This window comes from Streptomyces afghaniensis (genome assembly GCF_044327915.1).
Taxonomy (GTDB): domain Bacteria; phylum Actinomycetota; class Actinomycetes; order Streptomycetales; family Streptomycetaceae; genus Streptomyces; species Streptomyces afghaniensis.
In genome coordinates, this window is sequence record NZ_JBIRGJ010000008.1 from 227646 (window position 1) to 283478 (window position 55833).

Below are 55833 nucleotides of genomic sequence, written 5' to 3' on the forward strand. Positions count from 1 at the left end.
GAGGACCTGCACCGCGCCTACGCGGGCATAGCGCAGCCGAACGAGGCGTCGGCGCGGCTGCACGAGCGCTTCGGCTTCCGGTACGTCGGTACGTACCGGGAGGTCGGCCGCAAGTTCGGCCGCTACTGGGACGTGGCCTGGTACGAGAAGGACCTCGCCTAGGACCTCGCGGACCTCGCGTTTCGGTCCCGGCCCGGTCCCGGCCCCGGCCGCGTACCCGGCCTCAGCCGAACTGCACCGACCGCTTCGCCAGCCCCATCCAGAAGCCGTCGATCACCGACTTCTGCAGGTCCAGCTCACCGGCGGCGTCGGCCGCGCCCATGGTCACGAACAGCGGGGCGAAGTGCTCGGTGCGCGGGTGGGCGAGCTGCCCCGCGGGCGACTTGCGGGTGAAGTCGAGCAGGGCGTCCACGTCCCGCCCCTCCAGCGCCCGCCGGCCCCAGTCGTCGAACTCCGCCGACCAGGCGGGGATGCCGCCCTGCCGGAGCGCGGCCAGGTTGTGGGTGAAGAAGCCGGAGCCGACGATGAGCACGCCCTCGTCCCGCAAGGGGGCGAGCCTGCGGCCGATCTCCATGAGCCGGACCGGGTCGAGCGTCGGCATGGAGACCTGGAGGACGGGGATGTCGGCCTCCGGGTACATCTCGACCAGCGGGACGTACGCGCCGTGGTCGAGGCCGCGGTCGGGGACGTCCTGGACGGGAACACCGGGGGCGCGCAGCAGCTTGCGTACCGACTCGGCGAGCTCCGGTGCGCCGGGGGCCTCGTAGGTCACCCGGTAGTAGTGCTCCGGGAAGCCCCAGAAGTCGTAGACGAGCGGGACGGTCTCGGTGGCGCCGATGGCGAGCGGGGCCTCCTCCCAGTGGGCGGAGACCATCAGGATCGCCCGGGGGCGGGGCAGGCCGGCCGCCCAGGCTGCCAGTTCACCGGGCCAGACCGGGTCGTCCGCCAGCGGCGGGGCGCCGTGACTCAGGTACAGAGCGGGCATGCGCTCCTGGGTGGCGGCGGACATGCTGCGGCTCCTTCCAAAACATGGTTCCCTAACAAAACTGTACGGGGCATTTGTTTAAAGTTCAAGGAGGGGCCACGTAGAGTGGAAGACATGAAGGCACCCGCATCCGCACCGACCCCGGGCTCCGTGGCAGAGCCTCCGGAGCCGCGCTGGCTCACCGACGACGAACAGCTGGTATGGCGCTCGTTCATGGAGGGCGTCACCCTTCTCGACGACCACCTCGACCGTCAGCTCCAGCGCGACGCGGGCATGCCGCACGTCTACTACGGACTTCTGGTCAAGCTCGCCGAGGCGCCGCGGCGGCGGCTGCGGATGACGGAGCTCGCCATGCTGGCGAAGATCACCCGCTCCCGCCTCTCGCACGCCATCGCGCGTCTGGAGAAGAACGGCTGGGTGCACCGCGAGGACTGCCCCGACGACAAGCGGGGCCAGTTCGCCGTGCTCACGGACGAGGGCTACGAGGTACTGCGGCAGACCGCGCCGGGGCATGTGGAGGCCGTACGGCAGGCGGTCTTCGACCGGCTCACCCCGGAACAGCAGAAGTCCCTCGGCGAGATCATGCGGATCATCGCCGAGGGACTTCAGCCGGCCGAAGCCGGTGCGGACCTGCCCTGGCTCCGCTGAGCCGGGGCAGGTCCTGGAATCCGTAGGTACGGGGCGTCCCCTTCCCCGTACCTACGGAGGGCCCGAAGGGGTGTTTCCGGTTGCGGCCGTCAGTGGGCGACGACCGGGACCTGCACCTCGTCCGCCACGCCCTCGCCGGAACCGGAGCCGGTCACGGTGGCGCTGCCGGGGCGGCCTGCGTTGACGAAGGTCAGGGCGATCCCGGCGGCCACGACGAGGATGCCGACGGCGAACCAGATGGCGCTCGTGTAGCCCTCCACCATGGCCTCGAGCTGGACCAGCTGCTGCTGGGACCGGCTGGTCGCCCCGGCGATGTGGTCGGCGACGTACGCCGTGGTCGCCGAGGCGGCGATGGTGTTCAGCAGAGCCGTTCCGATCGCGCCGCCCACCTGCTGCGAGGTGTTGACCATCGCCGAGGCGACACCGGAGTCCCGCGGCTCGACGCCCTGGGTGGCCAGCGACATGGCCGGCATGAACGCCGTACCCATGCCGAGACCGAGCAGCAGCATCGCCGGCAGCAGCAGAGCGGCGTACGAGGAGCCGATCTCCAGCTGGGTCAGCAGCAGCATGCCGAGCGCGGCGACCAGGAAGCCGGGGCCCATCAGCAGCCGCGGCGCGACCCGGGTCATCAGGCGGGTGCCGATCTGGGTGGAGCCGGTGATCATGCCCGCGATCATCGGCAGGAACGCGAAGCCGGTCTTGACCGGCGAGTAGCCCTTCACGATCTGCAGGTAGTAGGTCAGGAAGAGGAACAGGCCGAACATCGCGATGATCGCGAGACCGAGGGAGAGGTAGATCCCGCCGCGGTTGCGCTCGGTGATCACACGCAGCGGCAGCAGCGGGGCCTTGACCTTGGACTCGACGAGCACGAAGGACGCCAGCAGCACGGCCGACGCGACGAACATGCCGACGGTCACGGAGTCGCTCCAGCCCGCCGACTCGGCGCGGGTGAAGCCGTAGACGAGGGCGACCAGGCCGAGGGTGGACAGGATGACGCCCGGGATGTCGAGCGGGGAGCGGTTGCGGCCGCCCTCCGGCTCACGGATGACGAAGTACGCACCGGCCGCGGCGACGATCGCGAACGGGATGTTCACGAAGAACGTCCAGCGCCAGTCCAGGTATTCGGTGAGGAAGCCGCCCAGGATCAGGCCGACGGCACCGCCGCCACCGGCGATCGCGCCGTAGATACCGAACGCCTTGGCGCGCTCCTTGGCGTCGGTGAACATCACGGCGAGCAGGGAGAGCGCGGCGGGCGCGAGCAGGGCACCGAAGACGCCCTGGAGGGCGCGGGCGCCGAACATCATCGCCTCGTTGGTGGCCGCCCCGCCGAGCGCGGAGGCCACGGCGAAGCCGCCCAGGCCGACGACGAAGGCCTTCTTGCGGCCCCACAGGTCGGCTATCCGGCCGCCGAACAGGAGCAGACCGCCGAAGGCGAGCGCGTAGGCCGTGACGACCCACTGCCGGTTGCCGTCGGAGATGCCCAGGTCCTGCTGGGCCGAGGGCAGGGCGATGTTCACGATGGTGGCGTCCAGGACGACCATCAGCTGGGCGAGCGCGATGAACACGAGCGCTTTCCAGCGGCCGGGGTCCGGCGAGGCCGCCGGAGCGCCGAGTGCCTTTGAGGCTGTTTCAGACATGGGGATACCCACTTCGGGACAAGATGACGGAAAAAAAACGGAAAAAAGGTGTCGCTGAGGGACGACTCGACGACCGGTGCGGCCGTGAGTTCCGGGTGTGGTGACTGAGGTGGCGCCGGGATCTAATCGGTCAGGATTGGCGGAGGGCCTCCATGGTCACTGCCGTGCCCGGCAGGGTGGACCGGGCCGGGGCCCGCAGTCCGTCCAGGAACAGCTGAAGATGACGGTGTACGAAGCGGTCGGCACTGAAGCACGCCGTTCCGGCCGGGGGCCGGCTGAGCTGGGCCACGGCGACCATCAGGTCCCCGACGCCGACGTCGGGGCGGAGCTGGCCGGCCACCTTGGCGCGGTTCATGACCGTCTCGAGGATCCGCTCCACGCGCTCGCGCGCCGCTTCGAGATCGGGGTGGTTCTCGTCGAACGTGGACGAGACCATCGGGCACAGCGCGCTGATCCGCTCGTCGGCGGAGGTGTGCACGAAGCGCTCCAGGGCCTCGAACGCGTCCCCGGTCTCCGCGAGCGCGCGCTCGCCCGCCGCGCCCGTACGGTCCAGTACGGAGCAGACGACCTCGCGCACGAGCGCGTCGCGGTCCGGGAAGTTGCGGTACACCGTGGCGTTGCCGACGCCGGCCCGGCGGGCGATCTCGTCGAGCGGCACCTCGGGGCCGTGCTCGACGAACATCTCCCGGGCGGCGGTGACGATCCGCTCCCGGTTGCGCAGGGCGTCGGCACGGGGCCGGGGCGCCTTGCGCGGTGCGGGGGTGGCGGTCTGCACGGTGTACTCCTGGGTGAGGTGCTCTGGTGTGACGATCCGGGGAGGGGCTCCCCGTTTCAGTCGGACACATGGCTAAACGGGGACCAGGTCCCCGGTATTTCCCGCACCTGGACTTTTTATTAGTGACCTGGCTCACAAGCCCGATGGGGGTCACGACTCGCCGCGACTGACACGGCCGCCACCGCCGCTACTACGGCCGCCACCCGCCGCTAATACGGCCGCCACCCGCCGCTACTGACGGGAAACCCACGATCGGTCTCCTCCAACGCGCGTCCCCCCACCCCGCGACGCAGGGTGATCGCAAGGGCGCAGCCGGAGACCGGAGGCTGCCGTGGCGCGGGAGGTACCTTGCAGGTCCCTGGCATGCAGCCGCAGCCGCAGCCCCGGCGCCCCCGTCGGCACGCCTCGGGGCCGCCCGGCCGCCGGATACCCCGGCGGCGTCTGGCCGCTCTCGCTTGCGTGTCCGCCCTGACCTTCACGGTCAGCACCTCGGCCGGCACGGGCCACCTCGCCCCGGGCGCCACCACGGCCGGAGCCGGCTCGATCACCCTGTCCCGCAGCTCCGCGCACGGCCCCTGCCTGATCCGCGGCGCCCCCGAGATCCAGATGTCCGAGGGCATCCCCACCAGCGCCGGCTACGCCCGCTCCACCGGCACCGTCCGCGCCCTCACCCTGATGATCGACTTCTCCGACGCCCCCGGCGAGGGCAAGGCCCTGGACCGCTTCCGGGAGTTCTTCCCGCAGACCCGGCACTGGTTCCGCACCAGCTCCTACGGCCGCCTCGACTACCGGCCCGCGCTCCCGATCCGGGAGTGGGTGCGGATGCCGAAGTCCTTCCGCGAGTACGGCATAGAGCGCGGCGCCCCCTTCGACCCCGGCTACCGCTCACTGGTCCAGGACCTCGTGGCCGTGGCCGACCCGAAGGTGGACTTCCGCGAGTACGACCTGCTGAACGTACTGGTCACCCCGAACGCCGGCCCCTCCGCCCTCGACACCGTCCTCTCGGTCACCTTCGCCGGCAACCCCGAGGCGCCGACGGCCGACGGCAAACCCGTGGCCAACGCCTCCTTCGTCTACTCCCGCCAGGACGACGGCTCCGGCTCCTACGACCGCACCGGCTACCGCGTCCTCCCCCATGAGAACGGCCACGTCTTCGGCCTGCCCGACCTGTACACCGCGGAGGGCGGGGGCGCGGTCGGCCACTGGGACATCATGAGCGAGGACTGGGGCGCCAACAACGACTTCCTCGGCTGGCACAAGTGGAAACTGGGCTGGCTCGACGCCGCGCAAGTGCACTGCGTATCGGACCCCGGCACCACGGAGTTCACCCTGACGCCGCTGGCCCGCACGGGCGGCTCCAAGCTGGTCGTCGTACCCCTGGACAGCAAAGCCGGCTACGCCGTCGAACTGCGCACCCGCGCCGGCAACGACGAGGCGGTGTGCCGCCCGGGCATCCTGATCTACAAGGTCGACGCCGCGGTGGACACGGGCATGGGCCCGATCACCGTCCAGGATTCCCGCCGCGACAGCGGCGGATGCACACGCGCGCCGAACGTCCACTCGGAGTTGTCCGACGCACCGTTCGCGCCCGGGGAGACGTTCAGGGATCCGCGGACGGGGGTCGTGATCAGGGTGGTGGGGACGGAGCCGTCGGGGGACTACCGGGTGCGGGTGACGCGGCAGCCGACAGCGGCAGGCGGCAGGAGGTAGGGGCCCGGCGGGGGTCGATCAGCGCACAAGCGCCGGGCCGATTCCGGATTACGGTAGGCGTGCCGCGACTGCCGCGACCGCCGTACCGGAGAGCCGATGCCAGCGAAGCCCACGAACGACGCCCACGAGAGGGCCGGGACCGGGGTGCCCGCCGAGGCGGTCACGCCGTTGATCCGCGGCATCGCGGTCCTGCGGGAGCTGACGGAGTCGAACGGCACCCTGAGCCTCAGCGCCCTCGAACGAGCCACCGGCCTCGCCCGCTCCACGGTCGACCGCATCACGGCCACGCTCGCCCTCATGAACTACGTCCGCGTGGACGGCAGGGACGTGCACCTGGCCCCCCGCCTGATGGAACTGGGCAACACCTACCTCTCCGCCCTGCGCCTGCCCGCCCTCCTCTCCGCCCGGGCGGACGCCCTGGCCGACGAACTGGACGAGTCGGTCTCCCTCGCGGTCGCCGACCGCGACGGCATCCGCTTCATCCACCAGGCGACCCGCCGCCGCGCCATGTCCCTCAGCTTCCGCATCGGCGACCTGCTCCCCGCCGAACGCACCGCACCGGGCCCGCTGTTCGCGACGCAGTGGACGGACACCGACTGGCGGCACTGGCGCGACCGCAGGGCGTCGGACCCCAGGGATCTGTCCTTCACGGCGGTACCGCCGCGCACGTACGGAGCGGACGCACGGGACGACGAGGCCTTCGTCAGCCGCACGGAAGAGGCCGCCGTGAACGGCTGGGCCCTGGACGACCAGCTGATCGAACCGGGCCTGGTGGCGGTCTCGGTACCGGTCCGGTCCCCGCACGCAGGCGACGGCCGGGAGATCGCGTGCGTGGCGAGCGTGGTCAGCCACACGAGCCGGCACACCGCGCACGACCTGCGCGCCACCCTGCTGCCGAGGTTGCGGTCGGCGGTGACGGAGATGGAACGCGAGCTGCACCGCACGCCACCCCCGGAGCCCGGCCCGCCCCCCTCGAACCTGGCGCTCTGGACGGGCGCGTCCAAGCAGCAGTTGGGCCGCGACTTCATCGAATCCCTGGCACGGGGCCTGACGGTCCTCACGGCCTTCGGCGAGGGCAGGCCGGAGCTGACCCTCACGCAGGTGGCCCAGGCGACGGGACTGGCCCGGGCGACGGCCCGCCGAGCACTGATCACCTACGAACACCTGGGCCTGGTCGCGACCCCGGACCCCCGCACCTTCACCCTCACCCCCCGGGTCCTCTCCCTGGGCTTCCCACCCCTCTCCCGCCTGTCCCTCCCCGAGATCGCCCAGCCCCACCTGTCCGATCTGACGTCCCGCATCCACGAGTCGACGTCACTGGCGGTGCTCTCGGACTCGGGCGAGGAGATCCAGTACACGGCCAGGGTGGCGACGGGCCGCGTGATGAGCGTGAACATCACGGTGGGCACACGCCGGCCGGCGTACGCGACGGCCCCGGGCCGAGTCCTGCTGGCAGACACCCGCACGAGCCACGAACAACTCGACCTGCCCTCGATCCACTCCCAGGGCTACGCCCTGGTCGACGAGGAACTGGAAGAGGGCCTCCGCTCCCTCGCGGTCCCGATCCGCGACCGGTCCGGAAGGGTGGTGGCCGCCCTGAACACAGCGATGCACGCGAGCCGCCACACCCGCCGCGCGTGCGTGACGGACCTCCTCCCCGAACTGACGTCAACAGCCACCCGCATCGAGTCGGACCTCCACACCGCCGGCCGCTTCACTCACGTCCCCCTGACCTGACCCCCACACCCGCCCGACCCGTATCCGGTACGCTGACGCCTGTGGTCCTCCCAGACCACAGGCACGCCGCTGCTTGCGTCCGATGCCACTGCCTTCGTAGCTCAGGGGATAGAGCACCGCTCTCCTAAAGCGGGTGTCGCAGGTTCGAATCCTGCCGGGGGCACCAGCCAAAAGGCCCCGGACCGATCTTGGTCCGGGGCCTTTGACATCTACTTCTGACATCAACGCGGGCGGTCAATCGCGGATGGGGCGTCTCCTGAGCAGGCGATCCATGTGGCTCATGGCTTCGCGCTGCGTGTCCTGGACGACGTGGGTGTAGACGTCCATGGTGATGCTGATCTGGGAGTGGCCGAGGATCTCCATCACCACGCGGGGCGCGACTCCGGCCGCCGTGAGGAGGGTGGCGGTGCCGTGCCGGGCATCGTGCAGCCGGATGACGCGGAGGCCGGCGGACTGGGCGACACGGGTGAAGGAGCGGTACAGGTTGCGCGGCTCGACCGGGCGGCCGGTGCGGGTGGTGAAGACGCAGGCCGACTCCTGCCACCTCTCCCCCGCCTTGGCACGGGCAGCCGCCTGCCGCATGCGGTGCCAGCGCAGAGGCGCGATGCAGAGGGCGGGCAGAGGGACGGCACGACGGCGGCGGCTTTTGGGGTCGTCGTCGTACAGGACGCCACGGCGGCGCTGGATCTGCTGGCGGACGTACAGGACGCGGTTGTCGAGGTCGACGTCCGACCACCGGAGGCCGACGATCTCTCCTCGGCGCAGGCCCATCCCGATGGCGAGCACGAAGGCCGCGTACAGCGGGTCTTTGCGGGACGCAGCGAGGAAGTCGAGGGTCTCGTCCAGCGTCCAGGGCGTGAGTTCTCGGTTGTCGGTGCGGGGCGGCTCGACGAGCTTCGCCACGTTCCGCGTGATCAGTTCCTCGCGGCAGGCGGAGGACAGCGCCGAGCGCAGAACTCGGTGCGATTCCTTGGCCGTTGCGGCGGTGGTCTCCTTCTCCAGGCGGACGAGGAAGCGGCGGACGTCGGCGACGCCGAGCGATTCGAGCCGCTTGGAACCGAGCAGGGGCACCAGATAGAGCCGCACGTGCGCCTCGTACTTGTCGAACGTGCTGAGCTTCCGCCGGGGCTTGATGACGTTGTCCAGCCAGTACGGGAGCCAGTCCGAGAGCTTGGCCGACTTGGTGGGCACGGGCACGCCCTGGTCGACTTTGTCGAGCAGCTCGCGGCGCTTGGCATCACACTCGGCCCAGGTCTTCCCGTAGGCGAACTTACGGGCACGTGTGCCGTCCGGCTGGAGGACGTAGACCGCGCACTGGAAGCGCCCGTCCTTCCGCTTGGTGATGGTGCCCGCCCCGTTGGGGTTCCGCTTGCGTTGTTGGGCCATCAGGCGGCCGCCTCCAATTCGTTGGTGATGTACTCCCGAACGGCCCGCGCGGGTATGCGACGACACCGGCCGATGGTGATCGAGGGCAGACGACGGGAGCGGATGAGGTCATAGACGGTGGAGCGGCCGAGCTTGAGCCGCTCCATCACGTCAGGCACCGTCAGCAGTTCGTCGTCATGCATCGGTCGGCTCTCCTTCCGTTCCGGGGGCAGGTTCAAGGGATGCGGCCAGCCAGGCTTCGGTGTCCGAGAGGCCGGTTCCTGCGAAGACCCAGTGGGCGAGGACGTACGTCGTCTCGGGCTCGAGGCCGTTGGGTGCTGCGGCTTGGGTGCGGCGCCACTGGGCGCGGGAGTCGCGGAGGGCACCGAGGGTGGTGGAGTAGCGGCGGGACTTGGTGGAGAAGTGGCCGCGGAAGCCGAGCATGTGGGCCCAGGCGCGCAGGCGGAGGTGTTCGAGGTCCTTGCGTGCGCCGAGGAACCAGGCGGTGCGGATCAGGCGGCGGGCGTGATCGCTGATGTCGAGCTGGGCGAGTTCGGCGGCGAACTTGAGCGGGCGGTCGAGAGCTCCTGTCGCCGTCTCGGCGCCTTTGGTGGCGTACTTGGCGATGTAGGCGGCGACAGCTCGTTCGGTCAGTTCCTGGCCGCCGTCGAAGTCGGCCGAGCGGATGGTGCGTACGTCGAGTTGGCGGCCGAAGGTGAAGGTGTGGGTGCGGCCGTCGATGGTCGGGCCGTCCACGCGGACCTTGGCGGCGGCAGCGCGGATCGCGTCGGTGAGCAGTTCGGCGGTTGCCCAGGTAGGGGGTGGGGTGTCGCCGCCGCTGGGGCCGTCGATGCGGATGACGGCATGGAAGTGGACCGCGCCGCGCTTCTGGTATTCGGCGACCTTGGCGAAGGACACGCGGGCGTGCTCGCGGAAGCGCCGCTGGGAGAGGCCGGCGCGCTTGGCGACCTCGCGGCGCAGGTAGGTGGAGAAGCGCCGCCAGAGCGGACCGGCGTGGGCGTTCCAGAGGATGGCGGCTTCGTAGTCGTAGGTGCCCGGGTCGAGCGGGGAGCCGAGTACGTCGTCGTCCTGGTGGTGATGGGTGCCGCAGCGGCACGGGCGACCGCTGGAGGGGCGGTTGTGGACCGGGCCGAAGCTCGGCGCGGTGAAGGTGGCGAACACGCGGGGGTGGGCGGCGACGTGTTCGGGGATGCCCTTGCCACCGCGCAGGCCGGAGGTGATCAGGTGGAAGGTGTCGCGGCGGTAGACCTCGGCGCAGGCGGCGCAGCGAGTCGTGCGGCGGTTGTTGCAGCGGACGAGGAGCTGACCGGCCGGGAGGCTGGACGAGTCGAGGCGGTGGAGGACGTTGCCGATCTCGCCAGTCGTGGTGTCGACGTCGTACTCGGTTCGGTGGCCGTCGAGGCGGATCGGGTTGGTGCAGCCGCCGAGTCCGGAGAGCTGGCGGAGGATACCGGGCAGCGTGCCCTGCGCGGCCAGGTTCGCGAGTTCCGGGAGTGGTGCCGGAGTGGTGCGGGTGAAGATGGCGTTTCCCCTTCTGACTGGCTCGGTCGGGAGGAACAGGCCCCGGGGCGGCGAAATGCTTGGTCGTGTGCCGCCGCCTCGGAGGCCAGCGCGGTTCAGCGGCGGTGGTGGTCGCGGAGCATGGAGCGCAGGACGACGGCGGCCACGGCAACGGAGATGGCCGTGACGGCGACGGCGGCCAGGAGCGCGGTGAGGACGACTCCACCGACGACCAGGGCCGCGACGGTCTTCTGATCGATGGAGACCGACGGGAACGAGCGCTTTACGGGTGCCGTCTCGGTCGGGGTGTGGGTATGAGCGGGCGGCGGGGTCGGGCTGTAGGGGTACTTCGGGAGGAACACGGTCAGGGCTCCTTATCTACTCGTCTAGGCGTGTGGGCCGTTTATGACGCTTACGCCGGTGCGCGTGCCGGACTCGATGGCAGGTGCGAGGAAGGTGCGGGAGAGCCAGAAGCCGAAGAGGGCGATCAGGACGACGATCCAGACACGGACGCCAAGGAACCTGACTGCTCCCCAGGCGGAGAAGCCAAGGATGACGACGAGCGGCAGGCTGACGGTCACGGGGTGAGAGTCCTTTCAGCGGACGGGGCAGCGGTGGGTGCGGGCGGCCAGCTCGGCGGCGGCGCGGCCGTCGTAGTCGGTGGAGAAGCCGCAGCGCGGGGCGGTGCAGGCGGCGGTGTGCTTCTTCTGGCCCCGGCCGTCGTAGTACGTGCCGACCTGGACGGGGCCGATGCGGACGACGTTGCGGAAGCGGCGGTTGGCGGTCACGCAGGTCTCCTTTCAGAGGTGGGTTGCGATGGCTTCGGCCATGGGTGCGGGGACGCCGAGGCGGGCGCGGAGGGCGGGGGTGTCGATGGGTGTGCCGGTGCGGGTGTGGTGTTCGGCGGCGACCTTGCGGGCGTGTGCGACGAGGGCGGGCGGAACGGGCAGGGCGGGACGCTCAGGCGGTTCCGGTTCGTTGACCGGACGCTGGGGCGGGGTTTGCTCGGGTGCCGGGTGGACGGGTGGCTCGGGGAGGAGTTCTGGTGGCTCCGCCTGGTCGTGAACCTCGTCGTCGTCCGTGTCGGGTTCGGTGGCGTGGTCGATCGTCTTCGGTGCGGAGTGTGCGAGCAGGGTGCCGCCGAGGAAGGCGACCGCGGGCCAGCCCGCGACGAGGATGCGCAGCCAGGCCGGTACGTGGTTCATGTCGAGAAGGCCGGCGGTTGCGACGTTGGCTCCGAGTGAGGCCGTGAGCGCGATGACGAACCAGCACCACCCGGCCGCTTTCGCCTCCCCGGACCGCAGTCGACGCCAGGCGGCGACGAGCAGCAGATCGACGCTGATCGGGTAGGCCCACGCTTTCCACCCGTCCTGTCCAGCCGCCGAGGCGACGTCGTGCAGGTGGGCGAAGGACAGGGCGGCGGCGATGACTGCCTGAACGAGCACCGCATCGACACGGGCCAGGTGGGCGCGCATGTTGCGGCTCCTTCCGAACTCGGGCATGGGAGGGGTAGGGACGTGGCGTGAGGCGGTCACGCCGACCAGAGTTGGGTGGGGACTCGGGTCAGTCGGTCACCGGTCGGGGTCGCACGGCCGGGCCCGGTGTCTCGACCGGCCGTACGGGCACGTCGGGCCGGAAGGGCTTGAGTGCGGGCAGGTCGGGGACCAGGTGGGCCAACTCGCGGCAGGTCTCGGCAGCGTCGCCGAGTGACAGGTACGGCGTCCGGATGCGCGACCAGCCACCGGAGGTGTCACCTGCCACGGCGAGGCCGGGTCGTTCGGGGGCGATGGCGCATGCGGCCGTGACCGCTTCGGGTGCGATGTCGCCGAGCGCCATCTTCGCGGAGGCTTCGTCGTTCACTCGGTGGCAGACGCGGCCGGTCAGCTGGGCTCGCAGCATGGTGGCGCCCTTGCCCAGCTCGGCGCCGAAGCGCTGTCCGCAGACCTCTAGGTAGATGCCGGCCGCGCGGCCGAGTTGGGCGAGTCGCATGAGCTGGGTGACCATTTCGTCGCGTCGTTCCTCGTCCTTCCTGGTGGCAACGAGGAAGAGTTCAGCGACCTCGTCGACGAACAGCACGAGGGGGACGGGGCGTTCGGACTCGGGCAGTCCCCAGATGTCGGATGTGATCTCTTCGGCAGGGGTGTCCGGGGCGATGCCTTGCCGGGCCTTGATCAGGTCGTAGCGGTCCTCCATTTCCTTCACGAGCACGGGCAGCAGCTCGGCTGCCTGTTCCGGTTCGGTCGCCAGCGCAGAGAGGCGGGACGCGAACGGCGCCAGCTCCACACCGCGCTTGCAGTCGATCCCGACCAGGGCGACCGGCTGAGGGGCGAGTCCGGCGATCAGGTGCCGCAGATACATGGACTTGCCCGACAGCGTTGCGCCGAGGGTGAGTTGGTGGGGCACGGTCCGGTAGTCGCGTATGAACGGCATGGCGTCCTCCCGCAGGGCCACCGGCACCTGAAGGAACCCGGCGTCCACCTTGCGCGGCATCCGCACTCGCCGCAGCACATCGAAGCCGACCAGCCGCAGCTCAACCACACCCGGCTTGACCGTGGTCATGTACACGGCCTGAACGCCCCAGGCATGCCGCAGCCGTTCCGCCGAGGCGGCGACATCGGCCGGTTCCTGCCCCGGAGCGAGCCGCAGACGGAGCCGCAGCCCGGTGGAGGTGGGCCGGATGATGCCGCGACGCGGCGGTACGGGACGAACTTCGCGGCGAGTGGTGGCCTTGACCGCCAGCATTCGCAGCCGGGACGGGGCCACGGTCAGGCCGCAGGCCTCCATGACCGAGCCGTAGGAGCTGAGGAGCCGGGCTGTGGATATCGGCAGGCCGACTGTGGACCAGTACACCCCGGGGTGCTGGGCCCGGGCGTAGGCGGCCCCGCCACCGAGTGCGGCGACAGGACCACCCACCTCCAGGAGTGTCGTCAGATCGGTCATCAGGCAGCGGCCCCGGTGGCGGCCGGGAAGGCGGCCGGTGTCACGGCGGCGGCGCGGTAGGCGATGCCGTGCCGCTGCTGCCCGTTGAAGACGCTCTCCCACGGCCGGGCCACCAGCCCCGGCAGCGAGACCGGGGCCCCGAGCGTGAGCCCCTCGGACACTCCGCTTTCGGGAACGGTGACCTTGATCAGCGACGATTCGCCGTCTTCCAGGTAGACGACGCCGATCGTCATCAGTGCCTCTCCGCTGGTGGCGTCCTTGACGATCTCGCCCGTCTGCCGGTCGCGGACCTTGGGCTCGGGCGCCTCGGTCAGCAGGATCGTTGCGGCCGAGGTCTCAACACGGATGGTGCGCAAAGCTTCTTCCCATCTACTCGTCTATACAAGATGCGGCGTTCGAACCCGATCTCCCGGGAACGGCAACCACCTTGCCACACAACTTGCCCACTCGTCTATACGAGTACGCCTGTTGGGGTGTACGAGTTCGGAGAAGCGCCCCGCGCACCACCGCCGATCAGGCGCTCACGTCGCCGGGAGCTGGTAGGACAAGACGTACGCGTCGGCCGCCATGACCGTGTCGCAGACCTCCACAGCCCGCCCCTCACCGTCGAACGCGGTACGGATCAGGTGAATGACCGGCACACCGGAGGCCAGCCGCAGCGTCCGGACCTCATCCGGCGAGGGCATCCGGGCACGGATCTCTTCCTCGAAGTGGTCGAGGCGGTGCCCCAGCTCCTCAAGTCGGGCATAGATGCCCCCGGGCCCGGGGTTCGGCTCGGCGATCGGCGTACCGCGCGCGATGTCGAGCGGCAGGTACGAGGTGGCGAACTCCACGGGCCGCCCGTCCAGCAGATACCGGCGACGCCGGGCCAGCACCCGTCGCACGGACCCGAGCCGGGTGGAGACGTCCTGACTGGCCTTCTCCTCCTTGACCTCCAGGCTGTCCACCTGCGGGTGACTGCCGGCGGCGTCGGCCTCCACGATGAACGCGGACTTCCCTTGCTCTCGATGGCGCCGGGCGAACCGGTCGGAGGCAAGCCGCCTGACAGGCGGTCGTGGTCGCACGAAGACGCCCTTGCCGTGCTCGGCGTGCACCAGGCCCTCGCCTTGGAGGACGGAGAAGGAGTTTCGAACCGTCATACGGGAAACCCCGTAGTGCTCGACTAGTTCGGCCTCGGAGGGCAGCTTTTCGCCCTCCTTGAATCGCCCACGGTCGATGGCCTCGCGCAGCTGGTCGGCGATCTGCCGGAAGACCGCACGATCGCTCGTGGGGTCGAGATCGCCGAGGAGGCCGGAGGAAAGAGAGGGCACGTGTACTCCTTTAGGTATCTAGACGAGTGGGCGAGCTTTGTTGCTACGGTGGAGAGCCTAGCCATCCGAGAGGGCAGAGGAACGTGAGCACCGACCGTCCGCACTCCGTGAGCGTCGCCGGAGTCATCGTCGACGACCAGGACCGCGCCCTCTTGATCAAGCGCCGCGACAACGGCCACTGGGAACCCCCGGGCGGAGTCCTCGAACGCGAGGAGACCATTCCCGAGGCCCTCCAGCGCGAAGTTCTCGAAGAGACCGGCATCAAGATCGCGCTTCCCGCGATGCTGACCGGGATCTACAAGAACATGAAGGGCTTGATCGTCTCCATGGTCTTCCGCTGTGAGGCCGCCGACGGCACGCCCACCACCGGGGACGAGACCCGCGCACTGCGCTGGGCTACCCGCGAAGAAGTCATCGAACTCGCCGACGAGGCGTACGCGATCCGTGTCCTGGACGCATTGGACGCGGTATCCCCGCCGGCCATCCGCGCCCACGATGGCGTGAAACTCGTCTAGCCCGAACCCGCTGCACATGGCGGCCTACCAGCACGAAGGAACTTGTATGCACGAGTATACGAGCACCGCCCGGGTCTGGGGACTCACTTGCCCAGGATTTCCGGAAGAGGTCAGCCGGGCCCGACGCTGGACACGGGACATCCTGCGCGGATCTCCCCTGGCCGACGACGCCGAATTGATCGTGAGCGAGCTGAGCGCGAACGCGATCCTCCACACGGCGAGCGGTGGGGCAGGCAGCTTTCACCTGGCCCTGGCGGTCTCCCCCAAGGTGGTCGCCCTGTCTGTCACCGACGAGGGAGGGACGGGCACCGCCCCGAAGGTCGAGCAGCCGAGCATGGACGCGGTACAAGGCCGCGGCTTGGGCATGGTCAGCGTCATCGCACACCGGGTCGTCGTCCACGGCAGCCAAAGCGGCTACACCGTCACCGCCGAACTCTTCACGGACGCCCAGCCGGGAGGACACCCGTGCTGATGGACAAGCCTCAGCGGGGCTTCTGGTGCGAGTGCTGGACGCAAGACGTCAACGACGGGACAGGACTGCCGGCGCTTCGGGCATCCTTCGACGCCTACTCGGCACCGCAGGCCGATAGATGGGTAGCGGTCGCCCTGCGCACGATCTCACCGGCACTCGACCCTGACGCCTCCGACGAGGCCTGGGCCTGGCTCTATGACGGCCGCATCGATACGCGACGAGCCCTCTTACGCATGGAACCCTGCACGGTCTCTGTGACCCACGCCGGCACCCGCATCACTTGGACGATCCGGCCAGTGGTCTTCCTACCGATGGCTCACCGCCAAGGGGCAGAACTCCCAGCCTGCGCATACGACTTCAAGCCCCAGACCACAGACTGAGTTACAACTTTCTCTACTGGTTCAAGGCGGCTCGCTCCGCTCACCGCGCGCGGCCCGGCCCCGGCCGGGCCTGCGCTCCTGTCTCCGCCCCGCTCCAGCCCGGCCGGTGTCCGTGCCGCGCTCATAGCAATCAGCCGCCTGATGCCAGAGAAGGGGTACGTCGCGGCTGGGGCGGTCGGCTCCACGGCTTTACGGAGCCACTTTGGCGCGAGCCTCGAAGATCATGGCCCCAACGTCGTGCTTTACCGGGCAGGTCCACAGACTGCCCGACGCGCCGCAAGCTTACGGGGCCATGATCACTCGCGCCAAAGCAGCGCCACCCCAAAGCCGCTCCGCCGACCTCGTTTGCATGGTGCTGGGCGGAGTCCACGAGGCATGCAGTGGTCTCCCTAGATAGCACCGCCCAAGTTGCAGCCCGAGCAGAAGAGCATTTTGCTGGTTGCATGTCGGTCATCATGCACCCGTACGGGAAGTGTTCAAGCGAGCAACTAACCTTGTGGACGGCGGTGATCAGTGCTGGTGCCGCTCTTCTTGGCGCCTCCATTGGCGTATTCGGTGGCGCATTCATTCAACAGTGGATAGATAGAAGGCGACGCAAGCGCGAAGCGTGCACGGCATCCGTAGGCGCGTTCAGCCAGTACGTCCACGCCTTGTCCCAATGGGTCATCCATCGGACAGAGCATAAAAAAATCGCCATTAGCGACCAGGAGCTGCAACAGCGAGTGATTGAGACTGATTACGCCGCCCTACAAACGTCAGCCGGGATGCGTGTGCATTTTCCAAAGAAATATGGCAAATGGCAGGCCCTCCAGCAAAGTACGGTCCCACTCAGGATGCACGCTGACAGCGTAAATAGCGGAGACGATCCGAACCAAAAGGGCGTCAATACGGCAGCTTGGCTAAACGGCATTGCCGCATACGAAGCAGCTGCTCGAGATCTAGCTAACAGTGCCCCATGATGATGCGAGGTGAAGAATCCACCACCACTGTATGCGCCAGGGGTACGGATGAGCATCAAGCAATCTTGGTAGGAGCACCTTCGGACAGTCGCGATCCAGAGGTAAGGTAGTCACGGGGAATAAGACATGCGGCACGCGAGATCTACGTCCGAGCTTGTGATTGTCCAAATTGGTTCGGGCCCCTGGCAAACCGAAAGAAAAATCGGGACTGGCTCAGCGATTCTGCACGAGGGAATGCATCGATACCTCGAAGAGGTCATACGTAAGCCATATTCATTCTATCCCTCACCAGGTAATGGCACACACAAACCCGTGAAAGGTATTTTCACAGAAGAGACAGGTATTCAATATCAAGGATCACGCTATCCATTTCCGTGCGTCTACGATCCGCTACCTGCCTCCGATGCAATCTTTTTTCAGGTTAACGAACAGCAGCGCGACGAATGTTTGGCGGGAATTGAGCGAAAATTCATCGACATCTTGAATTGGATACATGCAGATGCGGGGAGATTTCCCGATCTGATCTACATGCATCATGCCTCATTCAATGCAATCGCAATGCAGAGAGCCCTTGCAACACTCGACACTTCGACTCCGACGTTCATTCACCTACACGGAACAGAGTTGAGCGCAGCCCGGGAGTACGGTGAAGCTGCTCGGATGGCGCTTGAACAGGTGACTCGGAACGCCTCACTTACTGCATACATATCCAGTGATGACAGAAACCGCCTGCTCGAACTGGTCCCGCAGACAGATAGAAGTCGACTCCTATATTTCCCTCCCTGGCTGAATGAAAAGATCTTCCATCCGGGTCGATCTGCAGAAGAGAAGCAGACGGAACATTCCGTGGTCCTTATTGGTAGACTCGCCAAGTGGAAACGTATTGAAGCGCTAATTCTTGCCGCGAAACACTTCACCGATAGGACTGATGCCCGCGTTGTAATTGTGGGAGAGGGCCCCGACGGTCAGCGGCTACACGAGCTGGCTGCAGCTCAAGGTATGCACTCTCGCATCGAATTCACTGGATTCATCCCGCATCATAAGCTGGGCTGTTTACTACGAAAATCCGCCAGCGTGCTGGTGAATACTTCTGCTTTTGAACCTTTCGGCATGACTATCATTGAAGCTATGGCATGCGGCGTGCCGGTCATTGCAACGAACCGAGGCGGGCCAGTTGACCTTATTAATGCCGATACAGGCTGTCTAGTAGATGACCACGGGAATATCGAAGACTACGCAGCACGACTCGGGGAAACTATCTGTAAGGCACTCGTAGAAAATTGGAGGGTCCGTAAGGGTCCAGCATGCATAGCAGCAGCGAAAAGGTTCAGTATTCAGAGTCGACGCAATGAGATCGAGGCACTACTCCATGCAGCAATAGGCGCTGAAGTGGAAGCATTCCCTGCGCATCCCGACCCCAGCATGTGAAGACGCCGTGCAGTGCTTACACGACAGGTGGTGTGATCTGAACCCGCCATGTTTCCGCTGCCACGACCATTTCAAGGCCGCTTAAGTCGGATCACTGCACCAGTTATTCGCGTGTTGTCGCCTAATGGCCTAGCTTCCCAATTCAGACGACGCCATCACATCTATCTCCGCATCATCTGTCGTGGGATTCCACACTTCGCGAGGACCGGTCACATGCGTTATTCCGATAGTCTGTCCGTGGGGGAATGCCTTGTCCCGCGAGAAAAAGTAGTCGGCTTTCATGCGAATCGCTGTGGCCAGGTGGGTGGCATCAGGGCCGCGCAAGTTGTACTGCGCGGCGAGCTGCCGAACCTCCCGTGCGACCAGCATGTCCACCTCGACCCATTGAACATCCAGTCGGTCAAGGTACTCGTCAACAACCCGGTCTCGATCGCTTGCAGCCACATCACCCTTATGGCCGTTTAACTCGACCAGAAGGAGGGTCGACGCGACGACCTGTATGTCCCCCCTATAGGCTGCACGAAGTACTTTGTAGGAGTTAGGCCACAAGCCCTTTTCTTTCTTTATAACGTTGAGGAAGATATCAGCGTCAACGTAGACCAAAGGCTCAGGCACTTCTCACCTGCTTCAGATATTCGGCGGTGCTGAGATCACCCGTTATCCGTGGATTGATACCCAGGATGTCTGCCGGGTCCATTTGAGATTGATAGTCCGGCAAGACTTCCAGGTCTGTCATCTGCAAAGAAACTGCCTGCCCCTCGGAATTCCTTTGCAAGATCCCAGACGCCATTACGCGCCGCCCCCACGCATTGCGAAGAAGCTCACTGTGGTCACTATGAGCTACCACACGGACGGCGTGGCGAGTTCGGGGGTCCCTGATCAGCGCCCGAGGGGCGCTTCCCTTGCTGTGGCTCAAAACATCCAACGTTCCAGTCACGCTGGAAAAAGCCCTCTTCGCGGGAAGAACAGCCTGTGTGGCATTACTGACGGTTTCTTCGTCGACAACGGCGGTATGACGGTCACCATTGAGGCTCGTAACGGCGACCTGCTCGACGCCCCCAGCCCCGAGATGCTTGCCTATGTGGCCCACCCTGGCCACAGTGCGCTCGCTGAAGAAAGGAGGGATACGGGGTGACTCCGTTAGAGACTCGATGCCGTCCACAAACCCGTGCAGCGGAGCCGCGATCGACTGCCACGTCCGCTTAGCTGGCACCACAGCCGGCACCAAGACGATGCGTACGTCGCTCTCCATGGTCATCTTTTCGATAGCCCATCGGAGGCGTGGGCTACGGACAGGCAGGGCCGTCCGGTCGACCTCCTCGAGCGACATCCTGACCTCGTTGAGGATTTGTGTGTAGGTCTTGAGGTCTAGTCGGGTTGAAGTGGGGGCGATGCGCACCTCAAGAGCGCTATCTTCGCGGACAGCAGTGGTCACGGTTACACCCCTTCCCAGCGGTTGAGTCCATCGTCGCACCGGAGTGTGACAGCCGACTCGGGCTTGCGCTCCCGCGTCGAGCAGACGCTACGGATCAGGGCTCGAGCGCGGGCCCTCTTTGTTCACGTGAGTCATGCGATCGTTATACGGAACGTAGTCTGCTCCTTCTCCTCGCGACCCAAACACTGTGCCTTGCCTGCCTGGCCCAGCACCAGCACCAGCACCAGCACCAGCACCAGCACCAGCACCAGCACCAGCACTGAGCGACGGTGGGCAGGGGCGAGGCACTGTCAACGTCGCTCATTCAGTCCATTGCCCTGCTCAGGAAGCCCATAGACGCTTGGCCACCGGCGCCTCCCAAGCTGATGGCGTCGACGCGCGCCCGCGTGCGCCTGGCGGCTCCAGCACGCGCCTTCCCTGCCGGCAGAGGCTGAGCCATGGTTCCTCGAGTCGAACCACTGCACGACCAGCCGAAGGGGGAAGCAGCATGGCGAAGTGTGGCGCCCCGACCAAGACAGGGGGACGGTGTCAGCGGCCGGTGGTGACCGGCACGTCCCGGTGCCCGGTTCATCAGGGCCCATGGTCCTCGTACGGCGTGGCCCAGCGCAAAGAGAAGGAAGCCAGGGAGAAGAAGCGCAAGATCCGCAAGAAGCGCTAGCTCCGGCTGACATCCACGGGTGACATCAACAGCGCCGGACATGGGCGTCCCTGCACGGCCCTTCAGGTACAACTTGACCACGCGGCGGCACCGCTGGGCCGCCCCTGGATCGAACTCCTAAAGCGGGTGTCGCAGGTTCGAATCCTGCCGGGGGCACAGAGAAACACCTGGTCAGAGGCCCTTCCGTCCGCCGGACGGGAGGGCCTTCTTCCTCGCAGCACACATGGTGGCGCGCCGAGTGCTGCCGAGGCTGTCGGCTCGCTGATCCGCGTTGCTCAGACGCCCGGTTGTCCGGTCAACGCGAGCGGGCGTACCGCCGGTTCGAGCAGCGACAACGTCCGCTGCTGCGCGTCGAGAGCTACACGGATCCCGACGGGCATCGGCAGATTCGGGCCGGCGTGTCCGAACTCGACGTTGCCCAGGACCGGGATGTCACGGTCGCCGAGGACATCGAGGACGATCTCGCGCAGGGTCGGGGACGCGTCGGGCGAGTCGAGTCCGTCGATCCCGTCCGGGATGCCCACGACCATGCCGGAGATCCGGTCGAGGATGCCGGCGTGCCGCAGTACCTGCAGATAGTTCCACACATACGCTGCCAGGCCTCCCGCCTCCTCCCAGAACAGCACCGCGCCGTCGAACCGTTCGAGCGGCAGCGCGTAGGGCGTCGCCTGGTTCAGCACGATGCGGTTGATCACTCCGCCGATCAGCCGGCCTTCGGTGCGACCGGCACGCCAGCACTCCCACGTCGGGGTGGCCGGCAGCGCGCCGATCGGCTCGGTACCGGTCAGCAGCGTCGAGTAGAGCTTCTCGAGTTCCGCTTGGCGTGCCGCAGTCGCGCGCTGCCAGTGTCCGCCGAGTCCAGGGGTGGCCAGGTCGGTATGGAAGCCGACCAGACCAGTGCGCGCGTAGAGCACCAGATGCAGCAGCGAGATGTCGCTGAAGCCGAGGATCGGCTTGGGGTCGGCAGTGATCGCCTCGAAGTCGATCAGATCGAGGTATCCGAGCGCCGTCTGGCCGCCGTCATGCGCGATGATCGCGCGCACCTCGGGATCCCGCAGAAGAGCGTTGAGCTCTTCGGCGATCTCCGTCGGCCGAGCCGCGCTCCACCAATGGTGCCGCCCTCCTTCAAGGAGTGGTGCCCGACGCACACGGAATCCCATCCGCTCGAGCACGACCACCGCCTGCTCGAGGTCGGGCTCGTAGACGGCATGGAGCGGCCCGGACAGCGATGCGATAACGACGAGATCTCCGGGCCTCAGGGCGCGAGGGCGAAGCGGTTGAGGCAGTGCGGTAAGGGTCACCGAGGGAGTATCCCGACTCCCTCAGCACCACGCGACACATTTGCCGACCGACCGACGGGCCAGCATGCCTTGCCTACATGCCCCGGTCCTGGGCCAGAGCAAGCTGCCCTCCGGGGCTCAAACCGGGATGGCCCCGGCCTGTTCCCGGACATCAAGCAGGTCTGAACAGAAGAACTTGACAGGGAAGGCCACGAACACGATGGCGGCCAGTACTTCCCGGTCGCCAGGTCGGCGGCGACCGCCGCCCCCCACCACGACTGACAGCCTACCGAGCCAGCCAATTGAGATGTCGTCAGCCGCCTCAGGACAGCGCGCCAGCCACGGCTGCAATTGCGAGCAACAGACTGAAGACTGACTGGACCACCACACCGACACGTGATCCGAACGAGGCTAGGTAAGCCTTGCTCTCAGCGGTCGAAGGCTTCTGCGGATCGCATATGACAGCAAATTCCTCACCCACATGGGGCGCCGGTTTCGGAGAGTCGACAAGGGCCCAGGTCTCGCTGCCATCGGCTGCGCGGAACGAGCAATTCAGCAGCTCTACGGCCGTGCCCCCTCGCCGGATTCGCTCCCGGCAAACGGCGACAACTTCCACACCCTTCGTTCTGAGACGCCGCTCACGCAGCTGTTTGGGGATGAACAGGAGAGACACAATGCCGAATGGCACAGAGAGGACCAAGAAAGGGATGCTGTAATTCGCGGTGCTCGCAAGCGTGTCGTACAAGTCGGTTCCTCCCCCAGGCAGCCGTGATGCGGCAGCACCATTCTGGCATCCACGGGTGACATCAACGGCGCCGGAGTTCAGCACTCCCCGAGCGGCCCGCCTGCATACGCGGTGTGGGTGCCGTCACCGAGCTGTGGACGGTGCGCTCCATGCCCAAGTCCGACAAACTCCGCTGCCCGGTGTTCTCCGTGGCCCGATCTCCGCTGAAAAATCCCGAGGACTTCCTCGTCGGCCGTTCCGTCGTCTTCTCCGCCGAGGCCCTGCGGGCCCTGCACAGCCGTCTCAGTCCCGTCCCGCCCCGGCCCGGGACAGGTCCCAGTACGCGGCGTACCGGCCGGCGCGTCGTAGCAACTCCTCGTGGGTGCCCTGTTCGACCACCCGCCCGGCGTCCAGGAAGGCTACGCGGTCGGCCCGGCGCACGGTCCCCATGCGGTGCGCCACCATCACCACGGTCCGGCCCGCCATCAGCTCCTCGATGCCGGCGTGCACGGCCGCCTCGTTCACCGGGTCCAGGGCCGAAGTGACCTCGTCGAGCAGCACGATCGGTGCGTCCTTCAGCAGCGCGCGGGCGATGGAGACGCGCTGTCGCTCGCCGCCCGACAGCAGTGCCCCGCCCTCGCCCACCTCCGCCGACCAGCCGCCGGGCAGCCGCTCGATCACCTCGTCGAGGCGGGCCGCGGCGGCCGCGGCCCGTACCTCGGCGTCGGTGGCGTCCGGGCGGCCGAGGCGCACGTTCTCCTCGACCGTGCCGTCGAAGAGGTAGACGTCCTGGAAGACGATGGCGATCCGCGCCATCAGCGCTGCGGTGTCCATCCCCCGTACGTCCACGCCACCGATCCGCACCGCGCCCGCGTCGACGTCGTAGAAGCGGGCGAGCAGCTGCAGCAGCGTCGTCTTGCCCGCGCCCGACGGCCCGACGACGGCCAGCCGCCGGCCCTCGGGTACGGACAGCGTCACCCCGTCGGCGACCGTGCGGTCGCCGTGCCGGAAGGTGACCGCGTCGAACTCGACGTCGTGGCAGGACGGTTCGCGCGGCGCGCGGGGCTCCGGCAGCGGCTTGGTGCCCAGGACGTCGTCGAGGCGGGTGAGTTCGGCGCGGGCGGCGCGGATGCCGCCACTCATCTCGGCGAGGGACAGCAGCGGGTCGGCGCAGCGGGCGGCGAGCACCAGGACCGCGAGCACCTCGGCCGCGCCGATGTCCCCGCCGAGGGCGAGGTACGCGCCGAGTGCGAGCAGCGCGGTGAACACCGTCTGCACGGTGACCGCGAGGCCCAGCACACCTGGCAGCGCCGAAAGGGTGGAGCGGCGCGAGGCGCGGCTCAGTTCCTTCAGGGAGTCGTCCAGCAGACCGAACCGCTCGCCGGTGCGGCCGCCGGCGCGCAGTACCGGCTGGGCCTGGAGGTACTCGATGACGCGGCCGGTGGCCTCGCGTTCGCGTTCCACGCGCTCCGTGTCGGTAGTCGTGGTCGCGCGGGCCGTGCGCTGCTGGACCGCGGCTACCAACGGCACAGCGGCCAGACCGGCAAGGCCCAGCTGCCAGTTGAAGGCGAACATCACGGCGAGGATCGTCAGCGGCGTCACACAGGCGGAGATGAACGGCGCCAGCAGGTGCGCGATCACGCTCATCGCCTGCAACACGCCCTGGCTGGCGAGGACGGACACCTCGCCGGTGCGGCCGGGTTGATACCAGCCGATGGGCAACCGGGCAAGGTGCTCGCCGAGGCGCTCGTACATGCCGTGCAGCATCGTCGTGCCCACGCGGAAACCGGAGCGGTCGCTGATGTACCGCAGCACCGCGTAGACCGCGACCGCCGCGCCGAAGGCGGCCAGCCAGGGCCGGGCGTCCTCGGGTGTGCTGCCGAAGAGCGCGCGCAGCACGGGCACCAGCAGGGCGTACGACAGTCCCTCGGCGAGGGCGGTCGCCGTCATCAGGGCGATGGTGCGGCGCACCGGCCCGGCGTACTCGTGGCCGAGCACACGCAGCAGTGTGCTGATCATCGGGCCTCTTCCCCTTCCATGGCACCGGCTTTCACAACGTCAGCGTGGATCTTCCAGAATTCGGCGAACGCGCCGTCCCGCGCGAGGAGTTCCGCGGTCGTGCCCCGCTCCACGATCTCTCCGTCGCGCAGCATCACGACGGTGTCGGCGTCGGCGATCGTCTCCAGGCGGTGGGCGATGACCAGCGTCGTCCGCTTCTCCCGGGTCTGCGCCAGCGCCTCGCGCACCGCCTGCTCGGTCTGCGGGTCGGCGAAGGCGGTGGCCTCGTCGAGGACCAGGACGGGGGTGTCCGCGAGCAGGGCGCGGGCGATCGAGACGCGCTGCGCCTCGCCGCCCGAGAGGCGGGCGTCCTCGCCGATCACCGAGTCGTAGCCGCGGGGCAGTTCGAGAACGCGGTCGTGGATGCTCGCCCGGCGGGCGGCGCGGACGACGGCGTCGCGGTCGGCGTGCGGGACGGCGAGGGCGATGTTGTCCGCGACCGAGGCACGCAGCAGCCGGACGTCCTGGAAGACGAAGGACACCCGCCGGTACAGCTCCTGGCTGCCCACCTCACGCAGGTCGACGCCGCCGAGGAGCACGGAGCCGTGCGTCGGGTCGTAGAACCGCGTCAGCAGCTGCACCAGCGTGGACTTGCCGCTGCCGGACGGCCCGACCACGGCCGTGGTCGTCCCCGGCTCCAGCACCAGGTCGATCCCGCGCAGCACCTCGCGCCCGGCCGCGGCCCCCGCCCCCGCACCAGCACCGGCCCCCTCGTACCCGAAGCGGACGCCCCGCAGCTCCACCCGGTGTCCCTCGGGCGCCACCGGCCGTACGGGCTCGGGCAGCGCCGGCTCGGCTAGTACGTCGCGGATGCGGCCGACGGCGCGCCGCGCGGCCTGCAGGTCGTCGAAGCCGTGCCCGAGCGCGGCCACGGGCGCGGTCAGCCCGAGGCCGAGGAGCAGGAAAGGCAGCAGGTCAGCGGGTGCGAGCCCGCCGCCGGTGATCCGGTACGCGCCGCCGACCAGCACCGCCAGCAGCACGAACGGCGGCGACAGCGCCACCTGCATCCCGGCGGCGACCCCGGAAAGACCGCGCACCATCCGGTAGAAGCTCCGGGTGAAGTCGCCCACCGCGGTACGGAACCTGCCGTGCGCCCGCTCCGACCCGCCGAAGGCCTTCACCACCGCGATGCCCTGCACGAACTCGACCACCGATGCCGAGATCCGCCCCATCGCGGCGTCGAACTCCTTCTGCTCGCGCAGCCGCGCGGGGGTCATCATCAGCGGCACCAGCGCGACCGCCAGCAGTACGGGGATCAGCGTGATCAGCGTCAGCCGCCAGTCCACGGTGAGGAGGTAGCCGAGCGAGACCAGCGGCACCACGAAGGCGGAGACCAGTTCGCCCGGTGTGTGCGCGATGAGCGGGTGCACGGCGCTGACGTCGTCACCCACCAGCTTCGCCAGCTCCCCGGTGCGCCGCCGCGCCAGCCGGCCGATCGGCACCTGCCCGAGCCGCGCGGCGAGTTGCCGGCGCAGCGACAGTTGCACCCGGGTGTCGAGGAGGTGTCCGACGCCGGACGAGGCGGCCGTGAACAGCAGCCGTACGAGCAGCCCTGCCGCGCCCGCGAGGACGACGTTGCGCACGTGCCCTTCGTCGGCCGGTCCCGGCGCCAGCAGCGTACGGCCGAGCTCGACGACCGCGAGGAGCGGCGCCAGCCCGGCGACGGCGCCGATGACCTGCAGGACGACGACGGCGGCGAAGCCGCCCGCGTACGGGCGCAGCAGACGGGCCACGCCCGGTGGTGGTGGCGCGGTGGTTCCGGTGGAAGTCATGCGCTCACCTTCGCCGCGGCTGCGGCCCGCTGGATTGGAGAAATGTTCCGTGCGGGCGGGCCCCGTAGCATGGAGGCATGTCAACTGCCGTGCGTCAGCGCGTCGTTGCCCCCGTGTGGCAGGTCACGCGCCCGGCCCGGCCCGGTCGCGTACCCGGCGTCGTCCTGGCGGGGTTCCGCGACCGCGGCCCGGCTCCGGTCGACCACCGGCTCGACCCGCACCCCGTGCTGACGCTGGCGCTGGCCTGCGGTGAGGCGGCGCTGGGCATCGACGAGCCGACGGGGCGGCAGCATCGCGGCAGCCTTGTCACCGGGCTTGGTTTCGGCGTCGGCGGTGCGGCGCGGGTGCGGGCCGCGAACGTCGAGTGGATGCAGGTGCGCCTGTCTCCCGCCGTCGCGCGCGCCGTGCTGGGCGTGGGCCCTGCTGAGCTGGAGAGTTCCGTGGTGGCCCTGGACGACCTGTGGGGAGAGCGGCGGGCAGCCCGGCTGCGCGAGCAGCTGGCCCAGGCCGCCTCGTGGGAGGAACGTTTCGCACTCGTCGAAGCGTTCCTCTCCCGACTGACCGCCGCGGGGCCCGCCATCGAGCCGGAGCTGGCCTGGGCCTGGGACCGTATCGTCGCCGAGCACGGCCAGGTGCGGGTCGAGGAGCTGGCCGACGAGCTGGGCTGGAGCCGCAAGCGCCTGTGGTCCCGCTTCCACGCGCAGCTCGGCCTGCCGCCCAAGCGCGCCGTGAGGCTCGTCCGCTTCGACCGGGCCGCCACCCGTCTGGCCGGGGGCCAGGAGGTGGCCAGGGTCGCGGCCGACTGCGGCTACGCCGACCAGTCGCATCTGCACCGGGACGTCGTGGCGTTCACCGGGGTGACCCCCGCGACCGTGGCCGGCCAGTCGCTCGTCACGACGGCCGACATGGCGTGGGTGGACCACGTGCCGCGCCTCTCGGCACGATGGGGCAGTGCGCCGGCCTCCCGTTTCGACGGGCCGCACCGGCCACCGCCGGCAACCGGCGGAGATGCCCGAGGTGGACGGGTTCCCGGGCAGGGTACGGATCACCACGCGCTGTTCAGCAGCCGGCATCGCGTGAGCGATGCGTGAGCGGTGCTTGAGCGGTGCGTGAGCGGACGGTCCGACACAGGGCGGGATGAGCCGGACCAAGTGGTTCGTATTGCCGTTCACCGCTTTCGTTCCACGGCCGTCCGATCCACGCCCGCATGGCGCGCCACGGCGACGGAGGCGAAAATGGGGTCAGCCGGACAGCCGCCCGATCAGCGGACACGGTGCAGGTAGGAACACAGGTGATCGCTCATGTGCCGATGGCTCGCCTACTCGGGAACGCCCCTGCTGCTCGACACCATCCTCTACAAACCGGCGCACTCGCTGATCGATCAGAGCCTCCACTCCAGACTGGGTGTCGAGACGACGAACGGCGACGGTTTCGGTGTCGGGTGGTACCCGCAGGAAAGCATCGGCACCCCGGCCCTGCTCAGGGACATCGGCCCCGCCTGGAACAACCGCAACCTGAGGGAGATCGCGGATCATGTCCGCTCCCCGTTGTTCTTCGCCCACATACGGGCGTCGACCGGCACGGCGGTGCAGCAGACGAATTGCCATCCGTTCCGGCACGGCCGTTGGATGTGGATGCACAACGGCGCCATCACGGATTTCCACCTCATGCGCCGCGAGCTGTCCCTGCTCGTCGATCCCGAGCTGTACTCCGACATCGAGGGAACGACGGACTCGGAGATGATGTTCTACCTGACTGTCACCTTCGGTTTGGATGAGGATCCGCCGGGCGCCGTGGCCCGGATGGTGGGAGTGGTGGAGCGCAGCGGCCGCGACCACGGTGTGGAGTTCCCGCTTCAGATGACGATCGCCGTGACCGACGGCGACCGCGTGTGGGCCTTCCGCTATTCGAGCCAGGGCGCTTCCAGGTCGTTGTTCTACAGCACCCGCGTGGACGCACTGCGCAAGCTGCACCCCGACATCGCGTTCCTGCGGGAAGTGTCCGACGAGACCCGCCTCATCGTGTCCGAGCCCCTCGGTGATCTGCCGGGTGCCTGGAACGAGGTGCCCGAGAGCAGCTACGGCGTCGTACAGGCCGGAGCCGACGAGTTGCACCCCTTCGTCCCAGAACCGGCGTGACGCGCGCCGAACAGGGCGGGCCTGGGAGGAGCGTCTTCGATGTCCCAGAACGCGACCACGGCCATGCGGGCCGCACCCCGGACCACGCCCGAGGATCGCGCGGCTCTCGGCAAGGAGGCGCGGCGCCACTCGCCGCGGTCGGGTCATGCCGTGTACAGGCCGTCCCCAGACCGGCCGGACCCGCTGGCGATCCTGGAGGCGCAGTCCGCGGCACGGGTGCCCGAACTCGTCCCGATCCGCTATGGCCGGATGATGGAGTCCCCGTTCCGCTTCTACCGGGGCGCCGCCGCGATCATGGCGTCCGACCTGGCCCGCAGCCCGGCCTCGGGGCTCAGGGCCCAACTGTGCGGCGACGCGCATCTGCTGAACTTCCGTCTGCTCGCCTCGCCGGAGCGGCGGTTGGTGTTCGACATCAACGACTTCGACGAGACGCTGCCGGGCCCCTGGGAGTGGGACGTCAAGCGGCTGTCGGCGAGTCTCGTCATCGCGGGCCGGGCGAACGGCTTCGACGACGCCGAACGCGCCGGCATCGTGAGTTCCACGGTCCGTTCCTACCGCGAGGCGATGATCCGCTTCGCGGGCACGGGCAACCTCGGCGTCTGGTACGCGAAGATCGACGCGGACCTCCTCGAGTCCCTGGTCGAAAGCCGGCTCCGCGGGACGAAGCGCGGTCAGAAGAACCTGGCCCGTGCCATGGCCAAGGCCCGCACCCGCGACAGCCTCCAGGCTTTCGGCAAGCTCACCGAGACGGTCGGCGGCCTGCCCAGGATCGCGGCGGATCCCCCGCTGCTCGTCCCGGTCGGCGACCTGCTGCCGGACGTCGAGCGCAGCGCGCTGGAGCACCGGTTCCGCGGGCTGATCGAGCGGTACGGCCGCACTCTCGCTTCCGACCGGCGCACGCTCCTGGCGGACTACCGCCTGGCCGACGTCGCCCGCAAGGTGGTCGGTGTCGGCAGCGTCGGAACCCGGTGCTGGATCTTTCTCCTGCTCGGCCGGGACGACCGCGACCCGCTCTTCCTCCAGGCCAAGGAGGCCGGCACCTCCGTGCTCGCCCCACACGCCGGCACGAGCCGGTACCGCAACCAGGGCGAGCGGGTGGTCTCGGGCCAGCGGCTGATGCAGGCCACGAGCGACATCTTCCTCGGCTGGGAGCGGGTGGACGGGATCGACGGCAAGCAGCGCGACTTCTACGTCCGCCAGCTGCGCGACTGGAAGGGCATCGCCGTGCCGGAGCGGATGCGGCCGAAGGACATGGAGGCGTTCGGCGAACTGTGCGGGTTCACGCTGGCCCGTGCGCACGCGCGGTCCGGCGACCGCATCGCGATCGCCGCCTACCTGGGCAACGGCGACTCGTTCGACCGCGCACTCGCCACCTTCGCGGAGGCCTATGCGGACCAGAACGAGCGTGACCACCAGGCCCTGGTCGACGCGGTGCGCGCGGGCCGGCTGCCCGCGGAGGAGCTGCCGGCAGCCTGACCCGGAGAGGACACCCTGCCGAACGTGCTCCTCCTCCCCCGTGGCGGGTGAGGCACGAGGCGCGTACGTCGGATGCGATGGGTGGGAGCAGCGGGACGTGTGCAGGACCACCGACCTGCTGACTCCGCCGACGTACCGGGCGACCTGGCGAGGTGGGCAGCGTGAAGCACTGGCGGGCCCTGATCGTCCTCGGTACGGCCCAGTTCCTCATGGTCCTGGACACCTCGGTCATGAACGTGTCCATCAGTCAGCTGGTCGAGGACTTCGACACGGAGGTCACCGCCATCCAGGCCGTCATCACGCTGTACGCGCTGGTCATGGCGGCCTTCATGATCATCGGCGGCAGGTTCGGGGACATCCTGGGGCGTCGCCGTATGTTCTTCCTGGGGTTGCTCGTCTACGGCGTGGGGTCGGCCCTGACCGCCGCGGCCCCCACGCTGGGGGTCCTCACGCTGGGCTGGTCCGTCATCGAGGGGCTGGGAGCCGCCATGGTGCTGCCGGCCATGGCCGCCCTCGTCGCCGAGTCGTATCGCGGGAAGGACCGGGCCATCGCGTACGCGGTCATCGGCGGGCTGGCCGGCGCCGGGATCGCGGTCGGTCCGCTGCTGGGCGGCTGGGTGACGACGTACCTGACCTGGCGGCTGGTCTTCGCCGGCGAGGTCGTGGTCGTCGTGGCCGTCCTGCTGTGCCGCCGGGTGATCGCGGAGTCCCCCGCACCGGCCCGCGCCCCCGGCTGGACGGCGTCGGTGCCGTGCTCTCGGCGGCCGGGCTGGGACTGGGTGTGCTCGGGGTGCTGCAGAGCAGCACCTGGGGATGGGTGCAGCCCCGCAACCCTCCCTTCACCGTCTTCGGCTTCGCCCCGACGCTGTTCGTCGTCGGCATGGGGGTGGCAGTCCTGGCCGTCTTCCGGTGGTGGGAGCGGCGGCGGGAGCACCGGCGGACCGATCCGCTCGTGCACCTGTCCCTGCTGGGCAGGCCCGTGCTGCGGTCCGGCCTGATGACGCTGCTGAGCCAGAACCTCATCCTGCTGGGGCTGTTCTTCACCATCCCGCTGTACTTGCAGGTGGTTCAGGGGTTCGACGCCTTCGAGACGGGGCTGCGCCTGCTCCCGGTGTCCGCCACCATGCTCGTGACCTCCCTGTGCGGGTCCTCGCTGGGTCGGGTGATGGGGCCGCGCCGGGTGGTCCGGCTGGCCCTGGTGACCCTGACGGCGGCCATCGTGTGGCTGCTGGCCACCATCGACCCGGTGATCGACGACGCGCAGTTCGCCGGAGCCATGGCCCTGCTGGGCGTGGGTGTCGGCCTGCTCGCCTCGCAACTGGGCAACGTCGTCCAGTCCAGCGTCGGGGAGGAGGAACGCAGTGAGGCCGGAGGGCTCCAGTTCACGGCACAGAATCTGGGCTCGGCGCTGGGCACCGCGCTCATCGGGTCGATCCTCATCGGTGCGCTGGCCCACGCCTTCACCACGCACGTGGACGACGACCCGCGGCTGTCCGAGGAGACCCGCAGGCAGGTCGGTGTCTCCCTCGAAGCCGGAGTCACCTTCGTCCCCACCGATCAGGTGCGCTCGGCCGCCGAGCGTGCCGGGCTGCCGCCGTCCGAGGTCGAGGCCGTCGCGGACTCCTACGCCTCCGCGCAGCTGAACGGCCTGAAGGCGGCGATCCTGGCCACCGGCGGCATCGCCCTCGCCAGTTTCCTGGTCACTCCACACCTGCCGACCGGCCGGGACGGCCGTCCGCGGGCCCCGGACGCCGATGCTCCGGCCGGAGTGACCGGATCGCAGCACTGAGTCCGGAGGGAGTCACCGGTGATCAGGAGCCGGACCAGGACCGGCTCGGCCACGGCCCGCGGGGAGCGCCGCGCCGAGCGGCGGAGCCACGCGGACTACACGGGCGGCGTCTACGGATCCATGCTCGCGGCCTCCGTGGTGATCGGCGCGGGCTCCCTCGGCTCGCTCCCCCGCACCGAGTTGGTGTTGCTGCTGTTGCTCACCGCCGTCGTGTTCTGGATCGCCCATGTGCATGCCCAGCTGTTCGGGGCGCGTCTGGCGCAGCGGACTCCGGACCGCCGGGTGGTGCTGCGGGTGTGCCGTGAAGAGTGGCCGATCGTCAAGGCGGCGGTCCCGCCGGCCGCCGCGGTAGCCGTCAGCCCGCTCCTGGGCCTGGACGTGCGGGGCACTCTCTGGCTGGCCCTCTCCGTCGCCGTGGCCGGGCAGATCGGCTGGTCCGTGGCCGCGGCACGCCGCGCCGGTGCGTCCCGGCGGCTGCTGGCCGCCACCGCGTCGGTCAACCTGGTGCTCGGCCTGCTGATCATCTCGTTCAAGATCATTCTGACGCATTGAGAACGTGTTGGTCCGTGCGATCCGTGCGGTCTGGGCGGTCCGTGCGATGCGTGCGGTCTGGGCGGTCCGTGTGGTCCGTGGGGTCCGTGTGGTCCGTCACCGGGCCACGGGTCACCTGTACCGGGTGAGGCCCGAAGCAGCGCGGACGTACACGATCGAAGGCAGGGACGCGTCCTTCTGTCCCAGGCAGTTCACCTGTCCCAGGCAGTCCACGGGAGGACAGCTCGTGCGCTACGAGATCCGAGTCGAGGGACATCTGTCGGAAACGCTGGCCAAAGCCTTCCCGGAGCTGGGCCACGTGGTGATGTCCGGCCAGACCGTCCTGTTCGGCCCGGTCGTGGACGAAGCACACCTGTACGGGCTGCTGGCACGCTGCCAGTCACTGGGACTGCGTGTCCTGGAGATGCGGCAACTACCGGAGTGACGGGGCCGGGTACGGGCCGGCCGATCACGCGAGGAGGAGCCATGACCATGCCGCGTGGTCCGGCATCGCGCACCGGACAGGGAAACGAGCCCGACGGGGCGGCCCCCGGTCCGCTGGACGATCCCGCGCAGGCACTGGGGCGGCTCGGCCGTTCATGGACCTGGCTCCTGAGCTCGGCCGTCGCGACGGTGGTGCTGGGCGTCCTGGTACTGGTCTGGCCGGAGGCGACGCTGCACGTCCTGGCGGTCCTCATCGGCCTGCACCTGCTGGTGGGCGGGGCGTTCCGGTTCGTGGACGTCTTCGCCCGGGCGGGGCACGAACGGCTCCCGGGGCTGCTCCTGGCCGTGCTGTACGTCCTCGCCGGGGTGCTGTGCCTGCGCAACCCGCTGCAGACGATCAACGCGCTCTCCCTGATCGTCGGAGTCGTCTGGCTGGTGTCCGGCATCCTCACCCTCTACACGGCCCTCGCCGCCGAGGATCTGCCGCACCGTGGTGTCGTCCTGGGCGCCGCGGTGCTCGGCATCGTCGCGGGGATCGTGGTGCTCGCGCTGCCGGCCGAGTCGGCCCGCGCCCTGACCCGGCTGCTCGGCCTGTGGCTCGTCCTGCTCGGCCTGGGCGAGGCGGTGGTCGCCCTCGCGTGGCGGGCCGCGCTCCGAAGAACGCACCCCACGGGGCCGCGGACCACCGCCGAGACGGCCTGACACCGCACCGGCCGCTCCGGCGGGCGCGGCCGGCCCACCGGATTTTGCGGTCGCCTCCCCCACGTCATCCCGAGTGGCGACCGTCAGGGCCGGATCGGCGGACAAGATCGGCGGACAAGGAGGGGAGCAGGAAGGGAGCACCCATGAACCCGGCCGCGACCCCGGATCCGCCGGACTCCGGGGGAGCCTCACACCAGAAACACGTCATGACCGCCGAGGAGCGAGCGGAGTACGAGCGACTGCGCCGTCATGCGGCGGTGCGCCATCGGCGGGCACGCCGGGCCGGCTCCTCGGTCCTCCTCCTGCTGGCCCTGCTGCTCGCACCCCTGGCCGTGGTCGCGGCCTGGGTGCAGGACACGGTGTCCGACACCGACCGGTACGTGGAGACCGTCGCACCGCTGGCGTCCGAGCCGCCCGTGCAGGAGGTCGTGATCAACCGGCTGACGGACCGCGTGGTGGCCAACGTGGACGTCAAGGCGGTGACGGACGCGCTCACCAAGGCCCTCCAGGACGCCGGGGCGCCACCCCGCGTCGTGCAGGGGGCCGAGTCCCTCGAGGTTCCGTTGACCGAAGCGGTCAGGACCGTCGTGGACCGCAACGTGACCCGCGTGATCACCAGCGACGTCTTCCAGCAGGTGTGGGAGGGCGCCAACCGGCGGTCGCACGGCGCGGTGGTGAACATGCTCACGGGGGCCAGGGAGGGTGCCGTGCGCGCCGAGGGCGACACGGTCCGACTGGACGTGGGAGCGGTCGTCGACGAGGTGCGGGAGCGGCTCGTCGACGCGGGCTTCGACAAGGCGGCCGCCATCCCGGACACCGACCGGACGATCACGCTGTTCCAGACCGAGGAACTGGGCAAGGGGCAGGACATGATGCGGCTGCTGGACATCGTCGGCACCTGGCTGCCCGTCCTGACCGTCGTGCTCGCCGCGCTCGCCGTGTGGACCGCTCCGGCGCACCGGGTGATGCTGATGGTCACCGCGACGGGTGCCGGCGTGCTGATGGTGCTGCTGCTCGTCGCGCTGGCCGTGGTCCGACGGGTCTATCTGGACTCGGTCCCGCCCACGGCGCTGCCCACCGACGCGGCCGCGGCGATCTACGACACGTTCCTCCGGTTCCTGCGCGACAGCACCCGCACCCTGCTGATCGTCTCGGTGATCACAGTGCTGGTCGCGTACCTGTACGGTCCCGGACGTCCCGCCCGCGCCGTCCGCACGGCGGTGGACAGGGGCACGACGGCCGCCGGCCGGGGGCTGCGCCGCGCCGGTGTGCGCACCGGGTCCACCGGACACTGGCTGGCGGACCACCGGGCAGGGATCACCGGTGGCGTCATCGCGGCCGGAGCACTGGCTCTGGTGCTCTGGAACCACCCCTCGGTCGGAGCGGTGGCGCTCGTCGTGGGCATCGCCCTGGCCGTCCTGATCGTGGTGGCGGTCCTCGCGGCCGCCGCGGGCCCGGCCGCCGGGCACGAGGACCGAGCGGCGGCCTCGTGAGCCATGGCGAGGAAACCCGGCCCGGCCCCGGCGTCCCGCAGGCACACGGCGGCGGACCGGGTCCTGGCGAGCCTGCGGTCCGGTCCGGTGGCCCGGCTGCTTCCCCGTCTGTCGGCGCTCAACGTCGTGGAGGGCTCCGTCAGGCTGGCCGCGCAGGCCTTCATCACCGCGCTCCCACTCCTGATGACCGTCGCGGCGTTCGCACCCGGATGGGTGCAGGACCTGCTGTCCGACTCCCTCCGTGCGGTTCTGGGGGTGCGCGGTGACACGCTGGACGAGGTACGCCGTGCCTTCACCGCCACCGGCACACCACGGGACGCCGCCGGAGCCGTGGGCGTGGTGGTGACTCTCGTGTCCGCCACGGCCTTCAGCCGGGCGCTTCAGGCGGTCTGCGAGCGGTGCTGGCACCTGCCCCGGGCACCGTTGCGGGCCGCGGTCTGGCGCTGGCTGCTCTGGCTGCTCGTCTGGCTGGGCGTCCTCCTGGTCCAGGCACCGTTGCGCAGCGGGTTCGGCGGCGGCGCGGTGCTCGGAGGGGCGCTGTCGGTGCTGTCGGCGACGCTGCTGTGGTGGTGGACCCAGCATCTGCTGCTGGGCGGCAGGATCGGCTGGCGGAACCTGCTGCCGGGAGCGCTGCTGGCGGGCACGGGCACGGTCGTGCTGAGCTGGGCCGCCGGCCTGTTCATGCCCACGGTCATGGAGCGCAGCCTGCACGAGTTCGGTCCGCTGGGGCCCGTCTTCACGTTCCTGTCCTGGTTGATCGCCGTGTTCCTGGTGGCCGTCTCGGGCCTCGTCCTCGGCCAGTACATCGCCTCCTCCGACTGGTACAAGTGCCGGGCCGCCCGCAGGCTCACCCGCGTCGGGTGAGGCCATCCGGCCCCGGCCGTGCCCACGCTGAAGACAGCACGAATCGGCGGCCGGGCGAGCGCCGGGAACGGAGAAGAGACATGAGCGCGCAGACGTACCTGGCGTACGACTATCCCTTGCTGAGCGTCTTCTGGAGCATGCTCCTGTTCTTCCTGTGGATCATGTGGTTCGTCCTGCTCTTCCGCGTCGTCGTCGACATCTTCCGCGACGACGAGCTGAGCGGGTGGGGGAAAACCGGCTGGCTGGTGTTCACCATCCTGCTGCCCTTCCTGGGCGTCTTCGTCTACGTGATCGCCCGCGGCAAGAACATGGGCCGCCGGGAAATAGCGCAGGCCCGAGCACAGCAGGAGGCCTTCGACGCCCGCGTCAGGGAGGCCGCAGGCGGCACGGGCCGGCCCAGCAGCGCCGACGAACTCAGCAAGCTGTCCGAGATCCGCGCCCGCGGCGACATCACGGACGAGGAGTTCCGCAGGGCGAAGGAACTGGTCCTGACCGGCCACGGCCCGGCGGAGCACGCCGGGTCCACCGCCCGCACCCCCGGTCGCTGAGCATCCGCACACCATGAATCGAGGCGCAAGATGACCGCGACATACACCCGGCCGGATCACACGGCGAAGCGGGAATGGGCAAGCGGCCTCACGGCCTTCGCGGCGGTGATGCTCTTCCTTGTCGGCCTGCTCGACATCTTCCGGGGCATCATGGCCATCGCCGAGGACGACATCTTCGTCACGACGCGCAATTACGTTTTCGAATGGGACCTGACCGGTTGGGGCTGGATGCACCTCGCGCTGGGCGCGGTCGCCGTGATCGTCAGTATCGGGCTGCTCCAGACCGCGGTGTGGGCGCGCGTCGCCGGCGTGGCCATCGCCGGACTCGTCATCCTCGCCAACTTCCTCTCCCTGCCGTACTACCCGGTGTGGTCGGTCGTGATGATCGCGCTCTCCGGCTTCATCATCTGGGCCGTGTGCGTGGTTCCGCGCGGCAGCCTCTTCGACCTGTCCGAGGAGCGTCCGACGTCGGAGGAGCGCCCGCCGCACAGAACCTCGTCTCCGCACGGGCCCACCTGAGCGCCCAGCGGTCAGGGTGTGCGGCGGAGAAAAGGGCCGACAGGTGGGACCACACGGCGCCGGGAACGCGAGAGGACCGGGCGAGGCAGGAACCGAGGCAGTACGCGAGGGCAGTGCGGGACGGGCTCGTCTCGCCGTGCTCGCCCTGCTGGGCAGCATCCTGGTGCCGCTCCTCGCGGCCGGTCTGCGGAGCGTGCTGTGGGCGCTGGCCGGCATCGCCGGACTGGCGCTCGCCGCCGTCGGTGTGTGGTGGACCCTGGCGCACACCGGTGCGCTCCGTGCCCTCGGGGCGGCCCTGTCGGTGACAGCGCCGGTCGCTGTCCTCGCCTTGTACGCCTCGTTCGGCATGCTGGGGCCGGCCTTGCTGTCCCTGGGTCTGTGGCTGCTGGCCGCCACAGCGGCGCGTACGGCCCTGGCACCTGGTCACACCGCCTCCGAACAGGCTGTCGTCGAGCCGCCCCACGCCCCGTGGGTCCTGGTGAATCCGCGCTCCGGAGGCGGCAAGGCGGGCCGTTTCGGCCTGGTGGAGAAGGCCCGGGCGGCAGGCTGCCGGGTAGCTCTGCTCGACGCGGGCCAGGACGTCGCCGGGCTGGCCCGGCAGGCCGTCGCCGAGGGAGCCGACCTGCTGGCGGTGGCGGGTGGCGACGGTACCCAGGCCCTGGTGGCCGAGGTCGCGTCGCGCCACGACCTGCCGTTCGTGGTGATTCCCGCCGGCACCCGCAACCACTTCGCCCTGGACCTCGGCCTCGACCGTGACGATCCGGCGGCGGCCCTGCGGGCCCTGTCCGACAGCGTCGAACTCCGCGCCGACCTCGGGTACGCCGCGGACCGGGTCTTCGTCAACAACGCCTCCTTCGGCACGTACGCGTCCGTGGTCACCGACCCCGCGTACCGGAACGCCAAAGCCCGCACGACCCTGCGAACCCTCCCCGGCCTCCTCACCGGCCAGGACGCGCCCAGGCTGCGGGCGCGGGCCGACCGGACGTACGTCGACGGACTTCAGGCGCTGCTCGTCAGCAACAATCCCTACGGGCGTGCCGTCGACGCGGCACATCCGGGGCGCAGGAAGCGGCTGGACTCCGGGCTCCTCGGTGTGGTGTGCGTGCGGGTCGGCAACACCGCCCAGGCGGCGCGCATCGTGCGCGGTCCGCGCTCCGGGGGACTCATCCGGCTGAACGCCGGGGTAGTCGTCGTCGAAGCCGACACGGACACCCTCCCGGTCGGCATCGACGGAGAACACGTCGTACTGCCGTCACCCGTCGTGTGCCGCAGTGCGCCCGGGGCACTGCGGATCCGCGTGCCGCGCCGTCGACCCGGTACGCCTCGCGCGGGCGGGGCGGCGGCCGACTGGCCGCGCGTGGCCCGCCTGGCGCTGGGCCGCCGGAACCGCCCTTTTGGCCAATAACTCACCATCGAGTAACGACTGCGGTCCGGCCTTTCGCCGAGACTGTGCACAATTCCACGGTGCGGCGCCGATCATCATGAATTCGGCCACTTGAATTCACTCTCGCCACTGGAGCAAATTCCACCATGCCGCATTGATGTTAGTTATTACCCGAAAGAGCTAATTGGGGGATCGTTGCAGTCCTGAATGGGCATCGCACCAGCACGGGGAGCCGCTGCTTATGAGGAGGGGGGATGGTCACCCGTCGTGCAGCCAACGACTCCCTGCGGATGCTGCTCTCCACAGCCGACTGGACATACGAGGCCTTGGCCCGGAACGTCAACGCGCTCGGTGCCGAGAACGGCATGCGTCTGTGCTACGACCGCACCTCGGTGGCCCACTGGCTGGCGGGGTCGGTTCCCCGGCCCCGCACCAGGGAGTTGATCGCCGAGGCGTTCACTCGCAGACTGCGCCGCCCCGTGGCTCTCACCGAGCTCGGCATGGGGGATTCCGCTCCCGACGTGCTGACCGACGTTCCCTACGACGGGGCGATCACCGAGAGGAAGACGGACGCGGTGGCGTATCTGGCCGCGCTGTGCGGGATGGACGCCGATCCAGCGCGCCAGCGCCTGGTGCACCAGTCCGTCTACAGCGTCAGGGGACTTGACGTGCCGGTGTGGCCGGAGAGGAGTCAGGACTGCTGCTCCGCGCAGCGGCCGACAGCAAGCGGGCCCACGGGCCCGGAGGACGTCGAGAGCCTGCGGACCGCCGTGGACTTCTTCCACCGCGCAGGAGACTTCGGCGGACGCCACGCTCGTTCGGCCCTGGTTTCCTACCTGCACGACGACGTCGTTCCCCGGTTGCACGCGAAGAGCCACGAGAGCACACACCTTCGGCTGCTGGCGGAGGCGGCTCGGCTGGTGCACGTGCTTGCCCGCATGTACGTCGACGACGTGAAGAACGGCGCGGCACAGCAGTACCACCGCGCCGCTCTCCTGCTGGCCGCCGAGGCCTCGGACCGCACGACGTACGCCGTCGTACTGCGGAGCATGAGCACCCACGCCCTCGACCTCGGGCACCACCGCATGGCCCTGCGCCTGTCCGAGGCCGCCGTCAGTACCGCCCCCGCTGACACCCCTCATGAAGTCCGGGCCTCCCTGCTGTCCCAACTCGCGCTCACCCAGGCCACGGTGGGGGATCGCTGCCGGGCGACCGCCTCCCTGGCCACGGCGGAACGGCATCAGCACCAGGTGCCCGCTCCCGGCACGACCGGCCACGACGCGCGCGCGTTCCGCTCCGCCTGGGCCTCCTTCGCCTTCTGGAAGGGGCGAACGCTGGCGGCCCTCGGCGACCGTGCGGCAGCGATCGCCGCGCTGCGTCTGTCCGTGGAGTACTGCCCGGCGAACGCGTACCTTTCCCGGGCGCTCGCCCACGCGGAGATCGCTCGGCTGCTCCTCGGCGGCGGCCGGCTGGACGAGTCCTGTGCGGCATGTCACCGGTTCCTCGACGACCACCTCCACCTGCGGTCCGGCCGGGCCGACCGGATCCTGGCCGAACTGCGCGGAAGCCTGCGGGTCCACGCGGCCCACCCCCCGGTCAGGGCCCTGCTGCGCCGCGCCGACAGGGCCGTGGAGCGGCCGCGATGAACGGCGGTGCCATGGACGCCGGGTGCGTGTGCGGCCGCGCACAACACGTTCAACACCCAAGGGAGGCGTGGCCCGCTTGATGGCCTTCCCGGCCGTGAACGTATGAAGCGGCCCCACTTTCCGGACCACAGGAGCAGAGAGGTTCCGTGCAATGGCAAGAAGCCGATCCAGGCGGCGGCGTAATCGCCGTTCCAGCATCAGCTGCTATCTGAGGGACATCGTCGAGGCCACCGAGGACTTCGTCGACGATGTGCTGGACGACGCCGACGAGTTCGAGTGCGACATCCGCCACAGCCTGAGCAAAGCCCTGGACGACGACTGCGACGACGATGACGACGATGACGATGACGACTGCCGCGATCGCGACCGTGACCGGGACCGCGATCGTGACCGCGACCGGGACGGGGACCGCGACCGTGCTCGTGACCGGGTCCGTGACCAGGTCAGCCACGAGCGGGAGCGGGACCGGCGGGAGGTCGCCGAGCTGAGGGCCGAACTCGCCGACCTCAAGGACAAGATCGCGAGGATGGCTCCGGAACAGCGGTAGGCGTGGTGAGCCCGTCCGGTCGTCGTCACACAGAGAGAGGCGGGCACACGTGCATGGGAGCGGCCGAGGCCGTCTGGTGGCACGCACCCTGGGTGACCTGATCGGGCGGGAGGCCGCGTACACCTTCCGGCCGGGTCGCCGGCCCGCCGGAGACCGGCCGGACGCCGGGGAGCGGCGCGCCCGGAGCGTACGGCAGGCCCTGGAGAGCCTCGGCCCGTTCTACATCAAGGTCGGGCAGATGCTGGCCACCCGCCCCGACTTCATCCCTCCGGCGATGATCAGCGAGTTCGAGAAGCTCCACGACCAGGTGTCCCCGGCTCCCTTCTCCGCCTTCGAACCGGTGCTGGCACAGGAGCTGGGCCCCGGCTGGCAGCGGAGCTTCAGGGACATCGACACCACACAGCCGTTGGGGACCGCTTCCCTGGCCCAGGTCTATCGAGGCGTCCTCCCCGACGGCGAACAGGTCGCGGTCAAGATCCAGCGGCCCGGCGTCCGGGAGGTCATGGAAGAGGACATGGCCCTGCTGCGCAAGGTGTCCCGCTTCGCAGCGAAGCGCATGCCCCGGTTCAACGACGTCATCGACATCGAGGCCATGCTGTCGGTGGTCTTCGACGCGATGCGCCCCGAACTGGACTTCGTGCTGGAGGCCCGCAACATGGAACGCGCACGGGAAGTCGCCCAGGATTTCGAGTACATCGACGTTCCGCGGGTGGTCAACGCCACGCCGCGCGTCCTGGTGCAGAGCCTGGCGCCCGGTCGTCCCATCCGGGAGGCCGACCGGGACGCCTTCCCGGTGCGGGAACGGCAGGACATCGGCCGCGAACTGCTGGCCTTCATGTATCGCGGCTACTTCGTCGACCGCGTCTTCCACGCCGACCCGCACCCGGGCAACATCTTCGTGCACCCCGGGGAAAAGGCGACGATCATCGACTGGGGAATGGTCGGGCGCATCGACCGTCCCATGAGCAACAGCATTCTGCTGCTCCTGCTCAACCTGGCGATGAACGACGGCGCCGGTACGGCGCGGGCCTGGATCGACATGGGCAGTTGTACGGCGTGGACGCAGGCCGCCGCGTTCGCCGACGACATGGCGGCGCTGGTGCCGAAGATCGCCACCGCGTCCCTGGAGGAACTCGACTTCGGCGTCACCCTGACCGCCGTCCTCCAGCACTCCACGCGGCGCGGCATCCGGACCAGCCCGATGGTGTCCATCCTGGGCAAGTCCTTCGCCAACATCGAGGGGTCGATCCGCCACCTGTGCCCGGAGCTCTCCCTGGTCGACGTGTTCTCCGAGGAACTGTCCGGCATCGTCACCGACCTGCTCAGGGAGTCCTTCTCCGCCGAACAGGTCATGCGCACGGTCCTGGAGGTCGTCGCCGGGGGCGCCGCGGCGTCGCAACAACTGCGCGGCCTCGCCCGCGACTTCGCGAACCGTGACCTGGCCATGCGGGTGGCGATGGACGAAGGGCCTTTGGCGGCAGGCCCGACGGGATTTCACGTGGGTCCGAAAGAAATGGCTCTGGCGCTCGGCGCCCTGGCGGTCAGGCGTCAGCGCAAAAAGCCGTGATAAGGCTCTCCTGATTCAACTCCTTCAACAATGCCTGAGCTCCCGAATTCTTCCGCGAACACGACAGGCACAATTCAATGGAACCATGTCGCTGACTTCCGTCACCCCCGACATTCCATGCCCGGAACTGCCGCACGAGTGCGGCAGGGTGGTGGAACTGACGCCCCACTTGCGTGGATTGCGGCGCACCCCCAAGGGCACCGGCGGTGGCCCACACACGTCCGGCCCGGCCGACCACCGGAACTGCTTCGAGAACCTCGGATTCGCCCGCACCGCCAGCCGCCCGGTCGCCCACGGAATCGTCCCCTCCGCCCTGCGTGCCCGCGCCGGACGCCCCCTGGACACCACCCCCAGCCCGCTGTGGAGCGCATGATGGCCGTAGACCTCGGCATGCCCGCCGTCCCAGCCGCCCCGTCGCGGCGCCCCAGCCGGAGACTCATGGTCGGTTCCGTGGCCGTCGGAGGCGACGCCCCGGTCTCCGTGCAGTCGATGACCACCACCGTCACCGCGGACATCGGCGCCACGCTCCAGCAGATCGCCGAGCTGACCGCCGCCGGCTGCGAGATCGTCCGGGTGGCCTGCCCGTCCCAGGACGACGCCGACGCGCTGCCGGTCATCGCCAGGAAGTCCCGGATCCCGGTGATCGCCGACATCCACTTCCAGCCCAGGTACGTCTTCGCGGCCATCGACGCCGGCTGCGCGGCGGTGCGGGTCAACCCGGGCAACATCCGGCAGTTCGACGACAAGGTCAAGGAGATCGCCAGAGCCGCCGCGGACGCGGGCGTGCCCATCCGCATCGGCGTCAACGCCGGATCGCTGGACAGGCGGCTGCTCGCCAAGTACGGCAAGGCCACCCCCGAGGCGCTGGTGGAGTCCGCGCTGTGGGAGTGCGCACTGTTCGAGGAGCACGGCTTCCGCGAGATCAAGCTCTCGGTCAAGCACCACGACCCGCGAACGGTGATCGCCGCCTACCGGCTCCTCGCCCGCTCCTGCGACTACCCGCTGCACCTGGGCGTGACCGAGGCCGGGCCGGCCTTCCAGGGCACCGTCAAGTCCGCCGTCGCCTTCGGAGTGCTGCTGTCCGAGGGCATCGGCGACACCATCCGCGTCTCGCTGTCGGCGCCGCCCGTCGAGGAGGTCAAGGCGGGCGAGCAGATCCTGCAGTCCCTGGGTCTGCGCCCCCGTCACCTGGAGATCGTCTCCTGCCCCTCCTGCGGCCGCGCCCAGGTGGACGTCTACCGGCTCACCGACCAGGTGACGGCGGCCTTCGACGGCTTTCCGCATCCGCTGCGCGTCGCCGTCATGGGCTGTGTCGTCAACGGCCCCGGCGAGGCCCGCGAGGCCGACCTCGGTGTCGCCTCCGGCAACGGCAAGGGCCAGATCTTCGTCAAGGGCCGGGTCGTCAGGACCGTCCCCGAGTCGAAGATCGTGGAGACCCTCCTGGAGGAGGCCCTCCGCCTCACCGGGGAGACGTCATGACCGCTCTCGTGGCCCACGCCCCCGGCCTCGACGACGTACCGGCGGCCGTCGAGGCGGCCCTGGCGGAGTTCCTCGACGGCAAGGCCCGCACCGGCGCCGGCCTGCGGCAGTTCACCGAGCTGCTGCGCGGCCTGCTCGGCGCGGGCGGCAAGCGGCTGCGGCCCGTCCTGTGCTGCTGCGGCTGGCTGGCGGCGGGCGGCGGGGAGCTGGCACCGGTCGTGCCCGCCGCCGCCTCACTGGAGCTCTTCCACATGTTCGCCCTCATCCACGACGACATCATGGACCGCAGCGACACCCGGCGCGGGCGCCCCACCGTTCACCGCGCCCTGGCCGACCGCGCGTCCGGCCGCCCCGACCTGACGGACGCCGAACGCTTCGGGGTCAACGGCGCGATCCTGGTCGGCGACCTCGCCATGGTCTGGTCCGACGAACTCCTCCACACAAGCGGGCTGTCCGCCGACCGGCTGGCCGCCGCCCGTCCCGTGCTGGACGCGATGCGCAGCGAGCTCATGTACGGCCAGTACCTGGACCTGCTCGTCAGTACGGACCTCGACAGCGGCCTGGAGGCGTCGCTGACCGTCGCCCAGTACAAGACGGCCAAGTACACCGTGGAACGCCCCCTGCAGCTGGGCGCCGCCCTGGCCGGCGGGGACGACAGGACGCACGAGGCGTGCAGTGCCTACGGCCTTCCGCTCGGCGAGGCGTTCCAGCTGCGCGACGATGTGCTCGGCGTCTTCGGCGATCCCTCCGTGACGGGAAAGCCGTGCCTGGACGACCTGCGCGAGGGCAAGCACACCGCGCTGCTGGCCATCGCCCTGCGGCAGGCCGGCCCGGCCCAGGCCCGTACGCTGCGGGCGCTGGTGGGTGATGCCCGTCTCGACGAGGACGGCGCCGCCGTCGTCCGTGGCGTTCTGCGGGACACCGGCGCGCTCGACACCGTCGAGCGCATGATCCACGCACGCTGCCGGCAGGCCGTCGACTCCCTCGACCGGTCCCCGTTTCCCCCGGCCGTCCGTGCCGCGCTGACCCGGCTCGCCACCGCCGCCACGGTGAGGACCTCATGACGCGTTTCGCCCTGCCCCGCGAACTCACCCATACCTGACAGCCGCCCGGGAGCAACAGTGGACGCCACCGCAGTCGGCCTTCCGCCATCCGAACTTCCTCCGTCCGAACTCCCTCCGTTCTACTGCCCGATCGAGCCCGCCATCCACCCCGAGGTCGACGAGGTCGAGCGGCGGTCCGTCGACTGGGTCGACCGGCTCGGCTTCTGCCGCACCCCGGCCGAGCGCGCGTGGGTGCTCGGCAGCAACAGCGCCGAGTTCTACGCCCGGTTCGCCCCCGAGGCCGACGTCGAGCGCCTCTGGGTCGCCGCCTGCTGGGTGTACTGGGGCTTCGCCATCGACGACGCGCGCTGCGACGAGGGGACGCTGAGTACGGACCCGGCCGCGTTCTCCGCCATGGCGGGACGTGTGCAGCGCGCGCTGGAGACCCCCGGCCCGCGCGGCTTCGACGACCCCTACGCCGCGGCGATCCACGACCTCGGCGAGCGTTTCCGGGCCTGCGCCACGCCCGTCCAGGTACGGCGCTTCCAGCAGGCGCACCGCGCCTGGCTGGCCGGAGTCCAGTGGCAGATCGGCAACCGCTCCCGCGGGCTCATGCCGACGCTCGACGACTACGTCACCATGCGTCTGCACTCCGCCGGAGGAGAACCCACCTACGCGATGCTGGAGATCGCCAACGGTGCCGAGGTGCCCGCCCGCGAGATGGACTCACCGGCGGTCTGCGCCCTGACCGAGATGGCCATCCTGGTCGCCGCCCTGGACAACGACCGTCAGTCCCTCGCCAAGGAGACCGGCCGCCACCAGGCCGAGCAGAACATCCTCGTCGTGCTGATGCGGCAGGACGGCTCCCCGCCCGCCCGCGCGGCAGCGGACGCCGTCGCCCTGCGCGACCGGGTGCTTCGCCGCTTCCTCGTCCTGCGCGAGCGCGTCCTGCCCCGGGCGAGCGGCGAACTGCGCCGCTACCTCACCGACCTCGGACACGGCATCCGCGGCAACATCGAGTGGGGACTGCGCGTACCGCGCTACCTCAGCCTCAACAGCGCCACGGCGGGCCCGGGCGAAGTGACCCCGCCCGAACGCATCCCCTGGGCCGACCGTCCGCTGGACACCAGCGACGAACCGCCGCCACTGCCGTCCATCACCTGGTGGTGGGACGACCTCGCCTTCTGAGGGGCACAGGCCGCCGGGTCAGCCAGTCGAGGCGTGGGCCCGGGAAGGGGTGGCGGAGGGCTCCGCGGGGGCCGGCTTCGCGGGAGTGGCCGTGGTGTCCAGACCGAGCATGGCCGTTTCGTCCGGGGTGCCGGGGGCTGCCTGGTAGACCACCATGCGCTGGCCGCCCGTCCGGGCCAGTCGCATGACCTCGTAGGTCAGGGTCATCCGACCGGCCTTCGGATGCTGGAAGCACTTCTGCCCGCCGCCGCGTTCGCAGACGTCGTACCGCTCCCAGAGCTGCGCGAACTTCGCCGACTTCAGCATCAGTTCGCCGACGAGCGTGGTCAGCTCGGGATCGTCCGGGTCGGCCCCGGCGACCGCCCGCAGGTGCGCCACCGAAGAGGCGACGGTTTCCTCCCACGGCTCGTAGAGCGTCCGGCCGACCGGGTGGAGGAAGAGGTAGCGGGTCAGGTTGCGCTGGTCCTCCGGCCAGTCCCAGAGTCCGGGCATCAGCCGCCGACCGGGCGGGTTCGCGGCCAGGACGCGGTTGTAGCGGCTCACCACATAGGCGGGCAGCGGGCGCACCGTCTCCAGCATCCGCAGGACCGAGTCGCGGACGGTGTGGTCCGAGCAGGCCGGCAGTTCGGAGGGCCGGCCGGAGGCCAGTTCCGCGAGCTCGTGCAGGCGTTCGTAACCGTCGCCGCGCAGCCGCAGGGCGCGGCCGAGGGCGTCCACGACGGCGGGGGAAGGGTTGGTCTCCCGGCCGCGCTCCAGGCGGATGTAGTAGTCGACGCTCACTCCGGCCAGCGCGGCCAGTTCCTCACGGCGCAGTCCGGGAGTGCGGCGCAGGCCCGCGCCGGCCGGGAGACCGACGTCCTCCGGGCGCACCTGCGCCCTGCGGGCCTTCAGGTATCGGCCGAGCTCCGTGCCCCGCGTGTCCGCTGCTGCCATCCGGCCATTGTCGCAGGCGGTCGGGGAGCGTGGGGGGCCGTGTCAGGGCCTGGAACGCCGCACCCCGGGTACAGCGCGGTCTGCCGGGCGGCCGCGTGCGGGAGGAGAGTTGAGCTGCCGGAGCGGGCGGCCCGTCCGCCGGGGCCCAGGGGGTGCGCGACACCGGTCCGCGGCCTCGGGAAACGGGCCGCGGCCGCCCGCCCGGTCGTCACTGCTCAGCCGTCACCCGCACCAGGAGTTCACCATGCCGGCCACGCCTGCCCCGTCCCCGCCCCCTAGCCCCGGGCAGGGCTCGGCGCCGTCGGTGCCCGTGCCGTGGCGACCGCGGTCGGGCCGGGCCCGGCCGTCCGCGCCGCCCGGCGAGGGCCCGGCCATGCCTCGGCGGGGCCGCGTCGCCCTGGTCGCTTCGCTGCTCGGCTTCACCGTGATCACCATCGACGTCTCGGCCGTGAACATCGCGCTGCCCGCGATCCGGGACTCCCTCAGCGGCGGGATGGCCGGGCTCCAGTGGGTGGTCGACGCGTACACCCTGATGTTCGCGGCCCTGATGCTCTCCGCGGGCGCCCTCGCCGATCGCATCGGCGCCCGCCGCGCCTACGCGTGGGGCGTCGCCTTGTTCACCCTCGCCTCGCTCGCCTGTGCGCTCGCGCCCGGCATCGGCGTGCTGGTCGGCGCGCGGGTGGCGCAGGGTGCCGCCGCCGCGATCGTGATGCCGGCCTCGCTGGCGCTGATCCGGCAGGCCTACGACGACGCCCGGGCGCGTGCCCGCGCCATCGCGCTGTGGACGGTCGGCGGCTCGGTGGCGATGGCCGCGGGTCCGGTACTGGGCGGGCTGCTCACCGACTCGGCCGGCTGGCGGGCGGTCTTCCTGCTGAACCTCCCTGTGGGCGCGGTCATCCTGGGCCTGCTGGTCCGGGTGCCGCGCTCCCCGCGCCGGCCCGCCGCACTGGACGGCGGCGGCCAGCTCACCGCCGTACTGGCCCTGGCCGGGCTGGCCTTCGCGGTGATCGAGGGCGGCCACCTCGGCTGGACCAGCGGGCCCGTGCTGGCCGCCGCTGCCCTCGCCCTCGTCTCCGGGTACGCCTTCTACGTGGTGGAGGCCCGGCACCGCCGGCCGATGGTCCCGCTGGGGATGCTGAGGGACCGCCGGGTGGCCGTCCCGCTCGCGGTCGGTTTCGCCGTCAACGCCGCCTTCTACGGCGGGATCTTCCTGCTCGGGCTGTACTACCAGCAGCTGCGCGGGATGTCGGCGATCGCGGCCGGGCTGATGTTCGTCCCGATGTCGGCGGTGGTGACGGCGACCAACCTGGTGTCGCCGCGGATGGCGGAGCGGATCGGGCGGCGGCCGGTGATCGTCACCGGGCAGCTGGTCTTCACCGGAGCGATGCTGGCCATGCTGCCGCTGGCCGCGCACACCCCGGTGTGGCTGGTGCTCGTCCTGCTGCTGCCGTTGAGCGTCGGCGGGGCGCTCGCGGTGCCCGCGGTGACCGCGCTGCTGATGGACGCCGTCCCGCAGGAGCGCGCGGGGACCGCCTCCGGGCTGCTCAACTCCCTTCGCCAGACCGGCGGTGCGCTTGCCGTCGCCCTCTTCGGCAGTCTGCTCACCGGCCCCGGCGGGGACTTCTCCCTCCCGGGCATGCGCATCGGCCTGCTCGCCGTCGCCGCCCTCCTCCTCGCCACCGCCGCCCTCTCCCGCCTTCTCCTGCCCCGCGGCTGACCGCGCCTCCGCCAGAGCGGGATCAGCCGGTGGCGAGGCCGTCGATCAGACGGTTGAGGAAGCGCGTGAAGGTGGCTTCGGGGGTCACGGCGCGTGCGGGGGCCGCGAGGGCTTCGGCGAGTTCCGGGTGGTGGCCGTCCGTGGCGACGGTGGCGAGGTAGCGGGCTTCCGCCGCGGCCCGGTCGGGGGACCTGGCGGCTGCCGCCTGCGTGATCTCGTAGGTGACGTGCCCGGCGACGAATGCGGTGAGCTGGGCGAAGACCTCCAGCTTCGCCGCGCCGTCCAGGCCGGTGGGCCGCAGGGCGGCGAGGGCGTGTTCCAGGAACGCCAGGGTGTTGGGGCCGGGGCTGCGGCGGGTGGAGAGAGCGGTGGGCAGCCAGGGGTGGCGGAGCATGAGGTCGCGCTGGCGGTGGCCGATGGCCTTCAGGTCGGCGCGCCAGTCACCGGTGAGAGGAGCCGACGCCGGCAGTTCGCCGCTGACGTGGTCGACCATCAGCTCCAGCAGCGTCTCCTTGTCGGAGGCGTAGCTGTAGAGCGACATGGCTCCGGCTCCGACCTGTGCGGCGACCCGCCGCATGGTGACCGCTTCGAGCCCTTCCGCGTCGGCCAGGGCAACGGCGGCCGCCGTGATCGCCTCGCGGCTGAAGCCCGGCCTGCGGCCCCTGCGGGGCTGCTCGGGGCTCAGCCACAGCTGTCGAGGGTCGGTCCCGGGGGTCCCGGACCCGCCGCCGTCACGCGTCACCGTCTTCGTCCTCCCGTCTGCCGTCGATACGAGTCGCCGTGGTGGTGGTCGCCATCCAAGCATCCTCTATTCTCGTACGACGTACGAAAATAGAGGAGGGACCCATGGCATCACGCGACCACGACCCTGCGGCCAGGCCTGTCCGGACACCGCCCGGCCGGAAGCCGCCGCTGTCCTCACGGATGATGAGGGCGATCTGGCGCGGCCTGCCGGACAAGCGGCACGAGGTCGGGTGGGAGCCGGGGCTTGTGGTGCCGGCCGCCGACGGAAGTCCGCTGGTCACGGACCACTACTTCCCCCGGACCACCGGCGACTTCCCCACCCTCCTGGTGCGTTCGCCGTACGGCAGGGGCCTGCCCTGGTCCCCCATGTACGGCATGCTCTTCGCCGAGCAGGGTTTCCACGTGGTCCTGCAGAGCTGCCGCGGCACCGGCGGCTCGGGCGGCACGTTCGATCTGTGGCGCAACGAGGCCGCCGACGGCCTGGCCACGGTGTCCTGGCTGCGCGATCAGCCCTGGTTCGACGGGACGCTGGGGACGGTCGGTCCCAGTTACCTGGGATACGTGCAGTGGGCGCTCGCCCTGGACCCGCCGCCGGAGCTGAAGGCCATGGTGGTGCAGGTGGGTCTGCACGACCCGTACGCCCTGTTCTACGCCGACGGTGCCCTCCGGCTGGAAAACGCCCTGCTCGTCGGCCTGGGGATGACGTACCAGCACCGGGGGACCGTGCCGTTCGCCCGGGCCGCGCTGCGCCTGCAGCGCCGTATGCGCGACATCATCACCGCGCGGCCGCTGCGCGGGGCGTACGTGTCCGCGCTCGGAGAAGTGCCGTGGCTGGACGACGTGATGACGCACCCGGACGCCGACGACCCGTACTGGGACGGCGCGTCCCTGGCACGGGCCGCCGAGCGCCTGAGCGTCCCGACGAGCCTGATCTCCGGGCGGTACGACGCCCTGGCCGACCAGACCTTCGAGCAGTATGCCCGGCTGCGACAGGCCGGATGCGACACCGCCCTGCTCGTCGGCCCCTGGACCCACACGTCCGCCATGCAGCAGGGCTGGCCGGAGGTCTTCGCCGAAAGCCTGGCCTGGCTGCGCGCCCACCTGTGCGGCGAGTCCTCAGGGCTGCGTCCCACGCGGGTGCGCGTGCACTTAGGCGGCGAGGACGTCTGGCGGGACCTCGACGACTGGCCGTCCCTCTCCCCCGCCACCACCTCGTCCACCACCTCATGGGTTCCCACCGCGGACGGGCATCTCGACCGGCGAACCGACGCCGGGACCACGGGCGGCGCGGGATCCGCCCCGCTGGCGTCCCTGCGCTACGACCCCGCCGACCCCACGCCGTCCATCGGCGGCCCTCTGCTCTCCCGCACGGCCGGCCCCCGCGACAACAGCGTGCTGGAGGGCCGGGAAGACGTCCTGACGTTCACCGGCCCGCCGCTGGCCGAACCCGTGGATCTCCTCGGTCCGGTCTCCGCGCGGCTGAGCGTGTCCACGGACACCGGGTACGCCGACGTCTTCGCCCGCCTGTGCGACGTGGACGCCCGGGGCCGCTCCACCAACGTCTGTGACGGCCTGGCCCGGCTGGAGACGGTGGGGCAGGCGCCCTCGGAGGTCACCGTACGGATGAGCTCCACCGCCTACCGCTTCCCGGCCGGGCACCGGATCCGCTGGCAGATCAGTGCCGGTGCCCATCCGCGCTACGCCCGCAATCCGGGTACCGGCAAGTCCCCGGTGGACGCCGTCGACTTCACACCGATACGCGTAACGCTGCACTCCGGCTCCGTGCTGATGCTGCCCCACGGATCCCGGCCCGCGTGACCTCCGTGGACCCTCTAACGGTGGCTCCGCTGCGCGAGCCACCCCGCCATCGCCCGTACCCCGATGCCGATGGACCGCTCGTCCGGGGCGAAGTCGGGGAAGTGCGGGTAGCTGGTGGTGATCGGGGCGCCGGGAGCGCGGACGCCGAGGAAGGTGTAGGTGCCGGGGAGGCGGTCCAGGAAGAGGGCGTAGTCCTCGCCGCTGAAGGGCGGGAACGCGGAACGGAGCGTGGCGACCGAGTCACGGCCCAGTGTGCGGCGCAGGTGGCGGGCGAGTGCGCGGGCGTCGGGTTCCGGGCAGACCAGGGCCGGGAACGGCTCGGCGGGGAAGCCGACCGTGGCTCCCGCGTACGACGTGGCCAGCCGGCGGATCTCCCCGCGTATCTCCGTGTACCGCTCCTGCGGCCAACAGCGGTAGGACACGCTCACCTTGGTGTCCTGCGCCGAGGCCCGGAGGGCGATGAAGCGGGCGAACGGGCCGTCGGGCGTCTGGGCGTCGGTGACCATCCGCTCGATGTCCGCGGGCGTCTGCGGGGGTGTCACCGTGGCGAGCGCGCCGATCTCGGCGGCCAGGCGCCGCGCGGCCCCGGGTGCGTCCGGGCCCTGGAGCGTCACCTCCGCCTTGTCCTGGCCCGGCATCCCGTAGCCCCCGGTCACGGCGAACCGGCCGACGGGGAAGGGCCCGCAGTGCAGCGCGTGGATCTCCTCGACGCGGGTGCGCTCCAGCACGCCCGCCTCGATCAGCGCGCGGGCTCCGGACAGGCTCTCCTCGGCGGGCTGGAAGAGGAACACCACCGTGCCGCTCAGGTGCCGCCGCAGCCGCGCCAGGACCTTGGCGACGCCCAGGGCCACCGTCGTGTGGATGTCGTGCCCGCAGAGGTGGGCCGCGGCCTCGCCGCCCCCGACGATGTCCTTGGGCGGCACGGCGTCCATGTCCGCCCGGTACGCGACCGCCCGGCCCGGGCGCGTGCCGTGCAGGACACCGACCACGCCGTGGCCGCCGACCCCGGTGGTGACGGTCAAGCCGGCCGCTCGCAGCTCCCGGGCCACCAGGCCCGCGGTGCGACGCTCCTCCCCCGGCAGCTCGGGGTGCCGGTGGATGTCCCGCCGCAGCTCGATCAACCCGGCCTCCAGGCGCGCCACTTCGGCATCGACCGCCACGTTCCCCACCGGTCTCCCCCACCCGTCGGCGACGGCCGGCCCCGCGGCACCCCACACCGTTCCCGCACCGGCTGCCGCCGCCATGCCGGCCAGCAGCGTACGGCGGGCCACACCATGCTCCGTAGGACGCTTCACCGTTCCCCCTCGTGATCCGTCGGTTCGTCTTGGTACACGATCACTTCTCGCGCATGCCGCCGCCCATCCGGCGAGCCACCGCTCATGGGTGGGGACACCCCCCAGGCCGGCCCTCACGGGGCGGCACCACCGCGGCCGACGTCAACGACGTCACCCAGACTTTCGCCTTTTACTTGGACCGCTGGAATGAGGACACCCCGCTGGCGCTGACTGGAAGCGCGAGCATGGCTGAAGGGCCGCCACGTGGACATGCGCCGCTCCAGCCGTCGGAGGATGATTGGAAGAACAGAACGCCCTCACTCCTCGCCGGGAGGGATCATGCAACCGGAGAGCGGCGCAACCCTGACAGAAGCTCAGGAAAGGGCCTACGCTGAGAATCAAGCTGACTTCGCGAAGCTTGATCAGCAGATACACAGCGTCCAAGAAGCCGCTACGGCACGGCTGGCGGCCAGCGGCTTGCACTTCGACGAAGACGCTACATCCTGCCTCCTCTGCGGTTGCACCGGCTACGAAGGCGTATCCGGTGCCTGTGGCAACTGCAACCACGGGCGGCTCAGGCATCGCGGATTCCGTTGAGCCCACGAGGCAGAATGGCGGCTCTCAGCTCAGCAGAGAGAACCTGAGGAGCCGCACGGACGGGCGGGACCGGCTCGAGAGTCGCCCGAGCGCGGGACCGCTCAGCCCGTCCCGTTGCTTCGGCTGTAGTCGCACGGCCCACATGTGCGCTCAGGCTGCAGGCGGCGTCAGCCGCGCACGGCCAGGTGGTACGAAGAGCCCCACAGCACCACCGCGCTGCCCAGGCCGACCACGATCCGCACGGTCTCGCTCGCCAGGCCGGCCGCGACGAGGACGAAGCCGGCGACCGCGACGGCCGTCAGCAGCGCCGCCGTCCACCGGTACTGCCACTGGTCGTACAGCCGGGCGAGCGGAAAGAAGTGCAGTCCCACGACGAGGGCGATGCCCGCGGGGGCGGCCTCGGGGTGGCCCGAGGCGTTGGACACGGCGATGACGGCGAAGATGGCCACCAGCTCCACGGAGTTGACTACGCCCACGCCGCGCGCCCAGTTCGCCGGCAGGCTCACCATGCGGGACGAGGGCGAGGCGCTCTTGCGGTACCCCAGGTAGATCGCCGCCGCCGTGAGCGCAAGCGCCGCCACCTCGATACCCAGCGGGGCGGCGTCCGTGGCCGAGCCCGTCCCGGAGGCCGCCGCGACGGCCCACACCAGGGCGAACACAGAGAGCACGAGCGTTCCCCTGCGGCGCAGACTGCGGGTGAGCGCGAGGCACTCAGCGTCCGTGACGGACGGGGTGGGGGGCGTCGCGGGAGACGTAGCTGTCATTCGCGGAGAATACATCGGAATTTCCGCCCCTTATTGGCGGTTTTCAGCCAGCCCTCAAATGCCGCCGAACCATTGACGTGACTCACGTTCTCGCATTCATTCGCGGTAATTCCCGGAACCGGATCCAGGCATGGAAGACGCGATGGACCTGGCCGGCTGCCTGATCCGGAAACGATGCGAAACATTCGAGTACCGGAGCCACACTCTCCGCGCCAGAAGGGCAAGGCGCTCACCACCCCGGCAACCCACCCAGCCGCCAATGACCGGTTGAACTGGGGAAATACCCTACGCCACGCCCCGACAGCCAACGAATATTTCGCAACTCGCACCGAAACCATTGACAGTTGACAGGGCCCGGCCAACACTCCCGATGACACAGCTCCCCATCGACCGACCCCCACAAGGACGAGGAGGAAGCACCCCCATGAAGAAGTCATCGAGCCGTTTACGGCTGCTCATCAGCAGCGCATGCACCATGCTGCTGGTCGCGTTCGCCACCATCGGCATGCCGGGCACCGCCCACGCCGACACGGTCGTCACCAGCAACAAGACCGGCACCGACAACGGCTACTTCTACTCCTTCTGGACCGACGCCCCGGGCACGGTCTCCATGACCCTGTCCTCCGGCGGCAAGTACAGCACCTCGTGGCGGAACACCGGCAACTTCGTCGCCGGCAAGGGCTGGAGCAACGGTGCCCGCCGCACCGTGAACTACTCCGGCACGTTCAACCCGTCCGGCAACGCCTACCTGACCCTCTACGGCTGGACGGCGAACCCGCTGGTCGAGTACTACATCGTCGACAACTGGGGCACCTACCGTCCCACGGGCCAGTACAAGGGCACCGTCACCAGCGACGGCGGCACGTACGACATCTACAAGACGACCCGGTACAACGCCCCGTCCGTCGAGGGTGTCCGGACCTTCGACCAGTACTGGAGCGTCCGGCAGTCCAAGAGGACGGGCGGCACCATCACGGCCGGCAACCACTTCGACGCCTGGGCCCGGGCCGGCATGCCCATGGGCAACTTCAAGTACTACATGATCATGGCGACCGAGGGTTACCAGAGCAGCGGCAGCTCCAGCATCACGGTGCGCTGACCATGGCAGCCACGCCGAGGTCCTCGTTCCGCACGCTGCTCACGAGGCTGACCGTCCTCGCGACGGCCGCAGCCGCCACCCTCACGGCCACCACGACGGCCGCCACCGCCACCCCGTCCCGGGCCGCCGCCTGCAGCGGATACGTCGGTCTCACCTTCGACGACGGCCCGTCCGGCAACACGGCCGGCCTGCTCGACGCGCTCCGCAGGAACGGGCTGCGGGCCACGATGTTCAACCAGGGCCAGTACGCCGCCGCCAACCCGTCCCTGGTCCGGGCCCAGGTGGCCGCCGGCATGTGGATCGGCAACCACAGCTACACCCACCCGCACCTGACCGGCCTGAGCCAGGCCGGGATCGACTCCGAGATCTCCCGGACCCAGCAGGCGATCGCCAACGCGGGAGGCGGCACACCGAAACTGTTCCGCCCCCCGTACGGCGAGACCAACGCGACGGTCAAGTCGGTCGCGGCCCGCCACGGCCTGACCCAGATCATCTGGGACGTCGACTCCCAGGACTGGAACGGCGCGAGCACGGAAGCGATCGTCCAGGCCGCCGGCCGCCTCACCGACGGCCGGACCATCCTCCTGCACGACTGGTCAGCCAACACCCTCGCAGCGATCCCCGGCATCGCCCGGGTACTGGCGTCCCGGGGCCTGTGCGCGGGCATGATCTCGCCCCGGACGGGCCGCGCGGTGGCACCCGGCTGAGCGAACGGCGCGATGGCCTCAAGCGCCATCGCGCCTCCCGGGCAACACCGGACGGCCCGTTGGCCGAAACCCCACGGTGACCCGGTGGCGGGCCGGACAACATCCGTATCCCCTCAGGGAGTTCACCTAGGTTGGTGGACCGGTCCCCTTCCCCACCCCCCAGGAGGCCCCGCCATGCTCGACGACAGCCTGCGTGCCCGTATCGACACGTCCAAGCCGCACTCGGCCCGCTTCTGGAACTACTTCGTCGGCGGCAAGGACAACTACGAGGTCGACCGCGAGATCGGCGACCAGATCAAGTCGATCTTCCCGGGCCTGGTCGACGTGGCGGTCACGAGCCGCCGGTTCCTGGGCCGGGCCGTCCGGTACCTGGCCGTCGAGCAGGGTGTGCGGCAGTTCCTGGACGTCGGCACCGGGCTGCCGACCGCCGACAACACGCACGAGGTCGCCCAGCGCGTGGCACCGGACTCCCGGATCGTGTACGTCGACAACGACCCCATCGTGCTGGCCCAT

55 protein-coding genes, 1 tRNA gene and 2 pseudogenes (2 of these 58 running past the window's edge) are annotated in these 55833 nt (G+C 69.9%); 35 read left to right on the forward strand and 23 right to left on the reverse strand.

Annotated elements, in window-relative coordinates; all coding sequences use genetic code 11:
* Nucleotides 1-162, forward strand: the final stretch of a protein-coding gene (locus ACH4G3_RS29840; protein WP_397627418.1) for a GNAT family N-acetyltransferase. 360 nt of this gene lie to the left of the window's left edge; 162 of the gene's 522 nt are visible here — the last part of the coding sequence; its start codon lies beyond the left edge, outside the window; its stop codon occupies nt 160-162.
* Nucleotides 163-223: 61 nt separating this feature from the next.
* Here ACH4G3_RS29840 and ACH4G3_RS29845 read toward each other — a convergent pair whose 3' ends face one another.
* The gene (locus tag ACH4G3_RS29845) at nt 224-1009 is read right to left on the reverse strand and encodes a dioxygenase family protein (protein ID WP_397627419.1); all 786 of its coding nucleotides are present in this window, start codon (nt 1007-1009) and stop codon (nt 224-226) included.
* A gap of 90 nt (nt 1010-1099) precedes the next feature.
* Between ACH4G3_RS29845 and ACH4G3_RS29850 the strand changes: the two genes are divergently transcribed.
* Complete coding sequence (locus ACH4G3_RS29850; RefSeq protein ID WP_397627421.1) at nt 1100-1633, forward strand: MarR family winged helix-turn-helix transcriptional regulator; 534 nt, start codon at nt 1100-1102, stop codon at nt 1631-1633.
* 89 nt (nt 1634-1722) lie between these two features.
* Here ACH4G3_RS29850 and ACH4G3_RS29855 read toward each other — a convergent pair whose 3' ends face one another.
* Both ACH4G3_RS29855 and ACH4G3_RS29860 read right to left on the reverse strand, forming a co-directional pair.
* The gene (locus ACH4G3_RS29855; protein WP_397627422.1) at nt 1723-3270 is read right to left on the reverse strand and encodes an MFS transporter; all 1548 of its coding nucleotides are present in this window, start codon (nt 3268-3270) and stop codon (nt 1723-1725) included.
* Nucleotides 3271-3400: 130 nt separating this feature from the next.
* Nucleotides 3401-4045, reverse strand: a complete 645-nt coding sequence (locus ACH4G3_RS29860) for a TetR/AcrR family transcriptional regulator (RefSeq protein ID WP_397627423.1) — start codon at nt 4043-4045, stop codon at nt 3401-3403.
* Between the two features lie 363 nt (nt 4046-4408).
* Here ACH4G3_RS29860 and ACH4G3_RS29865 point away from each other — a divergent pair, with 363 nt between their 5' ends.
* The 3 genes from ACH4G3_RS29865 (at nt 4409) to ACH4G3_RS29875 (ending at nt 7658) form a co-directional block, all read left to right on the forward strand.
* On the forward strand, nt 4409-5755 hold the full coding sequence (locus ACH4G3_RS29865) for a M6 family metalloprotease domain-containing protein (RefSeq protein ID WP_397627424.1): 1347 nt from the start codon (nt 4409-4411) through the stop codon (nt 5753-5755).
* 96 nt (nt 5756-5851) lie between these two features.
* Complete coding sequence (locus tag ACH4G3_RS29870) at nt 5852-7492, forward strand: IclR family transcriptional regulator domain-containing protein (RefSeq protein WP_397627425.1); 1641 nt, start codon at nt 5852-5854, stop codon at nt 7490-7492.
* A 90-nt stretch (nt 7493-7582) separates the two neighbouring features.
* Nucleotides 7583-7658 (forward strand) — tRNA-Arg (locus ACH4G3_RS29875).
* A gap of 68 nt (nt 7659-7726) precedes the next feature.
* On the opposite strand, the gene ACH4G3_RS29880 is transcribed toward ACH4G3_RS29875, so the two are convergent.
* The 10 genes from ACH4G3_RS29880 to ACH4G3_RS29925 all read right to left on the reverse strand — a co-directional run bounded on the left by ACH4G3_RS29880 (nt 7727) and on the right by ACH4G3_RS29925 (nt 14628).
* Entirely contained in the window at nt 7727-8878 is a 1152-nt protein-coding gene (locus ACH4G3_RS29880; RefSeq protein ID WP_397627426.1) for a tyrosine-type recombinase/integrase, read from the reverse strand.
* Nucleotides 8878-9060: a helix-turn-helix domain-containing protein gene (locus ACH4G3_RS29885; RefSeq protein ID WP_086602848.1), complete on the reverse strand. Its 183-nt coding sequence runs from the start codon at nt 9058-9060 to the stop codon at nt 8878-8880. The genes ACH4G3_RS29880 and ACH4G3_RS29885 overlap by 1 nt, the downstream gene beginning before the upstream one ends.
* Nucleotides 9053-10336 carry a replication initiator gene (locus tag ACH4G3_RS29890; protein WP_397627767.1) on the reverse strand — a complete coding sequence of 428 codons (1284 nt, stop codon included), beginning with the start codon at nt 10334-10336 and terminating at the stop codon, nt 9053-9055. Before ACH4G3_RS29890 ends, ACH4G3_RS29885 begins: the two co-directional genes overlap by 8 nt.
* A 158-nt stretch (nt 10337-10494) precedes the next feature.
* On the reverse strand, nt 10495-10740 hold the full coding sequence (locus ACH4G3_RS29895) for a SpdD protein (RefSeq protein ID WP_397627427.1): 246 nt from the start codon (nt 10738-10740) through the stop codon (nt 10495-10497).
* Between the two features lie 24 nt (nt 10741-10764).
* Nucleotides 10765-10959: a hypothetical protein gene (locus ACH4G3_RS29900; protein WP_397627428.1), complete on the reverse strand. Its 195-nt coding sequence runs from the start codon at nt 10957-10959 to the stop codon at nt 10765-10767.
* Nucleotides 10960-10974: 15 nt separating this feature from the next.
* On the reverse strand, nt 10975-11166 hold the full coding sequence (locus ACH4G3_RS29905) for a mobile element transfer protein (protein WP_397627429.1): 192 nt from the start codon (nt 11164-11166) through the stop codon (nt 10975-10977).
* 12 nt (nt 11167-11178) lie between these two features.
* Nucleotides 11179-11853, reverse strand: coding sequence for a DUF2637 domain-containing protein (locus ACH4G3_RS29910; protein WP_397627430.1), 675 nt, complete (start codon nt 11851-11853; stop codon nt 11179-11181).
* Nucleotides 11854-11941: 88 nt separating this feature from the next.
* The gene (locus ACH4G3_RS29915) at nt 11942-13318 is read right to left on the reverse strand and encodes an FtsK/SpoIIIE domain-containing protein (protein ID WP_397627431.1); all 1377 of its coding nucleotides are present in this window, start codon (nt 13316-13318) and stop codon (nt 11942-11944) included.
* Nucleotides 13318-13674: an SCO3933 family regulatory protein gene (locus ACH4G3_RS29920; protein ID WP_397627432.1), complete on the reverse strand. Its 357-nt coding sequence runs from the start codon at nt 13672-13674 to the stop codon at nt 13318-13320. The genes ACH4G3_RS29915 and ACH4G3_RS29920 overlap by 1 nt, the downstream gene beginning before the upstream one ends.
* A 165-nt stretch (nt 13675-13839) precedes the next feature.
* A complete protein-coding gene (locus ACH4G3_RS29925) occupies nt 13840-14628 on the reverse strand; it encodes a GntR family transcriptional regulator (protein ID WP_030851883.1) in 789 nt (262 codons plus the stop codon).
* Between the two features lie 107 nt (nt 14629-14735).
* Here ACH4G3_RS29925 and ACH4G3_RS29930 point away from each other — a divergent pair, with 107 nt between their 5' ends.
* The 5 genes from ACH4G3_RS29930 to ACH4G3_RS29950 all read left to right on the forward strand — a co-directional run bounded on the left by ACH4G3_RS29930 (nt 14736) and on the right by ACH4G3_RS29950 (nt 18382).
* Nucleotides 14736-15143: an NUDIX hydrolase gene (locus tag ACH4G3_RS29930; RefSeq protein WP_356688915.1), complete on the forward strand. Its 408-nt coding sequence runs from the start codon at nt 14736-14738 to the stop codon at nt 15141-15143.
* 46 nt (nt 15144-15189) lie between these two features.
* On the forward strand, nt 15190-15615 hold the full coding sequence (locus ACH4G3_RS29935; RefSeq protein ID WP_397627433.1) for an ATP-binding protein: 426 nt from the start codon (nt 15190-15192) through the stop codon (nt 15613-15615).
* Entirely contained in the window at nt 15615-15995 is a 381-nt protein-coding gene (locus tag ACH4G3_RS29940; protein ID WP_397627768.1) for a hypothetical protein, read from the forward strand. Before ACH4G3_RS29935 ends, ACH4G3_RS29940 begins: the two co-directional genes overlap by 1 nt.
* A 443-nt stretch (nt 15996-16438) precedes the next feature.
* Nucleotides 16439-16954 (forward strand): DUF456 domain-containing protein, encoded by a 516-nt coding sequence (locus tag ACH4G3_RS29945; RefSeq protein WP_397627434.1) that lies wholly within the window; start codon nt 16439-16441, stop codon nt 16952-16954.
* Nucleotides 16955-17266: 312 nt separating this feature from the next.
* A complete protein-coding gene (locus ACH4G3_RS29950) occupies nt 17267-18382 on the forward strand; it encodes a glycosyltransferase (protein ID WP_397627435.1) in 1116 nt (371 codons plus the stop codon).
* A 129-nt stretch (nt 18383-18511) separates the two neighbouring features.
* On the opposite strand, the gene ACH4G3_RS29955 is transcribed toward ACH4G3_RS29950, so the two are convergent.
* The 4 genes from ACH4G3_RS29955 to ACH4G3_RS29970 all read right to left on the reverse strand — a co-directional run bounded on the left by ACH4G3_RS29955 (nt 18512) and on the right by ACH4G3_RS29970 (nt 21776).
* Nucleotides 18512-18985, reverse strand: coding sequence for a type II toxin-antitoxin system VapC family toxin (locus ACH4G3_RS29955; protein ID WP_397627436.1), 474 nt, complete (start codon nt 18983-18985; stop codon nt 18512-18514).
* A gap of 4 nt (nt 18986-18989) precedes the next feature.
* Nucleotides 18990-19817 (reverse strand): hypothetical protein, encoded by an 828-nt coding sequence (locus tag ACH4G3_RS29960; RefSeq protein WP_397627437.1) that lies wholly within the window; start codon nt 19815-19817, stop codon nt 18990-18992.
* 131 nt (nt 19818-19948) lie between these two features.
* On the reverse strand, nt 19949-20077 hold the full coding sequence (locus ACH4G3_RS29965; RefSeq protein WP_397627438.1) for a hypothetical protein: 129 nt from the start codon (nt 20075-20077) through the stop codon (nt 19949-19951).
* Between the two features lie 673 nt (nt 20078-20750).
* Nucleotides 20751-21776, reverse strand: coding sequence for a S66 peptidase family protein (locus ACH4G3_RS29970; RefSeq protein WP_397627439.1), 1026 nt, complete (start codon nt 21774-21776; stop codon nt 20751-20753).
* Nucleotides 21777-22661: 885 nt separating this feature from the next.
* On the opposite strand from ACH4G3_RS29970, the pseudogene ACH4G3_RS29975 reads away from it, so the two are divergent.
* A pseudogene (locus tag ACH4G3_RS29975) lies at nt 22662-22763 on the forward strand (adenosylhomocysteinase); the annotation flags it as partial.
* Nucleotides 22764-22782: 19 nt separating this feature from the next.
* Here the strand turns inward: ACH4G3_RS29975 and ACH4G3_RS29980 are convergent.
* Both ACH4G3_RS29980 and ACH4G3_RS29985 read right to left on the reverse strand, forming a co-directional pair.
* The gene (locus ACH4G3_RS29980; protein ID WP_397627440.1) at nt 22783-24498 is read right to left on the reverse strand and encodes an ABC transporter ATP-binding protein; all 1716 of its coding nucleotides are present in this window, start codon (nt 24496-24498) and stop codon (nt 22783-22785) included.
* Nucleotides 24495-26309: an ABC transporter ATP-binding protein gene (locus ACH4G3_RS29985; protein WP_397627441.1), complete on the reverse strand. Its 1815-nt coding sequence runs from the start codon at nt 26307-26309 to the stop codon at nt 24495-24497. The genes ACH4G3_RS29980 and ACH4G3_RS29985 overlap by 4 nt, the downstream gene beginning before the upstream one ends.
* Nucleotides 26310-26386: 77 nt before the next feature.
* Here ACH4G3_RS29985 and ACH4G3_RS29990 point away from each other — a divergent pair, with 77 nt between their 5' ends.
* The 19 genes and pseudogenes from ACH4G3_RS29990 to ACH4G3_RS30080 all read left to right on the forward strand — a co-directional run bounded on the left by ACH4G3_RS29990 (nt 26387) and on the right by ACH4G3_RS30080 (nt 45667).
* The gene (locus ACH4G3_RS29990; protein ID WP_397627442.1) at nt 26387-27400 is read left to right on the forward strand and encodes a helix-turn-helix domain-containing protein; all 1014 of its coding nucleotides are present in this window, start codon (nt 26387-26389) and stop codon (nt 27398-27400) included.
* A 210-nt stretch (nt 27401-27610) separates the two neighbouring features.
* Nucleotides 27611-28447 carry a class II glutamine amidotransferase gene (locus ACH4G3_RS29995; protein WP_397627443.1) on the forward strand — a complete coding sequence of 279 codons (837 nt, stop codon included), beginning with the start codon at nt 27611-27613 and terminating at the stop codon, nt 28445-28447.
* Nucleotides 28448-28486: 39 nt separating this feature from the next.
* The gene (locus tag ACH4G3_RS30000) at nt 28487-29923 is read left to right on the forward strand and encodes a DUF2252 domain-containing protein (RefSeq protein WP_397627444.1); all 1437 of its coding nucleotides are present in this window, start codon (nt 28487-28489) and stop codon (nt 29921-29923) included.
* A gap of 161 nt (nt 29924-30084) precedes the next feature.
* A pseudogene (locus tag ACH4G3_RS30005) lies at nt 30085-31712 on the forward strand (MFS transporter).
* 18 nt (nt 31713-31730) lie between these two features.
* A complete protein-coding gene (locus tag ACH4G3_RS30010) occupies nt 31731-32264 on the forward strand; it encodes a hypothetical protein (RefSeq protein ID WP_397627445.1) in 534 nt (177 codons plus the stop codon).
* A 226-nt stretch (nt 32265-32490) separates the two neighbouring features.
* A complete protein-coding gene (locus ACH4G3_RS30015; protein ID WP_020276994.1) occupies nt 32491-32688 on the forward strand; it encodes a hypothetical protein in 198 nt (65 codons plus the stop codon).
* 41 nt (nt 32689-32729) lie between these two features.
* Nucleotides 32730-33389: an HdeD family acid-resistance protein gene (locus ACH4G3_RS30020; protein WP_397627446.1), complete on the forward strand. Its 660-nt coding sequence runs from the start codon at nt 32730-32732 to the stop codon at nt 33387-33389.
* A gap of 143 nt (nt 33390-33532) precedes the next feature.
* On the forward strand, nt 33533-34882 hold the full coding sequence (locus ACH4G3_RS30025) for a hypothetical protein (protein WP_397627447.1): 1350 nt from the start codon (nt 33533-33535) through the stop codon (nt 34880-34882).
* 3 nt (nt 34883-34885) lie between these two features.
* Complete coding sequence (locus ACH4G3_RS30030; RefSeq protein ID WP_397627448.1) at nt 34886-35746, forward strand: YhjD/YihY/BrkB family envelope integrity protein; 861 nt, start codon at nt 34886-34888, stop codon at nt 35744-35746.
* Nucleotides 35747-35826: 80 nt separating this feature from the next.
* Complete coding sequence (locus tag ACH4G3_RS30035; RefSeq protein ID WP_397627449.1) at nt 35827-36294, forward strand: SHOCT domain-containing protein; 468 nt, start codon at nt 35827-35829, stop codon at nt 36292-36294.
* A gap of 30 nt (nt 36295-36324) precedes the next feature.
* Nucleotides 36325-36813, forward strand: a complete 489-nt coding sequence (locus ACH4G3_RS30040; RefSeq protein WP_397627450.1) for a DUF7144 family membrane protein — start codon at nt 36325-36327, stop codon at nt 36811-36813.
* A gap of 43 nt (nt 36814-36856) precedes the next feature.
* On the forward strand, nt 36857-38218 hold the full coding sequence (locus ACH4G3_RS30045) for a diacylglycerol/lipid kinase family protein (RefSeq protein WP_397627451.1): 1362 nt from the start codon (nt 36857-36859) through the stop codon (nt 38216-38218).
* A 233-nt stretch (nt 38219-38451) separates the two neighbouring features.
* Nucleotides 38452-39843, forward strand: a complete 1392-nt coding sequence (locus tag ACH4G3_RS30050) for an NsdA family TPR-like regulatory protein (RefSeq protein ID WP_397627452.1) — start codon at nt 38452-38454, stop codon at nt 39841-39843.
* A gap of 151 nt (nt 39844-39994) precedes the next feature.
* On the forward strand, nt 39995-40390 hold the full coding sequence (locus ACH4G3_RS30055; protein WP_397627453.1) for a hypothetical protein: 396 nt from the start codon (nt 39995-39997) through the stop codon (nt 40388-40390).
* A 76-nt stretch (nt 40391-40466) separates the two neighbouring features.
* On the forward strand, nt 40467-41957 hold the full coding sequence (locus tag ACH4G3_RS30060; protein WP_397627454.1) for an ABC1 kinase family protein: 1491 nt from the start codon (nt 40467-40469) through the stop codon (nt 41955-41957).
* Nucleotides 41958-42042: 85 nt separating this feature from the next.
* Nucleotides 42043-42330, forward strand: a complete 288-nt coding sequence (locus ACH4G3_RS30065) for a hypothetical protein (protein ID WP_397627455.1) — start codon at nt 42043-42045, stop codon at nt 42328-42330.
* The gene (gene ispG, locus ACH4G3_RS30070) at nt 42327-43436 is read left to right on the forward strand and encodes a flavodoxin-dependent (E)-4-hydroxy-3-methylbut-2-enyl-diphosphate synthase (RefSeq protein ID WP_397627456.1); all 1110 of its coding nucleotides are present in this window, start codon (nt 42327-42329) and stop codon (nt 43434-43436) included. Before ACH4G3_RS30065 ends, ispG begins: the two co-directional genes overlap by 4 nt.
* The gene (locus tag ACH4G3_RS30075) at nt 43433-44500 is read left to right on the forward strand and encodes a polyprenyl synthetase family protein (protein ID WP_397627457.1); all 1068 of its coding nucleotides are present in this window, start codon (nt 43433-43435) and stop codon (nt 44498-44500) included. The genes ispG and ACH4G3_RS30075 overlap by 4 nt, the downstream gene beginning before the upstream one ends.
* A 57-nt stretch (nt 44501-44557) precedes the next feature.
* Complete coding sequence (locus tag ACH4G3_RS30080) at nt 44558-45667, forward strand: terpene synthase family protein (RefSeq protein WP_397627458.1); 1110 nt, start codon at nt 44558-44560, stop codon at nt 45665-45667.
* A gap of 18 nt (nt 45668-45685) precedes the next feature.
* Here the strand turns inward: ACH4G3_RS30080 and ACH4G3_RS30085 are convergent, their stop codons facing one another.
* Nucleotides 45686-46600, reverse strand: a complete 915-nt coding sequence (locus tag ACH4G3_RS30085) for a helix-turn-helix domain-containing protein (RefSeq protein WP_397627459.1) — start codon at nt 46598-46600, stop codon at nt 45686-45688.
* A gap of 244 nt (nt 46601-46844) precedes the next feature.
* On the opposite strand from ACH4G3_RS30085, the gene ACH4G3_RS30090 reads away from it, so the two are divergent.
* Complete coding sequence (locus tag ACH4G3_RS30090) at nt 46845-48317, forward strand: MFS transporter (RefSeq protein ID WP_397627460.1); 1473 nt, start codon at nt 46845-46847, stop codon at nt 48315-48317.
* A 22-nt stretch (nt 48318-48339) separates the two neighbouring features.
* Here the strand turns inward: ACH4G3_RS30090 and ACH4G3_RS30095 are convergent, their stop codons facing one another.
* Nucleotides 48340-49059 carry a TetR/AcrR family transcriptional regulator C-terminal domain-containing protein gene (locus ACH4G3_RS30095; protein ID WP_397627461.1) on the reverse strand — a complete coding sequence of 240 codons (720 nt, stop codon included), beginning with the start codon at nt 49057-49059 and terminating at the stop codon, nt 48340-48342.
* Nucleotides 49060-49163: 104 nt separating this feature from the next.
* Between ACH4G3_RS30095 and ACH4G3_RS30100 the strand changes: the two genes are divergently transcribed.
* Nucleotides 49164-50879 carry a CocE/NonD family hydrolase gene (locus ACH4G3_RS30100; protein WP_397627462.1) on the forward strand — a complete coding sequence of 572 codons (1716 nt, stop codon included), beginning with the start codon at nt 49164-49166 and terminating at the stop codon, nt 50877-50879.
* A 14-nt stretch (nt 50880-50893) separates the two neighbouring features.
* On the opposite strand, the gene ACH4G3_RS30105 is transcribed toward ACH4G3_RS30100, so the two are convergent.
* Together ACH4G3_RS30105 and ACH4G3_RS30110 are read right to left on the reverse strand one after the other, a co-directional pair.
* Nucleotides 50894-52123: a M20 metallopeptidase family protein gene (locus ACH4G3_RS30105; protein WP_397627769.1), complete on the reverse strand. Its 1230-nt coding sequence runs from the start codon at nt 52121-52123 to the stop codon at nt 50894-50896.
* A 794-nt stretch (nt 52124-52917) separates the two neighbouring features.
* A complete protein-coding gene (locus tag ACH4G3_RS30110) occupies nt 52918-53514 on the reverse strand; it encodes a DUF7010 family protein (RefSeq protein WP_397627463.1) in 597 nt (198 codons plus the stop codon).
* A 475-nt stretch (nt 53515-53989) separates the two neighbouring features.
* Between ACH4G3_RS30110 and ACH4G3_RS30115 the strand changes: the two genes are divergently transcribed.
* The 3 genes from ACH4G3_RS30115 to ACH4G3_RS30125 form a co-directional block, all read left to right on the forward strand.
* Nucleotides 53990-54613, forward strand: a complete 624-nt coding sequence (locus ACH4G3_RS30115; protein ID WP_397627770.1) for a glycoside hydrolase family 11 protein — start codon at nt 53990-53992, stop codon at nt 54611-54613.
* Between the two features lie 2 nt (nt 54614-54615).
* Nucleotides 54616-55320 (forward strand): polysaccharide deacetylase family protein, encoded by a 705-nt coding sequence (locus tag ACH4G3_RS30120; protein WP_397627464.1) that lies wholly within the window; start codon nt 54616-54618, stop codon nt 55318-55320.
* A gap of 174 nt (nt 55321-55494) precedes the next feature.
* Nucleotides 55495-55833, forward strand: partial view of an SAM-dependent methyltransferase gene (locus tag ACH4G3_RS30125; protein ID WP_397627465.1) — the 5' end (the start) only. 456 nt of this gene lie beyond the right edge of the window; the window shows 339 of its 795 coding nt (coding positions 1-339); its start codon is at nt 55495-55497; its stop codon lies beyond the right edge, outside the window.

Bases quoted from the DNA above. Each gene is read 5' to 3' on its own strand.
- ACH4G3_RS30100 (WP_397627462.1), top strand. From the start codon at position 49,164: ATGGCATCACGCGACCACGACCCTGCGGCCAGGCCTGTCCGGACACCG.
- ACH4G3_RS29915 (WP_397627431.1), bottom strand. From the start codon at position 13,318: ATGACCGATCTGACGACACTCCTGGAGGTGGGTGGTCCTGTCGCCGCA.
- ACH4G3_RS29865 (WP_397627424.1), top strand. From the start codon at position 4,409: ATGCAGCCGCAGCCGCAGCCCCGGCGCCCCCGTCGGCACGCCTCGGGG.
- ACH4G3_RS29985 (WP_397627441.1), bottom strand. From the start codon at position 26,309: ATGACTTCCACCGGAACCACCGCGCCACCACCACCGGGCGTGGCCCGT.
- ACH4G3_RS29885 (WP_086602848.1), bottom strand. From the start codon at position 9,060: ATGCATGACGACGAACTGCTGACGGTGCCTGACGTGATGGAGCGGCTC.
- ispG (WP_397627456.1), top strand. From the start codon at position 42,327: ATGATGGCCGTAGACCTCGGCATGCCCGCCGTCCCAGCCGCCCCGTCG.
- ACH4G3_RS30035 (WP_397627449.1), top strand. From the start codon at position 35,827: ATGAGCGCGCAGACGTACCTGGCGTACGACTATCCCTTGCTGAGCGTC.
- ACH4G3_RS29935 (WP_397627433.1), top strand. From the start codon at position 15,190: ATGCACGAGTATACGAGCACCGCCCGGGTCTGGGGACTCACTTGCCCA.
- ACH4G3_RS29850 (WP_397627421.1), top strand. From the start codon at position 1,100: ATGAAGGCACCCGCATCCGCACCGACCCCGGGCTCCGTGGCAGAGCCT.
- ACH4G3_RS30040 (WP_397627450.1), top strand. From the start codon at position 36,325: ATGACCGCGACATACACCCGGCCGGATCACACGGCGAAGCGGGAATGG.
- ACH4G3_RS30055 (WP_397627453.1), top strand. From the start codon at position 39,995: ATGGCAAGAAGCCGATCCAGGCGGCGGCGTAATCGCCGTTCCAGCATC.
- ACH4G3_RS29995 (WP_397627443.1), top strand. From the start codon at position 27,611: ATGTGCCGATGGCTCGCCTACTCGGGAACGCCCCTGCTGCTCGACACC.
- ACH4G3_RS30030 (WP_397627448.1), top strand. From the start codon at position 34,886: ATGGCGAGGAAACCCGGCCCGGCCCCGGCGTCCCGCAGGCACACGGCG.
- ACH4G3_RS30090 (WP_397627460.1), top strand. From the start codon at position 46,845: ATGCCGGCCACGCCTGCCCCGTCCCCGCCCCCTAGCCCCGGGCAGGGC.
- ACH4G3_RS30000 (WP_397627444.1), top strand. From the start codon at position 28,487: ATGTCCCAGAACGCGACCACGGCCATGCGGGCCGCACCCCGGACCACG.
- ACH4G3_RS29945 (WP_397627434.1), top strand. From the start codon at position 16,439: ATGTCGGTCATCATGCACCCGTACGGGAAGTGTTCAAGCGAGCAACTA.
- ACH4G3_RS29940 (WP_397627768.1), top strand. From the start codon at position 15,615: ATGGACAAGCCTCAGCGGGGCTTCTGGTGCGAGTGCTGGACGCAAGAC.
- ACH4G3_RS29980 (WP_397627440.1), bottom strand. From the start codon at position 24,498: ATGATCAGCACACTGCTGCGTGTGCTCGGCCACGAGTACGCCGGGCCG.
- ACH4G3_RS29880 (WP_397627426.1), bottom strand. From the start codon at position 8,878: ATGGCCCAACAACGCAAGCGGAACCCCAACGGGGCGGGCACCATCACC.
- ACH4G3_RS30025 (WP_397627447.1), top strand. From the start codon at position 33,533: ATGAACCCGGCCGCGACCCCGGATCCGCCGGACTCCGGGGGAGCCTCA.
- ACH4G3_RS30075 (WP_397627457.1), top strand. From the start codon at position 43,433: ATGACCGCTCTCGTGGCCCACGCCCCCGGCCTCGACGACGTACCGGCG.
- ACH4G3_RS29990 (WP_397627442.1), top strand. From the start codon at position 26,387: ATGTCAACTGCCGTGCGTCAGCGCGTCGTTGCCCCCGTGTGGCAGGTC.
- ACH4G3_RS30115 (WP_397627770.1), top strand. From the start codon at position 53,990: ATGCTGCTGGTCGCGTTCGCCACCATCGGCATGCCGGGCACCGCCCAC.
- ACH4G3_RS29910 (WP_397627430.1), bottom strand. From the start codon at position 11,853: ATGCGCGCCCACCTGGCCCGTGTCGATGCGGTGCTCGTTCAGGCAGTC.
- ACH4G3_RS29870 (WP_397627425.1), top strand. From the start codon at position 5,852: ATGCCAGCGAAGCCCACGAACGACGCCCACGAGAGGGCCGGGACCGGG.
- ACH4G3_RS29845 (WP_397627419.1), bottom strand. From the start codon at position 1,009: ATGTCCGCCGCCACCCAGGAGCGCATGCCCGCTCTGTACCTGAGTCAC.
- ACH4G3_RS30120 (WP_397627464.1), top strand. From the start codon at position 54,616: ATGGCAGCCACGCCGAGGTCCTCGTTCCGCACGCTGCTCACGAGGCTG.
- ACH4G3_RS30065 (WP_397627455.1), top strand. From the start codon at position 42,043: ATGTCGCTGACTTCCGTCACCCCCGACATTCCATGCCCGGAACTGCCG.
- ACH4G3_RS30105 (WP_397627769.1), bottom strand. From the start codon at position 52,123: ATGGCGGCGGCAGCCGGTGCGGGAACGGTGTGGGGTGCCGCGGGGCCG.
- ACH4G3_RS30110 (WP_397627463.1), bottom strand. From the start codon at position 53,514: ATGACAGCTACGTCTCCCGCGACGCCCCCCACCCCGTCCGTCACGGAC.
- ACH4G3_RS30020 (WP_397627446.1), top strand. From the start codon at position 32,730: ATGACCATGCCGCGTGGTCCGGCATCGCGCACCGGACAGGGAAACGAG.
- ACH4G3_RS30085 (WP_397627459.1), bottom strand. From the start codon at position 46,600: ATGGCAGCAGCGGACACGCGGGGCACGGAGCTCGGCCGATACCTGAAG.
- ACH4G3_RS30050 (WP_397627452.1), top strand. From the start codon at position 38,452: ATGGTCACCCGTCGTGCAGCCAACGACTCCCTGCGGATGCTGCTCTCC.
- ACH4G3_RS29855 (WP_397627422.1), bottom strand. From the start codon at position 3,270: ATGTCTGAAACAGCCTCAAAGGCACTCGGCGCTCCGGCGGCCTCGCCG.